The sequence below is a fragment of the Klebsiella sp. HMSC25G12 genome (assembly GCF_001807705.1).
In the GTDB taxonomy this organism is placed as follows: Bacteria; Pseudomonadota; Gammaproteobacteria; order Enterobacterales; family Enterobacteriaceae; genus Klebsiella; species Klebsiella variicola.
Genome location: NZ_KV789912.1, coordinates 302 through 43037, shown reverse-complemented (window position 1 = coordinate 43037; position 42736 = coordinate 302). Strand labels below are relative to the sequence as shown.

Here is a 42736-nt window from a genome sequence, read left to right as displayed (position 1 = left end):
GATAAGGCGCCAGCCGCCATCCGGGAACTCCCCCCGCTCGCGTCGCGCTTAGCGGGGGCTAACTATTACTACGTAGGCTGGTAAACCACATCTTCAACAGTCGCTCAAAGCCTAAGATGCAGTAGCCGAAAAACGGGTTGCTCCAGTAAATATCATCGTCGAACTTCTGCGGGTCGTGAATAATAAACGCCGTATCCGCAGCCTGCGCCAGCGGGCTTTGATAGTCGCCGGTAAAGCAGACCAGATTAATCTCCTTCCCCTCCAGGGCCTTCACCCAGTTAAGCGCCGAACTGCTGCGCCCGGATTTAGAAATGATCCAGATGGAGTCGAAGCGGGCGGCGTTTTTCTGTTCGAGGATTTCATAATCCGGCCACAGCGCCAGGCTGGCATTCACGCCGGTGACGAGGAACTTGTTGTAAATATACTGGGCGATCAGCTGCGAAAAGCCGCTGCCGTGGATCAGGATGCGCTGCTGTTTAAGGCTTGCCAGCAGCGGCGTCAGCGCTTCTTCCGGCCGAACGCTCATGTAGTCGATATCGTTGGTGACATCGAGCTTCGGCATGGTGATATTGAACTTGATGAAATAGACCAGCTCCAGCCAGCCGCTGAACTTCAGTTTCTTCGCCAGCCGGACCAGCGAAGAGGGGTTGCTATAGCACTGCTCTGCCACCGCGCGGACGCCCTGGCGGATACACTGCTCCGGGTCGTTCTGAATAAAGCGCAGCACGGTCATTTCCGTTTTGCTTAGCTTCACGTCACGAAAGATATTTTCTAAGTCCATGGCGGGCTCCTCTCAACGGCAGAATACGCTAACACCGTTCGGCGACAGCGTCTGCGGCCTGAGTCACCACTATGAAATGAACGTTACTTTTTGTACAAAAATGAAATAAAAAAACCCTCGCCGCTGGCGGAGAGGGTTGCAGCCGTTAAGATGGTGTTTTACAGGGTAATCGTCAGCGTATTGCCCTCGGCGCTCACTACCATACCCCATTCGCTGCCGGCCTGAGTCCCGCCCTGCACGCCCGCGACCTGCGGGATATTGCGCAGGCACAACGTCCAGCCGCGGGCCTCGCCTTCGCCGCTCACGGCGATGGTGTTGCCCTGGCGCCTGGCCTTCAGGGTGAAAATCGTCGAGCCGTCTGCCGCCGGAACGTCACAACGTGCCTCGCGTCCATCCTCGAGGTGGAACAGCTGGAAGGCGGTGCCCTCATGCCAGGCATAATCGGGTTTCTGGTCATTGTTGCCCAGCGCCAGCAGGGTGTTGTCACGAACGTAGACCGGCAGGCTCAGCGCATCGTGATGCTGCTTATACCAGCGGCTACCCGGTAATTCATCGTTATGCCACAGGTGCGTCCAGCGCCCATCCGGCAGATAAAATTGCACCTCGCCCGCTTCGGAGAACACCGGCGCCACCAGGACCGAATCACCGAGCATATACTGGCGGTCAAGATAGTCGCAGGCCGGATCGTCCTGAAACTCGAGCATCATCGCACGCAACATCGGCGTGCCGAACTCGTTGGCCAGCGCCGCCTGGCGATAGAGATACGGCATCATGCGGCATTTCAGCTGCGTGAAGTGGCGCACCACGTCGCAGGACTCTTCGTCGTAAGCCCATGGCACCCGATAGGATTTGCTGCCGTGCAGCCGGCTGTGGCTGGAGAGCAGGCCGAAGGCGCACCAGCGCTTGTAGACGTGGGCCGGCGCGGTGTTTTCGAAACCGCCGATATCGTGACTCCAGAAACCGAAGCCGGACATGCCGATCGACAGCCCGCCGCGCAGGCTTTCCGCCATCGATTCGTAGTTGGCGTAGCAGTCGCCGCCCCAGTGCACCGGGAACTGCTGCGCGCCCACCGAGGCGGAGCGGGCGAACAGCACCGCCTCCTGCTCGCCGACGGTCTCTTTCAGCACCTTCCACACCAGCTCGTTATAGATGAATGCGTAGTGGTTGTGCATTTTCTGCGGATCGGAACCGTCAAACCACTGGACGTCGGTCGGGATACGCTCGCCGAAGTCGGTCTTGAAGCAATCGACCCCCATCGCCACCAGGCCTTTTAACTTGTCGGCGTACCACTGGCAGGCTTCCGGGTTGGTGAAGTCATAAATCGCCAGCCCCGGCTGCCACTTATCCCACTGCCACAGCGAACCGTCCGGGCGCTTCAGCAGGTAGCCCTTCTCTTTCAGCTCCTTGAACACCGGCGAGCGCTGGCCGATGTACGGGTTGATCCACACGCAGACCTTCAGCCCTTTCGCCTTCAGGCGTTTGATCATCCCTTCCGGGTCCGGGAAAGTTAGCGGATCCCATTCAAAATCGCACCACTGGAAGGCCTTCATCCAGAAGCAGTCGAAGTGGAAGACGTGCAGCGGCAGATGGCGCTCAGCCATGCCGTCGATAAAGCTATTTACCGTCGCTTCGTCATAGTTGGTGGTGAACGAGGTCGTCAGCCACAGACCGAACGACCATGCCGGCGGCAGCGCCGGGCGGCCGGTGAACTGCGTATAGCGGTTAAGCACCGCTTTCGGCGTCGGGCCGTCGATCACGAAGTACTCAAGGTATTCGCCTTCAACGCTGAACTGGACTTTAGAGACCTTCTCCGAGCCCACCTCGAAGGAGACGCGCTGCGGATGGTTGACCAGCACGCCGTAGCCGTGGTTGGTCAGATAGAAGGGGATATTTTTGTAGGATTGCTCGGTGCTGGTACCGCCGTCTTCGTTCCAGGTTTCTACCGTCTGGCCGTTGCGCACCAGCGCGGTAAAGCGCTCGCCGAGGCCGTAGACGGTTTCGCCGACGCCGAGGTCGAGGCGCTCAAACATGTAGTTGCGCTGGGTCTTACTATCCTGCACGTAGCCGTTGTTTTTCAACTGGCTACCGGTGATGCGCACGCCGTCGCGCAGAAAATCCAGCGCCCAGAATTCACCTTTAGTGACGCGCACGCTGAGGTTGCCGCTTTTCAGCTCGGCGAACCCGGCCGTATTTTCTATTTCGACATGGACGTCTTTCTGCACGTTCAGCGGATAGTGCGGGCCGTTATCCAGCGCGCCCTGGAAGTGCGCCATGCGCACGCCGATTATCCCTTCCTGAGGCGAGAAAAAGCGCAGGGTGAACAATGGCGTATCCAGCTGCCAGGCACGTTCGCGAACATCGCGCGGCGCGGCATAGACCACCATTTCATTCCCCTGCTGTTCCACCTCGTAAACCTGTACGGGTTGGATCAGGTTGAGCCCTGGTTGAATGAGCCAGTTTCCATCACTGATTTTCATTAAAACGTCCTCTTAGTTTTGCCATTCTTTATCGATCGGGGCTGCGGTGAAATCTTGTTCGTTGCGACGCGCGCCCTCGGCCAGCTCGGCCATCATTTTTTTCAGGAACGGTGTTTTCAGCGTGTAGTAGCGTTTGGCGATCACCGCGCTCAGCAGGTAGCACACCGCCGGAACGAGGGTGAACAAGGCGATAATGATGGTGAGGGTGGCGCTGTTCTGGGTTTTAGCGGCGGCATCATAGCCGCCGCCGGCCAGCATCCAGCCGATCAGCGCGCCGCCCAGCGCCAGCCCTAACTTGAGCACAAACAGGGTGCCGGCGAAGCTGATGCCGGTCAGGCGTTTGCCGTTACACCATTCGCCGTAGTCGACGGTGTCGGACATCATCACCCACTGGATTGGCGTCACCAGCTGGTGCAGTACGCCAATGATGAAGATAAAGACGAACATGGTGATTTCGGCGTCCATCGGTACGAAGAACATCGCCACGCTGAGCACCGCCAGGAGGGCGTTGGTCCACCAGAAGACGCTGACTTTGCATTTCCAGTCGGTCAGCGGTTTCGCCAGCGCCGAGCCAATCAGGTTGCCGACGCAGTAGGTGGTGAGGAAGACGGTGAACAGCGCCGCCGAGCCCATGATCCAGGTGGTGTAGTACATCATCGCGCCGCCGCGAACGCAGACCGCGAGGATATTGAGGATGGTGAGCACGCCACCCACCCGCCACTGGTCATTGCGCCAGATATCGCGCAAGTCTTCACGCATCGAAGTGCTGCTCGGCGGCGCTTCGACACGCTCTTTGGTGGTGAAAAAACAGAAGGCCAGCATCAGGAAGGCGACCACCGACAGCACCGCGATGCCGCCCTGGAAGCCGAGCGCTTTATCTTCGCCGCCGATAAAGTTGACCAGCGGCATCATCAGCACGGTGGAGAGCATGCCCCCCGCCGTCGCCAGCACGAAGCGCCAGGACTGCAGCGAGATGCGCTGCGTGGGGTTGTCGGTGATCACGCCGCCCAGCGCGCAGTAGGGGATATTCACCACGGTGTAGAGCAGGGTCAGCAGCGTGTAGGTCACGGCGGCGTAGATCAGCTTGCCGTTGTGGCTTAAATCCGGCGAGCTGTAGGCCAGCACGCAGACGAGGCCGAACGGGATGGCGCCGAAGAGGATCCATGGGCGGAACTTACCCCAGCGGCTGCGGGTACGGTCGGCAAGCAGGCCCATGCACGGGTCAGAAATCGCGTCCAGCGCGCGCGCCAGCAGGAACATGGTGCCGACAAAGCCGGCGGGGATACCAAAAATATCGGTGTAGAAAAACATCATGTATAACATGACGTTATCAAAAATGATGTGGCTGGCGGCGTCACCCATGCCGTAGCCAATTTTCTCTTTGACGGACAAAATATGATCTTTCATATGCGCACTATTCCCTTAGCGGCACCGCGGATTGGTACCGGTTACGATTTTTGTAAACCTTTGCCGCAGTAAGATGAATTGCGATATCTCGTTATCAGATTACGTTTCTTGTTTTCTGTGATCGTGGTAGGGAATCAGGGAGTGAAAAAGTGTAACTCACGGATTTTGTGAGGATTTGTCCAGGACTGTTCTGTAAAGTCCAGTTTTAACAGTAAAAAAGTGCGTTTAGGTATGTGGTAAACGGCTGAAAGTAGCTATAATGCGCCCCGCCTCCATGTAGCAATCGAGGCGCGGAAGATCGTCATCTCCGGTGAGGTGGCTGGACTTCAAATCCAGTTGGGGCCGCCAGCGGTCCCGGGCAGGTTCAACTCCTGTGATCTTCCGCCAGTTTGCCTCTGCTCCCCCAAAGCCACGCCATACCAACCTGAGCACCCCCAAACTCATCATCCCAGCCAATCATTTTCATCCAAACCCTGCGTTATTTTGTCTCTCGCAAACCCGTTACACTGGCGCGGTGGCCGCGTGCCGTTGCCAACCGAAACAGGAGAGCCATAATGACCCCCGAACTCAGACACTGTTTTTCCATTACCATCCAGGTTGATAAACCGATAATTGTCTCCCGCAGCCCGCAGACCGGTAAGCGCCAGCTGATCCCGATTATCGGCGGCAGCGTCTCGGGTCAACTTCGCGGCCACGTGCTGCCCGGCGGCGTCGACAGCCAGATAATCGAACCCAACGGCACCTGCAGGCTGTCCGCCCGCTATGCCCTGCAGGTGGCGGAAGGGACCGTCTATGTGGAAAACAATGGCATCCGCCGGGTGCCGGCCCAGTATCATGACCAGCTATTCGCCGACGATATGCGCTTTTTTAGCGATATTCCGCCAGAAGCCATCTATTTTCGCACCGTTCCCTCCTTCGAGGTGGATACCCCCGCGCTCAGCTGGCTAACCACCTCGCTGTTTATCTGCGCCGGTGGCCGGACCCAGGATGGGGTAATGCTCGATTTCTATCAGGTGGGCTGATTTTCACTTTCTGCATATAACTGTTATTGCCGTTAGCCCGTTTTTCCCCTCCCGGCAGCGGTCTACTATCGCGTCATCTTTTCATTCACCCGAATCACAGACCGGAGCAGTTATGAAAGCTATCGCCATTACTCAAGCCGCCGCTGACGGCAACAACATCCCTTCTTTAACTGAGATCGACCTGCCGGTCCCCACCGCCCACGGGCGTGACCTGCTGGTCGCCGTGAAAGCCATCTCGGTCAATCCGGTAGACACCAAAGTGCGCGCCGGCTTCCAGGGCGACACACCGCGGGTGCTGGGCTGGGACGCCGTTGGCGTGGTGCAGTCCGTCGGTGAGGAGGTGACGTTGTTCGCCCCGGGTGATGAGGTCTGGTACGCCGGCGCGCTGGGCCGGGCCGGCAGCAACAGTGAATATCAGCTGGTGGACGAGCGCCTGGTGGCGCACAAACCGCGCACCCTCGATAACGCCGCTGCCGCCGCGCTGCCGTTGACGGCGATCACCGCCTGGGAGCTGCTGTTTCACCGTCTCGGCGTTAAGGAAGGCGGCAATGCGGGCGACACGCTGCTGATCGTCGGCGCGGCGGGCGGCGTGGGGTCAATCCTGACCCAGTTGGCCAGCAAACTGACCGCCATGACGGTGATCGGCACCGCCTCGCGTCCGGAGAGCCAGCAGTGGGTCCGCGAGGCGGGCGCGCACCATGTGATCGATCACAGCAAGCCGCTCGCCAACGAGCTGGCGCGCATTGGCATCAGCGCGGTGACCCATGTCGCCAGCCTGACCAACACCGAGCAGCACTTCAACGCGCTGATCGACGCCCTCGCCCCGCAGGGCAAGCTGGCGCTGATTGATGACCCGGAGACCCTCGACGTGGTGCCGCTGAAAGCGAAAAGCCTGTCCCTGCACTGGGAATTTATGTTCACCCGTTCAATGTTTGAGACGGATGATATGATCGCCCAGCATCAGTTGCTCACCCGCGTGGCGGCGCTGATCGACAGCCACACGATCAAAACCACCCTCGGCGAACACTACGGCGCCATCACCGCCGCCAATCTGCAGAAAGCGCATCGCCAGCTGGAAACCGGGCGTGCCGTCGGCAAGATTGTGCTCGAGGGGTTTTAAGATGATATCGCTTATCGCCGTGCTCAAGGCGAAACCGGGCCAGACGGACGCCCTGCGCCAGGCCCTGCAGGCGCTGCTCCTGCCGACAAGACAGGAGCCGGGCAATCTCGACTACGCCCTGTTTCAGCTGCGCGACGCGCCGGACACCTTCTACATGCGCGAGGCGTGGCAGGGACAGGACGCCCTCGATGCGCATGTCGCGATGCCCTATTTTCAGGCGTTTATGACGCAAATGGAGTCCCTGCTGGCTGAGCCGCTGCGGCTGGACTACCTGACGGCGATTGAGCCTTAGCAGGTTCGATTCACGAGGGGTGGGAAAATCACGCCCCTCCGCCGCACGGGCTTAAAAGTGGGCGGGAAGCGGGTGAGCAATGGTCCTCAGCACACCGCGATGGATCGTAATATAATCACCTTTACGCAGCTCCGACAGAATCGACATAATGCGGCTACGCGACAAGTTGGTACGGCGCTGAATAAAGCTCAGGACGTTGATTTGGCGACGATATGCCTCCGGATAGTCCGCCAGCTCTGTTAGCAGGGTTCGCACCATCAGGTAAGAATCCACCCCCATCATCTCCTGCGAACGCATGCTCAACACCATCAGCCGCTGCGCCAGAACATGGGCCATCTCCTGCCACAAGTTTTGCGCATTGAGGATCTCGACCGCGGCCTGATGCGCTATCCAGTGTCCGCGCAAATCTGTCTCAGCAAACAGAGAGCAGTGGTGTTTTTCCGGAATACCGTTAAAGACGCCGTAACCATCGATTAATCCCAATAGCGAAGGGGAAAATATCGTTGATATCACCATGTTGTTTTCCGCATGGCATAGCGAGGCAATCCCCTCTTCGAGCAGAATTAATCCGGATTCAGCCTGGATCGGCGGAAAACGATAATAGGTCGATCGCGGCAGCGCAAAGGGTGAGCTGGCGGGCAGGAACGCAGATAACAGGGATTCCACCGCGAATAACGGCTTTGTCTGTCTTCCGTAATAAAAAGACGGTAACGCCTGGTCGGTAGAGAGGCTGGCTGCAGGTATCGACATGGTTTTATGCCATCGGTCAGGTTGAAAAAGTGATTCGTTGAGAATCATAGTATCAACAGGTGAAATAACGAATAAAAGACAAGACGTTACGGGGATAAAAAGAGTGTAAGCATCATTATCTGCAATAACTATTTATCTTTATTCTACAGGAATAAATAATACTATTTGCCGTAAATACCTATAAGGCTTAGCGGCGATAAAGATAAGGCCACCTTATTATTTACTGCGCTGGCTAACGCCGCGCCTGAGGGTTTCTCAACCGCTTTCCCCCTCGCATCTCGGCCAGTCCAGGCTACGCTTATCGATGCCACTGACCACCCGCATTCCCCTCCCGCTCTATTGAGTCCATTCATCAAGAAGAGGTTTCGCTATGCTAATCAACGCTATTGGTACCTACTCCGCCAGCCAGCCGCTGGAATCAATGGCCATCACCCGCCGCGAACCGGGGCCGCAGGATGTGCAGATCGCCATCGCTTACTGCGGCGTCTGCCACTCCGATCTCCACCAGGCGCGATCGGAATGGGCGGGAACGCTCTATCCCTGCGTGCCGGGGCATGAAATTGTGGGTCGGGTGACCGCGGTCGGCAACGCCGTCTCGCGCTACGCCGTCGGCGATCTGGTGGGCGTCGGCTGCATGGTCGATAGCTGTCAACAGTGCGAAGAGTGTGCTGAGGGACTGGAGAACTACTGCGACCATATGGTGCTGACCTATAACGGGCCGACCCAGGACGCGCCGGGACACACGCTTGGCGGTTATTCACAGCAGATCGTGGTCAATGAACACTACGTGCTGCGGATAACCCATCCCGAAGCGCAGCTGGCCGCCGTCGCGCCGCTGCTGTGCGCCGGGATCACGACATACTCGCCGCTGCGCCACTGGCACGTCGGGCCGGGTAAAAAAGTCGGCGTCGTCGGCATCGGCGGCCTCGGGCATATGGGGATCAAGTTGGCCCACGCCATGGGGGCCCACGTGGTGGCCTTTACCACCTCCGAATCCAAGCGTAATGCGGCCAGAGCGCTGGGCGCCGATGACGTGGTGGTGTCGCGCAATGAAGACGAAATGGCGGCCCACGTCAAAAGCTTCGATTTCATCCTCAACACCGTGGCGGCGCCGCATAATCTCGATGCCTTCACCACGCTGCTGAAACGTGATGGCACCATGACCCTCGTGGGCGCTCCGGCCACGCCGCATCCGTCGCCGGAAGTGTTCAATCTGATCTTCCGCCGCCGGTCGATTGCCGGCTCGATGATCGGCGGTATTCCGGAAACTCAGGAGATGCTCGACTTCTGCGCCGAACACGGCATCGTCGCCGATATCGAGCTGATCCGCGGCGATGAGATCAACGAAGCCTGGGAAAGAATGGTCAAGGGTGACGTGAAATACCGCTTCGTGATCGACAGTGCGACCCTCGCCGGCTAAGCGCCGCGACGAAAGGTGCGCCGCCATTCCGTCGGGCTGACGCCAAAGCGCGCTTTAAACTGCTGGCGCCAGGTGACCGCTGAAAGATAGCCCACCGCCTCCGCCACCTGCTCGACCGGCAGATCGCCCGCCTCAAGCAGACTCTGGCTGCGGCGCAGACGTTCGGCGGTCAGCCAGTCGGTAATGCTCATCCCGGTCGCCCGGGCGAAGTGGCGGGTCAGGGTACGGCGGCTCATCGCCACCACCCGGGCCAGCGAATCGAGACTGTGCGGCTCGGCAATATGCTGCTGCAGATAATCCAGCAGGCAGTTGATTCGCGCATCGCGGGTGTTTTTCGGCACCGGCTGGGCGATAAACTGCGCCTGGCCGCCCTCGCGGTGCGGCGAAACAATCATCCGCCGGGCGATCTGGTTGGCCGCGAGGCTGCCGAAACGCTGGCGGATGAGGTAGAGGCAGCAGTCCAGCGCCGCTGCGGTGCCCGCCGAGGTGATCACTCGCTGGTCATCCACATACAGGGCATTGATATCCAGTTGCACCTGCGGAAACCGGCGCTGGAAATCCTGCTCGAACTCCCAGTGGGTCGCCGCTCGCCTGCCGTCCAGCAGCCCGGCGTAGCCGAGGACGAACGCGCCGAGACACAGGCCGACAATCTCCGCGCCGTTATCCCGCGCCCGCACCAGGCTATCAAGCAGCGCCTGCGGCGGACGCCGATCGACCTCGCCCCAGTAAGGCACCACCACGATATCCGCCTGTTCCAGCGCGGCGAAATCGCCGGTGGCGTACAGCGCAAAACCATCGCGGGCGCGAAGCAGCCCCGGCCGCTCGGCGCAAATGTGCAGGTTAAAGCGTTTGATTTCAGAGACCGAGTCGCCAAACAGCATGCAGGGGACGGCATAGTGAAACGGGCTAAAGCCCTCTACGGCGACAATCGCCACGTCGGTGAGTTTCATCGTCCTTTCCCCTTGCGCATGTTAATAAACCACGGTTTCCCCATCCTGCGGGATACTCACCACATCGGCAATCTGATTATCCAGCGCATACTGGCGCATCTCTTCCCGGCTCACCAGACAGTGGTTGACCGCCTCGAGGTGGATAGCCATGATTTTCGCTTCCGGCAGGGCGAAGTGCACGTTAAGAAGATCTTCCTTGCCCATGATTATCGGGCCAAAGCCGATGACGTGGGCGTAGCCGGCGTTCAACACCACCACGTCCGGGCGCAGCTTCAGCAGATCAGCTTCAATTTCATCACGCCAGATGGTATCCCCCATCAGCCACAGCGTCTTCTCCTGCGGATGGCGAAACACCACGCCGCAGGCTTCTCCCAGGCGCTCAGCCATCGCCGGCACCGCGTAGGTCCGGTCGCTGCCGTGTTGGCCGGAGGTGGTTTTCTGCAGGCGCACGCCGGCAAATTCGCTGTCTGCCGACAGCAGGCGCAGATCCTGAAATCCCTGGCTGCGCAGCAGCGCGGCGTCGGCCTCATGCTGGACGAACACCGGCAGGGTTTTCGGGATCGCGGCGATCGCCGCCGCGTCCCAGTGATCGTCATGGGTATGGGTGACGATCACCGCATCAACATCGATAATTTTATCGCGGGAAAACGGTAGCTCGACCAGCGGATTGCGCAGCTCGCTGCGCGCAGTGCCAGGAAAACCTGGCCAGGCGCCCTTGTCAGCCAGCATCGGGTCGATGAGAAATCTTTTCCCGGCGTAGTCAATCCTCTGGGTCGCATTACGGATGTGGGTGATGTTCATGTTGGTGTTCCTCAGTGGGGTCATCTGACGAACATCGTACTGAGTCCGCACCTGGCTCAACAGGGGCATTTGGGCAATGATCGATGGAATCGGGCCAACCTGCGGCGGTTGCCATCCGCCTCCGGCTATGTTGTTCTTAAGGCTCAATTTTTGACAGGAGTGGCAGGATGAAAAAGAAACTGACCGCCGCCGATATGCACGACCCGCAGGTCATCGCCGAGACGCAATGGTTCAGCATGCGTAAGGTGGGTATTGATGTCGCCCCCGGCGAGCGCCGCGACTTTTATTCCATTCATTACCCGCGCCCGGCAGTGGGGATTGTGGCTATCCAGGATGAGAAAGTACTGCTGATTCGCCACTACCGCTATCTGATCGATCAGGTGGTGTGGGCGATTCCCTCTGGCGGCGTCGATGAAGGGGAAGATCCGGCGGCCGCCGCGCTGCGCGAGCTGCGGGAAGAGACCGGCTGGCAGGCGCAACGCGTCGAGGAGATCATTCGCTTCAACCCCTCCTACGGCAGCAGCGATCAGCTGTTTATCACCTGGCTGGCCACCGGTTTACGCTGGGTGGGGATGGATGCAGATCAGGATGAGGTGATGGAGACCGGCTGGTTTACCTTCGACGAGATAAACCAGCTGATCGCCCGCGGCGAGATGCCGGACGGGCTGTCGCTGGTGCCGCTGCTGCAGCTGATGGCGCAGCGGCGAAGCGGCCCGCTTACGGCTTAAGCATCCGCCAGCGGAACCACAGCTGGGCCACCAGGATCAGCACGCCGCCGATAATCTTCTGTAGCGGCAGCTGTTCGCCGTACCACAGCGCGGCGGCAATGACCGTCAGCAGCGGTTCGAGCACCATGATGATCGCGGCGCTGGCCACCGCCGCGTACTTCTGCCCCTTCATCTGCAGACCGAAGCGCAGGCTGGTGGCGATGACAATGCTGGCCACCAGCCAGCCGAGAGTCGGCAGGGTCATCGGCTGGTCCCAGCGTTCAACGGCAGCGGAGATGGTCAACCCGACGATACCGGTGATCGCCAGCTGCACGGTGGTCAGGGGGATCAGCGGTACTTCACGCGCGCAGCGGCTGGTGTAACAGAACCAGATCGACTGCACCAGCGCCGTCAGCAAAAACCAGCCCTGGCTGGGGTGGAAGGCTATCGGCATATGCAGACTGAGCAGCCCCAGGCCTACCACCGCGATCGGCAGGCACTCCCACCAGGCGCGAGGCGGGCGCACCTTCATCATCACCCACGCGGTTAGCGGGACGAACATCATCGACAGGCTCATGATAAACGCCCCTTCGCCGAGCGACGCCGTCGTGGAGACCGAATAGATCCACAGGCAGAGGTTGAGCGCAAACCAGAGTCCGCTGATGATGAGTTTTGGCCAGTGCTGCTTTTGCGGGCGAAAACCGCGGCAGAACGGCAGCAGAAGCAGCGCGGCGAAGAAAAAGCGCAGCCCAAGGAACGCGAATACCGGCATGCCGGCGATCGCCTCGCGGGAAAAAATCCAGCCGCAGGCGGCAATCACCGTCGCGGCAATCAGCAGCAGGTCAGCCTGCCGTTGGCGTACCATACGCGCCTCTCCCTGTGTGTAGGCTTACCAGCCCGGCACCGCGCCGCCGTTGAAGATAGTCTCTGCCGCCTTCGCCACCTCCGGCGACTGGTACGACTGCATAAACTCCTTTACGTTTTCCGCGTCTTTATTGTCTTCCCGGGTCACGATGATGTTCACGTAGGGCGAGTTTTTATCTTCGATAAAGATGCCGTCACGAACCGGCGACAGCCCGGTTTGCTGCAGGTAGGTGGTGCTGATGATAGCCACGTCGACTTTGGGATCGTCGAGTACGCGCGGCAGTTGCGCCCCTTCCAGCTCCATGATCTTCAGGTTATGCGGGTTGTCGGTGATATCCACCGCCGTCGGCAGCAGGCCGGTCCCGGCTTTGAGGGTAATCAACTTCTCTTTTTGCAGCAGCAGCAGCGCCCGCCCGAGATTGGTCGGGTCGTTGGGAATGGCGATCGTCGCGCCGTCTTTCAGTTCGGCGACTGACTTGATCTTGCGCGAATAGCCGGCCATCGGGAAGACGAAGGTATTGCCGACCGCCACCAGATGATAGTTATGCGCTTTGTTGTCCTGCTCAAGGAAAGGCCGATGCTGGAAGACGTTGGCGTCCAGATCGCCGGCATTGGTCGATTCGTTAGGCAGCAGCGAGCCGCTGAATCCCACCAGTTCGACGTCCAGACCGTACTTCTCTTTGGCCACCTTCTTCGCCACTTCCGCCACATCCTGCTCGGCGCCGTTAATCACGCCGACCTTAATGTGCTTCGCTTCATTACCCTTTTGGTCGCAGCCGACCAGCGCCAGACCCGCCAGCATCACTGCGGCGGCGGCCCGTAAACGTAATCTCATCCTCTTCACCCTGTCTGTCCTGACTGTCATTGTTTTTTTCGTGCAAAACTATAGCGACTTTCGGGTCGGGTAATAAACAGCAAACCACGCAACTGGAAATAAAATCATCTTCGCGAAACGCGAGGCGCTAGCCCCGTCGCCACTCACCCGGCGTCACGCCATAGCGCATTTTGAAGCGCTTCGAGAAGGACGCCAGCGACTGAAAGCCGCAGCGTTCGGCAATGACCTCGAGGTTGGTCTGACGCTCCAGGCGCAGCAGCCGGGCGGCCAGCGCCATTCGCAGCTGCGACAGCCACGCCTGCGGCGTCAGGTGATAAACGCGGGCAAAATGACGGGCAAAGGTGGCCCGCGAAAGAAAGGCACGGGCGGCCATGGTTTCCAGCGTCCACGGCTGCTCCGGGGTCGCCATCACCGCCAGCACCGCCGGCATCAGGCGTTCATCGCTCATCAGACGCAGCAGTCCACCGGGCGGCTGTTGCTCACCAAGCAGCATGCGCAGCAGGAGCACCAGCAGCGTATCGCCGAGGCTGCGCACGATAGCGCTGCCGCCGGGACGCTGCGCCAGGCTCTCGCGCACCAGTATATTAAGCAGCGCGTCCAGCTCCGGGCAGTCTTCACGCGCATCGGTATGGAGATGGATCAGCGTCGATGCTTCACTGAACAGCCAGCTGACGTGCGGACCAAAATAGAATTCGCCGCACAGCATCTCCAGCGCCCCCTCCGCCGGGCCGACGCGCATTTCCGTCACCGTGCCGTTAAACCGGTGCGCTACCGGCAGCACCTGGCCCCACTCCACCAGGCTCTCCATCAGATGCGGCGAACCGTACGGCAGGAGGACCACATCTCCCGCGCGCAGGTGATGAGTCTGGCCGCCGACGTTGAGCCGCCCCTCGCCGCGCAGCACCACGTGCCAGGGCACCACGCCGCTGCGCATTTGCTGGTGCCCGGCCTGCCAGCGGCCGCCGAAGCGACAGTGCAGGTTCACTTCGCAGCGCGGCGCCAGCAGCGCCAGCAGATGACTGAGACTGTCCATGCTTCTCCTGAGACGATAAGACAAAAAGGTGAGACGAAGACCGCCAGTCTAGCATGCGGCAAGCGCCTAAGATGACCCCATTGCCAACACACCCTCGATAACAACAGGAGTTAACCATGAGCCGTTTAGCAGATATCCGTGAACAAGACGCCACCGGCAAAGCCGCCGATATTTTCGCCGGGATCAAAAAAGCGATGGGCAAAGTGCCGAACGCCTATCTCACCATCGGCGGCCACTCGCCGGCAGCACTGCAGCAGGCGCTGGCGCACAATGCGATGCTCCATAAAGGCAGCCTCAGCGCCCAACAGCTGGAAGCGATTAACCTGTCGGTCAGCGAAGCCACCGGCTGTGACTACTGTCTGGCCGCGCATACCCTGATGGCGAAAAAAGCCGGCTTCAGCAGCGAACAAATCCACGCCCTGCGCCGCGGGGAGTATGCGGAAGAGGCGCAGCTTGATGCGCTGGTGAAATTCGCGCAGACCCTGGTGACCACCACCGGTACGCTGCCGGAAGCCGACGTCGCCGCGCTGCGCAACGCCGGTTTTAGCGACCAGCAGGTGATTGAGATCATCAGCGCCGTCAGCGCCATCCTGTTCACCAACATGGTGAACCGGGTTAACGACACGGTGGTCGACTTCCCGAAAGCCGATTAACCCGTCGTCGCGCGCCTGTTTACAGTCCCAATTCGCTTAGCCCCGGATGATCGTCCGGGCGGCGCCCCTGGGGCCAGTGGAACAGGCGCTCGCTTTCGGCGATCGGCAGGTCGTTGATGCAGGCGTAGCGCGTCTGCATCAGTCCGTGCTTATCAAACTCCCAGTTCTCATTGCCATACGAGCGAAACCAGTTGCCGCTGTCGTCGCACCACTCATAGGCGAAGCGCACGGCAATGCGATTCTCCTGCCATGCCCACAGCTCCTTAATCAGCCGGTATTGCTGCTCCTTGCGCCATTTTCGCTGCAGGAACTCAACAATTTGCCCCCTGCCGTGGACAAATTCGCTGCGGTTGCGCCATTCGCTATCGACGGTGTAGGCCAGAGCGACTTTTTCGGCATCGCGACTGTTCCAGCCATCTTCCGCGGCGCGGACCTTCTGGATAGCGCTGTCGCGGGTAAACGGCGGTAACGGGGGACGTTGCTCATTCATCAGGAGTCTCCTTTTGAGGCTAATTGCTGCTGCAGGCGCTGATTCTCCTGCTCCAGGTCATGAATACGTTGCTGCAGGTTCTGGCTGTACTCCGCCACCTGCTGCGCGCTGTAGCGCGGCGTAATGTGCTGCGGGCAGTTCCAGTCAAACGCCTGCAAATGAAAAAGAAACAGACGTTCGATGCGAGCGCGATAGTTTACCGGCGCCACCTGCGCCAGCAGCTGCGGATGGTCCTCTGCCGCCACGACCTCGACGGTGGCGTAGATTTTCAGCCTGGCACGGCGCGGATAATCCATCAAAAACAGGCAGGCCCGGTCGCTGCCACGCAGATTGCCGGTGGTGATGTACTGGCGGTTGCCGCCGAAATCGGCCATCGCCAGGGTGGTGTCATCCAGCAGATGCAGAAACCCCACCGGGCCGCCGCGATGCTGAATGTAGGGCCAGCCGCTCTGCGACACCGTCGCCAGATAAAAGCTGTCGCGGGTGGCGATCATCCCCGCTTCGCTGTCGCCGAAGCGGTCGGCCTGGCGGCGACTGTGCGGCGTTTGCCACAGCGTGTCGCTGCCCATTTCGTGCTGCACATCCATCACGTCCGGGGTGATGGCGATATCGAGAAAGGTTGCTGCCATAGCGCCTCCTGTTGTCTGGCGCCATCATGGACTGTACTGTGAAGAATGATAATACGGGTAAAGTGGCAATCATCTTTCCGAAAAACGGGAGAATAATGGATCGATTAAGCGCGATGGCGCTGCTGGTGAAAGTGACCGAGCTGGGGAGCATGTCGGCGGCGGCGCGGGCGCTGAATATGCCGTTGACCACCGTCAGCCGCCATATTGGTGAACTGGAGAGCGCGCTGGGCGTGCGCCTGCTGGCGCGAACCACCCGCAAACTGACACTCACCGACGCCGGGGTCGATTATGTTGCCGCCGCGCAGCGGATCCTTGAGGAGGTGGAAAACGCCGAACGCCAGGCGACGGGCGAATATCAGGAGCCAAAGGGTGAGCTGGTGATCTCCGCGCCGACGATGTTTGGACGCCAGCACGTTCTTCCGGTAATCAGTGAATTTATCGCCCGCTACCCGCTAATTCGCGTCCGTTTGCTGCTCAGCGATCGCAATGCCGACCTGGTGAGCGACCATGTCGATCTGGCGGTGCGGATTGGCGACCTGGCGGACAGCAGCATGGTGGCCACCCGCCTCGGCACCATGCGGATTGTGGCCTGCGCCCATCCGGCGCTGCTGGCGAAATACGGCGAGCCGCAGCGGCCGCGCGATCTGGCGGCGCTGCCGATCATCCGCATTGAATCGCCGATGCCCTATCGCGGCTGGCGCTTTCGCGCCGCTGAGCGCGAGGACCAGCTGATTAACCTGCCGCCGGTGCTATCCGTCACCACGCCAGAGAGCGCCGCCGATGCCGCGCGGCTGGGGGTGGGGGTGGCCCGCTTACTGCATTATCAGGCGCTGGATGGCCTGCGCCACGGGGAGATCCGTCTGCTGCTGGAAAACGTCGAGCCGGATCCGGCGCCGGTCCATTTGCTGTATACCGCGCGGGATCTGGCGCCGCTTAAGCTGCGGAAATTTATCGATTTTGCCGCGCCGGCGCTGCGTCAGGCACTGCTGCGCATCGCCGGGGCCGCTTAATGCGTCGCGGTCTTCAGCGGTGCCTCCTTTAACAGCCAGGAGAGGACAAACGCCACCGCCATAATGCCGGCCGCCATCAGGAACGCCGCGTGGATCGCCGCGCCGAAGGCGTCGAGGTAGTCGAGGCGGATATCCGCGGGCAGGTGCTGAACCGCCACTGGATTCATTCCCGGCGGCAGCACCGCGCCTTCCGGCAACAGCTTTTGCAGGTTGCTCTGCAGCACGTGCGTGAACACCGCGCCAAACAGCGCCACGCCGATGGAGCCACCAATCGAGCGGAACAGGGTCACGCCGGAGGTGGCGACGCCGTACATCTGCGCTGGCATCGCGTTCTGCACCGCCAGGACCAGCACCTGCATCACCAGCCCCAGACCCGCTCCCAGCACACCGGTAAACAGGTACAGCTGCCACAGCGGCGAGTGAATGGTGATGCGGGTCAGCAGTACCATGCCGGTCACGCCGAGCAGGGTGCCGAGGATGGGGAACAGGCGATATTTACCGGTACGGCTGATAATCCGCCCGCTGATAATCGAGGTCAGCAGCAGGCCGCCCATCAGGGGGATCAGCTGCAGCCCGGCCTCGGTGGGCGTCGCCTCCTTCACCACCTGCAGATAGAGCGGCAGGAAAGTGACTGACCCGAACAGCGACATGCCGATGACGAAGCCAATCAGGCTGCACAGCAGGAAGCTGCGGTTGCGGAACAGCGCCAGCGGAATAATTGGCTCGGCGGCCATCCGTTCTTCGTAAATAAAGCCGATGATCCCCACGATGCCGAAGGCCAGAATGCACCACAGCTGCGGGTCATTCCACGCGTGGACGCTGCCCCCTTCCGAGGTAAACAGAATGATGCACAACAGCGCCATGCTGAGGTAAATCGCCCCCAGCCAGTCAATCTGATGCTGGCTGCGTTTATTGCTGCTGTGGAATACCGCGCCGATCACCAGCAGCGCGAACAGGCCGAGCGGCAGGTTGATATAGAAGATCCAGCGCCAGGAGGCGTGCTGCACCAGAAAACCGCCGATCAGCGGGCCGATCACCGTCGCCAGGCCAAAAACACCGCCGAACAGCCCCTGATAGCGGCCGCGGTTGGCGGGTGGGATGACGTCGGCGACCGCCGCCATGCTGATCACCATCAGGCCGCCGCCGCCGAGCCCCTGCAGGCCGCGCATCAGCACCAGCTGGGTCATGTTCTGCGCCAGCCCGCAGAGCACGGAGCCGACGAGAAACAGCCCAATCGCCACCTGCAGCACGATTTTGCGACCGAACAGATCGCCGAATTTCCCGTACAGCGGCACCGCGATTGTGGAGCTGAGAATATAGGCCGTGACCACCCAGGAAAGCTTGTCCAGCCCGCCCAGTTCGCCGACAATCGTCGGCAGCGCGGTGGAGACAATGGTCTGATCCAACGCCGAGAGCAACATCACCAACAGCAATGCGCTGAACAGCAGGCGTATCGACTGCACCGGTGGGTTAGCGACTTCAGAAGTCATTACAACGCTCGCTTGAAATTAATTAAATGCATAATTAATATTTAGTGAAAGAATGAGTCGGGTCAAGAGATCGCCATACCATGACAGCACAAAAGGATCAGGATGCCCCCCGCCGCCCGGGTCGGCCGCGCGGTAAAAAACCGGATACTGCCAATCGCGAACAGCTGATGGACATTGCCCTGATGCTGTTTGCCCGCGACGGGGCGGGCCGCGTATCGTTGAACGCCATCGCCAAAGAGGCCGGGGTGACGCCGGCGATGCTGCATTACTACTTCAGTTCCCGGGATGCGCTGGTGACCCAGCTGATTGAGGAGCGCTTTATGCCGCTGCGCAATCACATCAGCCGCATTTTTGTCGATCATCCGCAGGATCCGGTGCTGGCGCTGACGATGATGGTCGAGACGCTGGCGCATATGGCGGAGAAAAACGCCTGGTTTGCGCCGCTGTGGATGCAGGAGATCATCGGCGAGATGCCGATCCTGCGTCAGCATATGGATGCCCGCTTCGGCGAGGAGCGTTTTCAGGTGATGCTGGAGACGGTGCGTCGCTGGCAGCTGGAGGGCAAGATCAATCCGGCGCTGTCGCCGGAGCTGCTGTTTACCACGGTGATTAGCCTGGTGCTGGTGCCATTTTCACGCATTCACAGCGATCCGCGTTTACAGGCGGTCAACCGCCAGACCATCATCAGCCACGCGCTGGCGTTAATGGGCCACGGCGTCGGAGGTTAAGGCGTGGTTTTGACGCTTTTGTAGCCCGGATAAGGCGCCACGCGCCGCCATCCGGGAGTTTCCCTGCTCGCGATACGCTTAGCAGGGCTACAGAAATAACGGCACAACCGTAAATTTCCCTGCTCGCACTGCGCTTAGCAGGGCTATCACTCCCGTGTTATGTCCGGGCAGATTGCGCTCCCGATATTTCTTCTGCGCTATGTCACTTATGGTGCTGGGAGCGCACAGGGGGCGGCCAGTCGCCGCCGCCCCCTGTACCCCCGGGCTCCGGCCAGCACCGGCAGTTTCAGTCGCGCAAGTGGGTATATCAATAACAGGCCGCTCGGAACGTAGGCCGGATAAGGCGCCAGCCGCCATCCGGCACAACCACAGGTAGGGTACCTGACCGCCCGGGGATACCACTACCGTTACAGCGCCTTCGACAAATAGTGGCGCTGCATGCCTGCGTGGGGGAAGTCGGGCAGCGACATCTGCAGCTGATAGCCTAATTTCTGATAAAACGGCAGCGCCTGGAAGCTAAAGGTATCCACCAGCAGATGGCTGCAGCCTAGCGCCTGCGCCTGCTGTTCCGCCTCCTGCATCAGCTCGCTCCCCAACCCGCGCCCGCGCGTCGCCTCGCTAACCCACAGATACTCAATGCACAGCCAGTTGCCCTTGCGTTTGGCAATCAGCCCGCCCTGCATCACCCCTTGCGCATCGCGGGAGTAAACCCCCAGATCGCCAAACTGCGCCGCATCGAGATACTGCTGATTATACTGCCGCAGACCGGCAAACAATTCTTGTTGATCGTCGGGATTAATGCTTTTTGTAATGATTAGCGTCATTAACTATCTCCAGTATCGCGATGCCGAATGGTTATTTTCCCTCTCCACTTTCACAAAATATTCTTATTTTCTCCATGATTATTTGCCTTAATTTTTTGCGTTCTAAAAGTAAGCAAAAAAACCTTTCCATTATCGCGACGGATCGTATAATGGAGAAAAATGAGAATGATCATTCTCACCACAAAACCAGAGGAGATGCGCTTTTCACCTCCTGAAGACCGAAGAGGTTGGCTTCAACGGAGACACAATAACAATCACGTTCAGGAACATCTGTGTTCCTTTTTTGTCATTTTCGCTCACCCGAAAATGCCTCAGCGCCCAACCTATTCCCTCGTTTTTAAATAAACGGGGCGGACGTCTTATATCTTGAGAAAATATAATGAAATACATCATAGCTCCCATCGCGACAGCATTATTTCTCCTTAGCGGATGCGATAATGCGCAGACATCTGCCCCGCAGCAACCCACGCCGGAAGTGGGCGTGGTCACCCTGCAAAGCCAGCCGGTGCCGGTAGTCAGCCAGCTCACCGGGCGCACCACCGCCTCGCTCAGCGCCGAAGTACGCCCCCAGGTGGGCGGCATCATCCAGAAGCGCCTGTTTACCGAAGGCGATATGGTGAAGGCCGGGCAGGCCCTTTACCAGATCGATCCCTCCAGCTATCGCGCGACCTGGAACGAAGCGGCGGCCGCGCTGAAACAGGCCCAGGCGCTGGTGGTCTCCGATTGCCAGAAGGCCCAGCGCTACGCGTCGCTGGTCAGGGATAACGGCGTTTCCCGCCAGGATGCCGACGACGCCGCCTCCACCTGCGCCCAGGACAAGGCCAGCGTGGAATCGAAGAAAGCGGCGCTGGAGAGCGCGCGCATCAACCTGAACTGGACCACCGTCACCGCACCGATAGCCGGGCGCATCGGCATCTCGTCGGTCACGCCGGGGGCGCTGGTCTCCGCCGATCAGGATACCGCGCTGGCGACGATCCGCGGGCTCGACACCATGTATGTCGATCTGACGCGATCCAGCGTCGATCTCCTGCGTTTACGCAAACAAAGCCTGGCCAGCAACAGCGACACCCTCAGCGTGACGTTAACCCTGGAAGATGGCAGTACCTACCAGGAAAAAGGGCGTCTGGCGCTCACCGAAGTCGCCGTCGATGAATCCACCGGCTCGGTGACCCTGCGCGCTATCTTCCCCAACCCGCAGCACGTCCTGCTACCGGGGATGTTCGTCCGCGCGCGCATCGATGAAGGCATCATGAACGACGCGATCCTCGCCCCACAACAGGGGATCACCCGCGATGCCAAAGGCGACGCCACGGCGCTGGTGGTCGATGCCGCCAACAAAGTTGAGCAGCGTACCGTGGAAACCGGCGACACCTATGGCGATAAATGGCTGGTGCTGAGCGGCCTGAAAGCAGGCGATAAGCTGATTGTCGAAGGCACCAGTAAAGTGGCCCCCGGACAGACAGTGAAGGCCGTTGCCGTCAACAATAACGGAGGCAATGCCTGATGTTCTCCCGTTTCTTCGTGCGTCGCCCGGTCTTTGCCTGGGTGATCGCCATTCTGATTATGCTCGCCGGGGTGCTGGCGATCCGCACCCTGCCGGTAGGCCAGTATCCGGACGTCGCCCCGCCGGCGGTGAAAATCTCCGCCACCTATACCGGGGCGTCCGCCGAAACCCTGGAGAACAGCGTCACCCAGGTGATCGAGCAGCAGCTTACCGGCCTCGACCATCTGCTCTACTTCAGCTCCACCAGCAGCTCCGATGGCTCGGTCAGCATCACCGTCACCTTTGAGCAAGGGACCGACCCGGACACCGCCCAGGTGCAGGTGCAAAACAAAGTCCAGCAGGCGGAATCGCGGCTGCCGAGCGAAGTCCAGCAGTCCGGCGTAACGGTGGAAAAATCGCAGAGCAGCTTCCTGCTGATCCTCGCGGTGTATGACAAAACCAATCGCGCCACCAGCTCCGATATCTCCGACTGGCTGGTCAGCAATATGCAGGACCCGCTGGCGCGCGTGGAGGGCGTCGGCAGCCTGCAGGTATTCGGCGCCGAATACGCGATGCGCGTCTGGATGGACCCGACCAAACTCGCCTCCTACTCGCTGATGCCTTCCGACGTTCAGTCGGCGATTGAGGCGCAGAACGTGCAGGTTTCCGCCGGTAAAATCGGCGCGCTACCGTCGTCCAATGCCCAGCAATTGACCGCCACCGTGCGCGCGCAATCCCGGCTGCAAACCCCTGACCAGTTCAAAGCGATCATCGTGAAAAGCCAGGCCGACGGCTCGGTAGTGCGCCTGAGCGATGTCGCGCGGGTGGAGATGGGCAGCGAGGATTATACCGCCACCGCCAATCTGAACGGCCATCCGGCCGCCGGGATCGCGGTGATGATGGCCCCCGGCGCCAACGCGCTGGACACCGCGACCCTGGTGAAAAGCAAAATCGCCGAATTCCAGCGTCAGATGCCGCAGGGCTACGATATCGCCTATCCGAAGGACAGCACCGAGTTCATCAAAATCTCGGTCGAGGATGTGATTCAGACCCTGTTCGAAGCGATCATTCTCGTGGTCTGCGTGATGTATCTGTTCCTGCAGAACTTCCGCGCGACGCTTATTCCGGCGGTGGCGGTGCCGGTGGTGCTGCTTGGCACCTTTGGGGTGCTGGCGCTGTTCGGCTACTCGATTAACACCCTGACGCTGTTCGCCATGGTGCTGGCGATCGGCCTGCTGGTGGATGACGCCATCGTGGTGGTGGAAAACGTCGAGCGCATTATGCGCGACGAAGGGCTCCCCGCCCGCGAAGCCACCGAAAAATCGATGGGCGAAATCTCCGGCGCGCTGGTGGCGATCGCCCTGGTGCTGTCGGCGGTGTTCCTGCCGATGGCCTTCTTCGGCGGATCGACCGGGGTCATCTATCGCCAGTTCTCGGTAACCATTATTTCGGCAATGATGCTGTCGGTGGTGGTGGCGCTAACCCTCACCCCGGCGCTGTGCGGCGCGCTGCTCAGCCACTCCAAACCACACACCAAAGGGTTCTTTGGCGCCTTTAACCGCCTGTGGGGGCGCACGGAAGCAGGCTACCAGCGCCGCGTACTCGGCGGCCTGCGCCGGGGCGCAGTGATGATGGGCGCTTACGCGTTGATTTGCGGGGCGATGGCGCTGGCGATGTGGAAGCTGCCGGGCAGCTTCCTGCCGGTGGAGGACCAGGGGGAGATCATGGTCCAGTACACCCTGCCCGCCGGGGCCACCGCGGTGCGTACCGCTGAGGTGCGCCGCCAGGTGACCGACTGGTTCCTCACCAAAGAGAAAGCCAATACCGACGTCATTTTCACCGTCGACGGCTTCAGCTTTAGCGGCAGCGGCCAGAACGCCGGGATGGCCTTCGTGTCGCTGAAAAACTGGTCGCAGCGCAAAGGGGACGACAATACCGCCCAGGCCATTGCCCTGCGCGCCACCAAAGAGCTGGGGACGATCCGCGACGCCACCCTGTTCGCCATGACCCCGCCGTCGGTGGACGGCCTCGGACAGAGCAACGGCTTCACCTTCGAGCTGATGGCCAGCGGCGGTACTGACCGCGACAGCCTGATGAAGCTGCGCAGCCAGCTGCTGGCGGCGGCCAACCAGAGCAGCGAGCTGCAGTCGGTGCGCGCTAACGATCTGCCGCAGATGCCGCAGCTGCAGGTGGATATCGATAACAACAAAGCCGTCTCGCTGGGGCTGTCGCTGAGCGACGTGACCGATACGCTCTCCAGCGCCTGGGGCGGTACCTACGTGAATGACTTTATCGATCGCGGCCGGGTGAAAAAGGTCTATATCCAGGGCGAAAGCGACGCGCGCGCGGTGCCGTCGGACCTCGGCAAATGGTTCGTTCGCGGCAGCGATAACAGCATGACGCCGTTCTCCGCCTTCGCCACCACCCACTGGCAATACGGCCCGGAAAGCCTGGTGCGCTACAACGGCTCCGCCGCCTTTGAGATCCAGGGCGAAAACGCCGCCGGCTTCAGCTCCGGCGCGGCGATGGACAAGATGGAAAAGCTGGCCGACAGCCTGCCAGCGGGCTCCACCTGGGCGTGGAGCGGCATTTCGCTGCAGGAAAAGCTCGCCAGCGGCCAGGCGATGAGCCTCTACGCCATCTCGATTCTGGTGGTGTTCCTGTGCCTGGCGGCGCTGTATGAGAGCTGGTCGGTGCCGTTCTCGGTGATCATGGTTATCCCGCTCGGCCTGCTCGGCGCGGCGCTGGCGGCGACGCTGCGCGGTTTAAGCAACGACGTCTACTTCCAGGTGGCGCTGCTGACCACCATCGGCCTGTCGTCGAAAAACGCCATCCTGATCGTGGAGTTCGCTGAATCCGCCGTGGATGAGGGGTATTCGCTCTCCCGGGCGGCGATCCGCGCCGCGCAGACTCGTCTGCGCCCGATTGTCATGACCTCGCTGGCGTTTATCGCCGGGGTGCTGCCGCTGGCCATCGCCACCGGCGCCGGAGCCAACAGCCGCGTGGCGATCGGCACCGGCATCATCGGCGGCACCCTGACAGCCACCCTGCTGGCGGTGTTCTTCGTACCGCTGTTCTTCGTGCTGGTGAAACGTCTCTTCACCCGCCAACGTCCTTCTCAGGAGTAAGGTATGTTTCGTTTGAGTTTTATGTTTATCGCGCTCCTGACCGCGGGCTGCGTCTCGCTTGACCCGCATTATGATCGCCCGGCCGCGCCGGTGCCGGCCACCCTGCCCGGGGCGCACGGCGAATCGACGGCGGTGGTCGGCGACTGGCAGAAAGTGGTCAATGACGCGCGGCTGAAAAAAGTGGTCAGTCTCGCGCTGAACAGCAACCGCGATGTGCAAAAAGCGCTGGCCGATATCGAGGCCGCGCGCGCCCAGTACGGCGAGACGCGGGCGTCGCTGTTTCCTACCGTCGATGCCGAGCTGAGCCATACCCGCAGCAAAACGGTAGCCAGCGGCCTGAGCTCCGCTTCGCAGGCCGACGGCGCGGTCTCCAGCTTCGAGCTGGACTTGTTCGGCAAGAACCAGAGCCTGTCGCGCGCGGCGCGCGAAACCTGGCTTGCCAGCGAATTCACCGCGCAGAATACCCGGCTGACGATGATTGCCGATTTGACCACCGCCTGGGTAACGCTGGCGACGGATAACAGCAATCTGGCGCTGGCGCAGCAGACCATGGACAGCGCAGCAAACTCGCGCAACATCGTCGCCCGCCAGATGGCGGTGGGTACCGCTTCCGCCGGCGATGTAAGCTCGGCGGAAAGCGTCTATCAGCAGGCGCGCGCCAGCGTCGCCAGCTATCGCACGCTGGTGGCGCAGGATAAAAACGCCATTAACCTGCTGGCGGGGGAAACAGTGCCGGAGAGCCTGTTGCCCGGCACCCTCGAGAGTCTCGGGGATAACAGCATCGCGCTGGTGCCGGCGGGCGTGTCGTCGTCGGTGCTGCTGCGCCGGCCGGACATTCAGGAAGCGGAGCACAATCTGAAGAGCGCCAATGCCGATATCGGCGCGGCGCGGGCGAACTTCTTCCCGTCGATTTCCCTGACCGCCAGCGCCGGGGTCGGCAGCGACTCGCTGTCGTCGCTGTTCAGCCACGGGATGCAGGTGTGGTCGTTCGCCCCCTCCATCAGCCTGCCGCTGTTCACCGGCGGCAGCAACCTGGCGCAGCTGCGCTATGCGGAAGCGGAGAAAAAGGGGTTGATCGCCACCTACGAGAAATCGATTCAGAGCGCCTTTAAGGACGTTGCCGATGCGCTGGCGCGCCGGGAAACGCTGAGCGAAGAGCTCGATGCCCAGCGGCAGTACGTCGCCGCCGAGCAGACATCGCTGGATATCGCCATGAAGAGCTATCAGGCCGGAGTCGGCGATTATCTGTCGGTGCTTACGGCCCAGCGCACGCTGTGGTCGGCGAAGACGACGCTGCTGTCCCTGCAGCAGACCGACCTCAATAACCGGATCACCCTCTGGCAGTCGCTGGGCGGCGGCGCCAGTTAATTTCACCCGCCGGGCGGCCGCGCCCGGCTTCTGTAAGGAATCGTTATGCCACGTGTCTCCCTCTCCTGGGCGCTGATCCTCGGCCTGCTGTCGGGTATCGGCCCGCTGTGCACGGATTTTTATCTGCCGGCGCTGCCGGAGATCACTCAGCAGCTGCAGGCCACCAGCACCCAGACCCAGCTGTCGCTGACCGCCGCGCTGATTGGCCTCGGCCTGGGTCAGCTGTTTTTCGGCCCGCTGAGCGATCGCATTGGCCGCCTGAAACCGCTGGCGCTGTCTCTGCTGCTGTTTATCTTTGCTTCGGCGATGTGCGCCCTGACCCAGGATATCAACATGCTGATTGTCTGGCGCTTTTTACAGGGCTTCGCCGGCGCCGGCGGCTCGGTGCTGTCGCGATCCATCGCCCGCGATAAATACCAGGGCACCCTGCTGACCCAATTTTTCGCCCTGCTGATGACCGTGAACGGCATTGCGCCGGTGCTGTCCCCGGTGCTGGGCGGCTACGTTATCACCGCCTTCGACTGGCGAATTCTCTTCTGGACGATGGCCGCCATCGGCGGCGTGCTGCTGGTGATGAGCCTGACGATCCTGCGGGAAACGCGCCCGGCCACAGCAACGCATGCCGCCCGCCAGCAACGCGGCCAGCCGGTGCTGAAAAATCGCCGCTTTCTGCGCTTCTGCCTGATTCAGGCCTTTATGATGGCCGGGCTGTTCTCTTACATCGGCTCCTCTTCCTTCGTGATGCAAAGCGAATACGGCATGAGCGCCATGCAGTTCAGCCTGCTGTTCGGTCTGAACGGTATCGGGCTGATTATCGCGGCGATGATCTTTTCCCGCCTGGCGCGCCGCTTTAGCGCCGAAAGCTTGCTGCGCGGCGGCCTGACGCTGGCGGTGAGCTGTGCGGCGATCATGCTGCTGTTTGCCTGGCTGCAGCTGCCGGTGCTGGCGCTGGTCGGCCTGTTCTTTACCGTGTCGCTGATGAGCGGCATCAGCACCGTCGCTGGCGCGGAGGCGATGAGCGCCGTCGATGCCGCGCAGTCCGGGACCGGGTCCGCGCTGATGGGCACCCTGATGTTTGTCTTCGGCGGCATCGCCGCGCCGCTGGCAGGCCTCGGCGGTGAAACGATGCTGAAAATGAGCCTCGCGATGGCCATCTGCTACCTGCTGGCGCTGCTGCTGGGCCTCAGCAAACCGCGCAGCGCGCGCTAATCTCCTGCTGCGGTAATAAAATATTCCAGATTTATTACCGCACTATTTCCCGCCATACCTACCATTCTCCTATTATTCTCCGTGTACTAATCGTGATACTCTTCACAAGCAAGGAATAAATAATTCCTTATACTGCGCGCCACTGAGAATAACGAGGTTTCTATGAGTATCGACCTGAGCAAACTGCTGACCGAGCGACGCAACGCCAACAGCGCCAACATTGACACCCTCTCCACCCTCGACATGCTGACGGTGATAAACCAGGAAGACCAGCAGGTAGCCCAGGCGATTACGCCCTATCTGCCGCAGATTGCCGAGGTGGTGGATAAGGTCGCGACGGCGCTGCAGGCCGGTGGCCGCTTGATTTATATCGGCGCGGGTACCTCAGGGCGTCTGGGGATCCTCGATGCCAGCGAATGCCCGCCAACCTTCGGCACCCGCCCGGAGCAGGTGGTGGGGATCATCGCCGGCGGACATAAAGCGATTCTCAGCGCCGTGGAAAACGTGGAAGACAACAAAGCGCAGGGGGCGATGGATCTGCAGAACCTGAACTTCAGCCACCGCGATGTGCTGGTGGGACTGGCGGCCAGCGGACGCACGCCGTACGTCATTGGCGCCATGGAATACGCCCATAGTCAGAATGCCTTTGTCGCCATCGTCAGCTGTAACCCGCATGGCGAAATGGCCCAGCTGGCGGATGTGGCGATCACCCCGGTGGTCGGCCCGGAAGTGGTCACTGGCTCTACCCGCCTGAAAGCCGGTACCGCGCAGAAGCTGGTGCTGAACATGATCTCCACCGGGGCGATGATCCGCGTCGGCAAGGTGTACAGCAACCTGATGGTCGACGTCGAAGCGACCAACGCCAAGCTGATTGAGCGCCAGGTCTCTATCGTGATGGAGGCGACCGACTGCGATCGCCCCACTGCCCGGAAGGCGCTGGAGGCCTGCGGCCGCCACTGTAAAACGGCGATCGTGATGGTGCTGGCGGACTTAAGCGCCGAAGACGCGCAGTCGCTGCTGGCAAAAAACAACGGCTATATCCGCAAGGCGCTCAGCAACACCTGAGCACCGGCAGACAGGTAACGGGCAATGGCAAAAATAACGAAAGAGATGATAGCGCGGATCCTCGCCCACGTAGGCGGCGCCGCAAACGTCGCGCAGGCGGGCAACTGCATGACGCGCCTGCGCTTGACCCTGCGCGATGAAAGTCTGGCCGACAGCGCCGCCATCCGCCAGATTGACGGCGTAATGGGGGTGATCGTCAGCGACGAGCAGTTCCAGGTGGTGCTCGGCCCCGGCAAGGCGCAAACCGCCGCCGAGATGATGAACGGCCTGCTGGAGGAGGCGCCCGCCGCGCCGTCGCTGGCCGACGTCGCGGCAGAGAAAAAGCAGGCGCTGAAGGGCAAGCAGACCAGCGCGGTGCAGAAGTTTCTCGCCAAATTCGCCACCATCTTTACGCCGCTGATCCCCGGCTTTATCGCCGTCGGGCTGCTGCTGGGCTTCGCCACCCTGGCGGAACAGGTTTTCGTGCTGGAGAACGCCCATCCGAACGCCAGCCTGGTAGCGCTGATTGGCTACATGAAGGTCTTCAGCAAAGGGATGTTCACCTTCCTGAGTATCCTGATTGGCTATAACGCGCAGAAGGCGTTCGGCGGCTCCGGCGTGAACGGCGCGATTATCGCCTCGCTGTTCGTGCTGGGCTACAACCCGGAGGCAACCAGCGGCTTCTACGCTGGCATTTCCACCTTCTTCGGCCACGGCATCGATCCGCGCGGCAATATCATCGGCGTATTGATCGCCGCTATCCTTGGGGCGTGGGTTGAACGCCAGGTGCGGCGGGTAATGCCGGCCAACCTCGATATGATCCTCACTTCGGCGGTGACGCTGCTGATCATGGGCGCGGTGACCTTTACGGTGATCATGCCGATTGGCGGCTGGTTGTTTACCGGCATGTCGTGGCTGTTCCTGCATCTTAACGGCAACCCGTTTGGCTCGGCGGTGCTGGCCGGCCTGTTCCTGCTGGCGGTGATGTTCGGCGTCCATCAGGGGTTTGTCCCGGTCTATTTTGCGCTGGTGGACGCCCAGGGCTTTAACTCGCTGTTCCCGATCCTGGCGATGGCCGGGGCCGGGCAGGTGGGGGCGGCGCTGGCGCTATTCTGGCGGGCGAAGCGCGATTCGCTGCTGCGAACCCAGATTAAAGGGGCGATTATTCCGGGCTTCCTCGGGATTGGCGAGCCGCTGATCTACGGCGTCACCCTGCCGCGGATGAAGCCGTTTGTCACCGCCTGCCTCGGCGGCGCCTGCGGCGGGTTCTTCGTCGGACTGATCGCCTGGCTGGGGCTGCCGGTCGGCCTGAACACGGTGTTCGGCCCGTCCGGGCTGGTGGCGCTGCCGCTGATGACCTCCGGCAGCGGAATTTACGCCGGGATGGCGGTCTACGCCGGCGGGCTGGCGGTCTCCTACCTGTGTGGCTTTGTCCTCACCTGGCTGTTCGGCAGTAAAAATGTCGATTTAAGTTAGAACGCGACTGTCGGGTAGTGCCCGGTGGCGGCTTCGCCTTACCGGGCCTGTAAAAACAGTGACGTCTGCCGGCCCGCCGCCGCGCCCGACTACCATTTCCTGCCCCGCCGCCCGGGCGCGCGCATGCTATGATTCCCCTTTGTCATATTTCGCTTGAGGAAAAGATGGGCTCCAGCAAAAAAGGGATGCTGAACGTACTGATTGCCGCCGTGCTGTGGGGCAGTTCCGGGGTGTGTGCGCAATTTATTATGCAGGAAAGCCAGATGTCGTCGCCGTTTCTGACCATGACGCGTCTGCTGTTCGCCGGGCTGATCCTGCTAATGCTCGGCTTTGTTCACGGCGACCGCATTTTCCGCGTGCTGCAAAACCGCCACGACGCCCTAAGCCTGCTGTTTTTCTCGCTGTTTGGCGCGCTAACCGTGCAGTTCACCTTTCTGATGACCATTGAAAAATCCAATGCCGCCACGGCCACGGTGCTGCAGTTCCTGTCCCCGACGATCATCGTCGCCTGGTTCGCCCTCGCCCGCAAAGCGCGTCCCACTCCGCTGGTGCTGGGGGCTATCTGCACCTCGCTGGCGGGCACCTTTCTGCTGGTGACCCACGGCAACCCAACGACGCTGTCGATTTCGCCGGCGGCGCTGTTCTGGGGGATCGCCTCGGCGTTTGCGGCCGCGTTTTATACCACCTATCCCTCGACGCTGATTGCCCGCTACGGGACGCTGCCGATCGTCGGCTGGAGCATGCTGTTCGGCGGCGCGATGCTGCTGCCGTTTTACGGCGGCCAGGGCACCGATTTTGTGGTGAACGGTAGCCTGCTGTTAGCCTTTTTCTACCTGGTGGTGATCGGTACTTCGCTGACCTTCAGCCTTTATCTTAACGGCGCGCAGAAAATTGGCGGCGCGAAGGCCGGGATCCTCAGCTGCGCCGAACCGCTGAGCAGCGCCCTGCTGTCGCTCCTGCTGCTGGGGATCACCTTCACGCTGCCGGACTGGCTGGGCACTCTGCTGATCCTCGCGTCGGTGGTGCTGATCGCCATCGACTCGCGGCGGCGGGTGAGAGCCGCCTGAGCAGGCGATAAAAATTGCATTTTCAATAAGTTAAACTGACCACTATTTGCGTGTTTTCGCGCCTGCGCATATAGTTGACGGAAGCGATTACGGAAGGAGAAGCCTGATGAAAGCATGTTGGATGGTATGCCTGGTCACCGCCCTGAGCGCCACGTCGGCGTGGGCCGAATCACCGCTGCAAAGCCTGCAGTTCGAGCAGCAAAAACAGCAGGTGCTCAAAGCGGTGAAGGAAAAATGCCCGCCAGCAAGCCACCTCAGCGACAACGATTTTGCCAATAAAGTGCTGGCGACCGACGGTAACAAGAACGCGGTCCGCGAAGCAACGCTGGCGAAAGAGCGCAATAACCAAAAAAGCTACCAGGCCGCAATCGACAAAATCGTCTGTCCGGCCAAATAGCGGTTATTTCAGCCTGGCGACCAGCGTTTTCCAGTCAAACGGCGTCAGCTGCCTGTAGCTCAGGCTACGGGCGGCCATCTGCTCCGGCAGCTGGCGCTGGCTTTTCGCGATCGCCTCGCTCATTATCCCGGCGCTCCCCACGTCACGCAGGGTTTTCACCACCTCTTCCATCTCTTCGCTGCGCCGAATGCCATGTTCCGCCACCCGGCTGATCAGATAGTCGGGGAACGCTCCTGTCCAGCCCAGAGAGGGGAAACTATGATGCAAGGAGCTAAGCACCTCCTCCTCGACGCCATATTCACGAGCCGCGAACAGGCATTCTGTGGTAAGCGCTTCAAGACCTTTGATCATCACGCTACGGCACATTTTTATCGCCGACACCTGGCCCACCGTACTGGCGCCATAGCGGGCATTCAGCCCCAGCCCCTGCAGACGCGGCGCGATCGCCTCCGCCTGCGGCCCGCCGATCAATAACGGTGTCTGCAATCGGGCCGGCGGTACCGGCGCCATCACCGCGACATCGATGTAGGTGCCCGGCAGAAAATGTTCAGCCGCCTGCCGTTTCGTCTCCGGCGCCACGGAGTTGAGATCGAGGAAGTATTGCCCCGGCTGCAGCAGCGCGGCGGCCTGCTGCGCCACCTTTAGCGCCTCACCGGCGGTCACAGTAGAAAAAACCAGCGTGGCCCCCTCCAGGGCCTGCGCCAGCGAATTTCCCACCTGAACGCGCGAATCACGGGCTTTTTTGCCCATCGCCTCTCGCGCCGGGCCATTGAGCTTGCAATCCCACATGGTCACCGCATGCTCACGGGCCAGATCCGCCGCCAGAATGCCACCCGCCTCGCCAAAACCAATAAACGCGATTGTCATCATCACTCCTCACGCGGCCAGACGCGGGCCGGAATAAAAACCTCGCCAGCAAACAGCAGTCGCGCCGTGCGTAACAGGCCGCAGCCAGCCAGGGCGCCGTCAGCATCAAGCTGAAGTGTCACGCTAAATTCGCCTGTCGGATGCTCGACGCTGAGCAGCGGCGTATCGCCTGGCGCTACCTGCGCCAGGCGATACGCGACGGATCCAGGAAGCAGACAGGCGCTGGCCACACTCACCGCGCCAAACACGCCGATTGACGCGTGGCAGCGGTGGGGGATAAAGGTGCGGCTGCTGATGGCGCCGCCGTGTCGCGGTTCGGCGATCAGGGTCATCTTGGGCACCGTGCGCTGGCTGACGTCGCCAAGCTGCATCAGCGGCCCGGCCTGCAGGCGAATCGACTCCAGGCGACGTTTAAGCGCATCGTCATTATCCAGCTGTTCGCGCGTCTCATAGCCGGTGCAACCGAGGTCGGAAGCGCGCAGCAGGATCACCGGCATACCGTTATCGATGCAGGTCACCTCAACGCCGTCAAAACGGTCACGAACCCGGCCGGTCGGCAGCAGCGCCCCGCAGCTGGAGCCCGCCACATCAAGAAAATGGAGCAGGATCGGGCTGGCGCTGCCCGGCACGCCATCGATACGACTCTCGCCGGCGTAGTCGACCCCGTCGGCATCGCAGGGGATCTCTGCCACCGCCAGTTGCCCCGTGTTCTCCATATAAATACGCACCCGAGTGAGCGGCGCATCGTGGCGAACCAGACCACGCTCGATGGCGAAAGGGCCAACGGCGGCGAGAATATTGCCGCAGTTTTGGCCGTAATCCACGGTGGCCGCCGCCACGTTCACCTGGGCAAACAGATAGTCCACATCGGCGTCAGGCCGTGCGGAGCGGCGGATAATCGCCACTTTACTGGTCAGCGGATCGGCGCCGCCGATCCCGTCAATTTGCCGGGGATCAGGCGAGCCCATCACCGCCAGCAGCACCGCATCACGTTGCACCGGATCGGCAGGCAGATCGTCAGCCAGAAAACAGGCTGCCTTCGAGGTGCCGCCGCGCATCCATAGACAGGGGATTCCGCGTTGCGCCATTTATTCCTCCACCTCGTCTGCGCGGTCGTAATACCGCAGCCCCTTTTCCGCCAGACGCGGGCGCATCGCGTAAATATCCAGCCCCAGCTCGCCATGGCGCATCCGCTCACGCTTCGCAAGCTCATTGCTCATACGGGCTTCCGCTTTATCGAGCACATCACGGACCTGCGCGTGAGGCAGCACCACGACGCCATCGTCGTCGGCCACCACGACATCGCCCGGCTGCACAAGCTGGCCTGCGCAAATCACCGGGACGTTAACCGAACCGAGGCTCTCTTTCACCGTTCCCTGGGCATAAACCTGACGGGACCAGACGGCGAATCCCATCTCCCGCAAAGTCTGCGAATCACGAATGCCGATATCGCCCACCAGACCGACCACGCCGCGCGATTGGAGAGACGTCGCCAGCAGATCGCCGAAGAAGCCATCGCCGCACGGCGACGTCGGGGCCACCACCAGAATATCGCCGGCGCGGCACTGCTCGACCGCGACATGAAACATCCAGTTGTCGCCTGGCGTCACCAGCACGGTTACCGCGTTGCCCGCCCGGCTGACGCCCTGCTGAATCGGACGGATTGCCGGCCCCATCAGCCCCTGGCGCTCCCAGGCTTCATGGAGCGTCGCCACCCCGGCCGCCTCACAGCGGCGCAAAACCGCCTCGTCATGGCGCGGCAGGTGGCGGATCACAAGGCCTTTTTTATTTAACAAGTTCATGCCAGGTTCTCCGTTACGCGGGGGAAGATGCTCTGGAAGGCTTCGCCGTGAACGATATCGCGCGCGGCCGTGATGCCGATATTGCGTTTGGCCTGCACTCCGCGCTGCAGCGCCACGCGGGTGTAGTATTCCCACAGATGCTCCTGACCCTGCATGCACTGAATGGCCTGATACTTTTTCTCCCAGACAGCGGTGATGTCCAGTAACACATCGGGTTTCCAGTTGCACTGCTCCGGCTGGTGCGGTTCGAAACAGTAAACCGGGGGAGCAGCGACAATTTTCTCGCCGGGGCGATAGCCTTCTGCCTGGGCGATAATCCGTGCTTCCTGCGCCAGATGGGAGGCCAGCGGATGATCGTAGTTATAGGGATCGTGCAGGGAGTGCGTCAGGACAAAGTGGGGCTGGATACGGCGATACACATCCGCCAGACGAAACAGCGTCTCTTTATCGGCGCGCAGCGGATAGTCGCCGATATCAAAGAATTCGACGCTGGCGCCCAGGATCTCAGCGGCGGCCTGCGCCTCTTCGCGACGCACCTGCTTCACCGCCTCCTCGGTCATGTTGCCTTTGCGCCACAGTTTGGCGGACTCGCCGCGCTCGCCAAAGGATAAACAGACCACATGGACCTGATAGCCCTGCAGGGCATGCAGCGCTATCGCACCGCCCGCGCGCCAGACGAAATCGGCCGAGTGGGCGCTGACGACAAGGGCACTTTTTTCGCTAACCGGATGAGACATGATGGCTTCCTCTGTTGTTTTTTTCAGCTTGTCATGTCCCGTCGCAGGGAGGTAATTCGTTAACTTGCGAAGGCTATGATTTTTATTTATGTTGTCAACTCACTCACTGTTCCAGGCCTGACGAACCATGCTGAAGAAAAAGCACGATAAAATCATAAATATCATGCAGCTGCGTTTTTTCTGTCAGGTCGCGCTGCGCGGCAGCGTCTCGCGTGCGGCCGATGACTTATTCCGCACGCAGTCAGCGATAACCCGGGCCATCCGCGACCTTGAAGCCGCGTTGAACGTCACGCTGTTCGAACGCCATTACAGCGGCATGGTGCCCACCGAGTATGGCAAGTGCATCCTGCCGCGCGCCCGGCGGGCGATTGACGACCTGCAGGCCATTCCGGCGCTGTTGCAGAAACACCATACCCGCACCAGCGGCCCGCTGGCGGACGCCGGCTGGCTGTTCAATACCCGCCGGTTAGCCATATTTATTCAGCTCTATCACGTCAACCATACCCAAACCGTCGCGCAACAGTTGGGGATCACCCAGCCGGCGGTCAGCGCCGCGCTGAAGGTCCTGGAGAAAGGGGCGGATTCGGCGCTATTTCGCCGGACGCCAGAAGGGGTGCGCCCCACGCCCGCCGCGGAGCTACTCTATCCCCCGGTCAGCAGAGCGCTCAACGAGCTGGAAAACATCTGGAGCGATATCGCCGCCCGTCGCGGGGTGCTGGAGGGCACCGTGCGCATTGGCGCCCTGCCGCTGAGCCGGACCCGGCTACTGCCCTCCGCCATCGCCGCCTTTCTGGCTCAGCACCCGGGCATTACCCTCATGACCAATGAAAGCCCGTATGAGTCGCTGGTCGCCGATATGCGGGCAGGTAATATCGATTTTATTATCGGCGCCCTGCGTCAGGATGAAGATCTTCCGGACCTCTGTAGCGAGGCGTTATTTGAAGAGGATATGTTGATTTTACTGCGTAATAACCACCCGCTGCTGCGCCATCCGGATCCGCGCAGCCAGCTGGCGACCGCGCAATGGGTGCTGCCGCGCGCCAACGCGCCGGCGCGCCATTTGCTGGATAAGGCGTTTATCACCCTGGGGCTGCCGCTGCCCCAACCGACGGTGGAGACCGGGGATGCGGCGATGGTGAGAGGATTGCTGCAGGACTCCGACATGCTGGCGGCAGTCTCCGCCAGCCAGATGCGTTTTGAAACTGACAATGGGCTGCTCAGCGTGTTGCCGGTCCCCCTGCCCGATACCACCCGGCGTATCGGGCTGACGTTTCGCGCCGGCAGCCTGCCCTCCCCGGCGACGCAGGCGCTGTTGCGTTTTATCTATCAGCAGGTTCAGGACGGGACCGTTTAACGTTTACCCGCCACCGAATAGGTTACCTGTTGGTTGCGCGTTTGCTGAAACGCCTCCAGCGTCTGCCCGCGCATCGCGGCGTAAATATGCAGGTTGGATACGCCGACCACCGCGCCCATTTTCTCCAGCAGGAAGAAACTGGCGCCATACTGAATCAATCCCCGCCAGTCGCGTGCGTTGAGCAACTGCTGTTCCTCCTCACTCAGTCCGGCTTCGGCATAAAGCGACTGAGGCGACTGCAGAAAACGTTCGCGCCAGGCAGGCTCAATCAGCCGATGCAGGAAACGGTTAAGCCGCAAGCCATTCAGGCTGCGCTCGTGGGTAAAAGGATAGGTTCCCGGCAGTTTCTCCACCCCGGCCAGCTGCTGCGCCATATGCTGGCGATGGCGCGTCAGGGTATCGACGGGGGGCAGGCGCGCATTGTTCTCAAGGATCAGCGTGGCGATACCGGTCATCGACGGCAGGTAATAGTCGCGCCAGGTTTCGGTGACATTGGCTGATAGCGCGCCGCGCATCACCAGCCACATGATCACTTCGGACCCCTCCATCCCCCCCAGCTCAGCATATTCGCCAAGGGTCATTTCGGTGAGCTTTTCCGGGTCATTAACCAGCATGTCAACAAACTGGGCATCCCAGTCGGGATTATTAAATCCGCAGCGCTCGCCATGAACCTGATGCGAGAGCCCGCCGGTCGCGACAATCGCCACATTGATATCTTCCGGGAAGCTTTCAATTGCCCGGCGCAGCGCCTGGCCGAGTTTGTAACAACGGCGCGCGCTCGGTACCGGAAATTGCAGCACGCCGATCTGTAACGGGATCACCGCCGTCGGCCACCCCTGCGCTTCATCCCAGGGCAGCAGCGCCGAAAGCGGCGAGAAAAGGCCGTGGTCGAGCTTTTTATCCATAAAGAACGACATATCAAACTCATCGGCCATCAGGCTGGCGCCAATGTGCCTTGAGAGCGCCGCATTGCCCTGGACCGGCGGCAGACAGCGTGGTCCGCCGCCTTCATCGGCAACGTCATATTGACTGTCGATTCCCAGCGTAAAAGTCGAATAGTGATCGAAGAAAAAGGCGGTCACATGATCATTAAAGATGTACACCAGCGCATCCGGTTTTTTCTCCTCCAGCCAGCGCTGCAGCGGTTCGAAGCTCTGGAAGATCGGCGACCACGCCGGGTCCTGCTGTTTATGATGATCGACCGCGAAGCCGATAGTCGGGGTATGAGAGACGGCGATACCGCCGAGAATGTTAGCCATCAGATAACTCCACTTATCGGTGTTCCAGGGGGGATGACAAAGCGTCCAGTTCTGCCTCTGTGAGTCGAGGCTTAGCGTGATTCATACGGTGCAACAAAATACAGATCCCCGCCAGGCAGGCCGGCAGCGCAAGCACCAAAAAGATCGACGAGTGTCCCGGTACGGCCAGCATCAGCATCCCGCCCAGCGTGGAGCTGAGAATAGCCCCGGTACGGCCGATACCATGCATCCAGCTGACGCCGGTAGCACGGATCTCGGTTTGATAATAGGCTGGCGAATAGGCCTGCAGACCGTTCTGCGCGCCGTTAATGCACATCCCGCTGATAAAAATCAGCACCGACAGCGCCGCCGATCCGAAATCCATCAACCCTTGGGACAACAGGCACAGGCAGCCGAGGAAATAGGTTGCCGCAATCACGGCTTTCGCCGAAGCGCGATCCATCAGCATACCGACAAGGATCCCGCCCAGCGGGCCGCCGAGCTGGAACAAGCCGGTCATCATCGCCGCCTGCTGCAGCGACAGCCCGCCGGAGCGGAGAATGGTTGGCAGCCAGCCGTTCAGCAGATATATCACGAACAGCCCCATAAAATAGGTCAGCCACAGCGCTATCGTGCCGCGGGCATAGCCATGCCGAAACAGCTGCGCCACTTTGCTGCTCCGCGTGATGGGCGGCGCATTCAACTGAAAAACGGTTTCCGCCGTAAACTGGCCCCCAAGCCGGTTAAGCGCCCTGGCGATCTGCTCGCCCGGTAGCCGGCGCGCCACCATGTTCATCGCCGACTCCGGCAACATCACGATCATAAAGGGGAGCACCACGAGCGGCAGCACGCCGCCAAAAATCAGCGCCGAGTGCCAGCTGTAATGCGATAACAAACCGGCGGCGATAAAGCCGCCGAGGCCGGAACCCACGTTAAAACCGCTGTACATCAGGGTGATCATCACCCCTTTACGCCGCTCCGGCATATATTCCGCCACCAGCGTGACGCAGTTGGGCATCACCGCGCCAAGGCCAAGGCCAGTAAGAAAACGCATCAGCGCCAGTTGCGATGGGCTTTGCGCCACGGCGCCGGCCAGGCTGAACAGCGCAAACAGCGCCACCGACCAGAGTAAAATGCGTTTTCGGCCGTAGCGGTCAGAAAGCGGGCCCGCCACCAGGGCGCCAATGGCGACGCCGAACATGGCCGCCCCAAGAATCGGCCCCATTTCAGCCCGGCTGATGCCCCAGTCCTCGATGAGCGCCGGGGCGACAAAGCCCATCACCGCGGCGTCATACCCATCCAGCATAATGATGATGAAACAGAGCAGCAGCACGTTCCATTGAAAGCGCGAGACCGGACGGGCATCTATCCACGCTTTCACATCGACAACGTTCATGTGATTCATAGGGTCACTTCCTTAAGCAGGCGGTACGAATGTTCTGGTTAGTGTTTTTTGAGTGGAACTTTCGTACTCAACTTAAGGCAGGTCACGCAGGCTGTCCGGTTCGAAAACCCGGCGTCAGATATGAGTTTTATTTATAATGTGAGGGATACGACAAAAACCAGCCAGCAAAAAACCCGCAGCCAACGGCGGCGGGTCAGGGCAAGAGCGGTGTTCAATGCTTCGGAATAATTAAATCGCCGCGCAGCGGGCTGCCGCCCGGGTTGTCCGTTTTCTCGGTCAGCCAGTTGACGATCCGCGACGCCATCGCGTCCATGGAATATTCAATGGCCGGAATGGTGGGGATACCGGGCAGCTGTAACGATCCGGCGAGACTAAACACCATCACATTTTGCGGAACGGCGCGGTTAAACGCCTGCAGCTGCGGCACCACGCGCTGCGCCTGCTGTTCATCGCTCACCAACAGCGCGTTAAAGTTCAGCGTCGTGGCGTTATTGACCAGCTCCTGCACCGCCACCGACGGCGAGGTGTTATCCAGAAACACCAGGTTGCGATTAAACGGCAAAAAGTTTTTTTCCAGCGCGTGCTTGTAGCCCAGCAGCACCTGATCGGCAAAGCCGCTGCTCTGCGGATGAATCAGCGCAATCTGCCGTCTGCCCTGGCTAATCAGATAGTGGCAGGCGGTTTCGGCAGCGAAGGCATGATCGAACTGAATGCTGTTGTCGCCCTCGCTGTCGAGGCAGTCCACCAGCACCACGTCCGGGCGGTTAATATTCAGGGGAAAACGCGCGCCGATGATCAGCACGTTATCGCACAACCCGCAGGTCAACTCCTCCAGCGAGCTCATCACGCCGTTGCTGGTGTTGGCGAAGCGCAGCAGCAGGTGCTTCTGGTGCTGGCTGAGCTGTTTTTCCAGGGCGTAGAGATAGCTGGTGGTTTGATTGATGTTGTCCTGGGCGCAGATGACGCCGATACAGCCGGTGGACTGGCTGAGCAACGACTGGGCTATCATGTTTGGCCGGTAATTGAGCGCTTCCGCCGCCTGCAGCACCGCCTGACGACTGGCTTCCTTCACGCCACGTGAGCCGCTCAACACTCGCGACACCGTGGCTTTGGAAACCCCGGCAAGTCGTGAAACATCATTGATTGTCGACATCATTTTCCCCTGCGCGGGCGCCGCGTCCCGCCAAAATCCTGTAAACCTGAATCGCTTCAATTGTGACCAGCGCAGTATATCCATTTCACCATTTGTTTGGAAACCGATTTTCCATTTCAGCGCAAAACATCGCCAAATCGACAGAATAATGTGAGCGAAATCCAATAAATCCGCCCCATAAGCAGGAGATCTTGACCACTATCACAGTTCTGCTTTTTATGAATGGAAACCGGTTTCCGTCTGATATCAAATCATCCACGCAATAACTTTTTACATTTTGAGGATGGTCGTCGATGTACAAGATTATGCTGTGCTGCTCTGCCGGGATGTCCACCAGTCTGCTGGTCAGAAAGATGGTGGAGGCGGCGAATGAACGTGACCTGCCGGTGCAGATTGATGCCTATGGCGTTTCCGAATTTGACATGCAGTTTCCGCAGTATCAGGTGGTGTTGCTTGGCCCCCAGGTGAAATACATGTTGAAAACCCTGTCTGACAAAGCGGCTTCCCTGAACATTCCCGTTCAGCCCATCGATACGATGGACTACGGTATGCAGCGGGGAGACAACGTCCTGAATTATGCTCTGTCGCTGATCCCAGCGGCGCACTGAGAGGTGTTGAAATGAGTTCTCTGTATCAGTCCATGATTGCCGTGATCGAGCAATCTATTACTCCGCTGGCAGGACGCCTTGGGCAGCAGAAATACGTTATCGCTATCCGCGATGGCTTCACTGCCGCCTTGCCGTTTATGATCATCGGCTCTTTCATGCTGGTATTTATCTTTCCGCCGTTTTCACCCGATACCACCAACGGCTTTGCCCGCGGCTGGCTTGATTTCTCCCAGCACTACCGCGAACAGCTGATGCTGCCGTTTAACCTCAGCATGGGCGTGATGACCTTCTTTATCTCGGTCGGCATTGGCGCCAGCCTCGGTCGTCAGTTTCAGCTCGATCCGGTAATGTCCGGTCTGCTGGCGTTTATGGCCTTCCTGCTGGTCGCCGCGCCCTATGCCGATGGCAAAATTTCCACTCAGTATCTGTCCGGTCAGGGCATTTTCACCGCGCTGATCACCGCCATCTACTCCACCCGCGTTTATGCGTGGCTGAAGCAAAACAACATTACGATTCGTCTGCCGAAAGAGGTCCCCACCGGCGTCGCCCGTTCGTTTGAAATCCTGATCCCGGTGCTGGTGGTCATTGCGACTCTGCATCCGCTGAACCTGTTTATCGAAGCGCAGACCGGGATGATCCTGCCGCAGGCGATCATGCATCTGCTGGAGCCGCTGGTTTCCGCCTCCGACTCGCTGCCGGCGATTTTGCTCTCCGTTCTGATGTGCCAGATTTTCTGGTTCGCCGGGATCCACGGCTCACTGATTGTTACCGGCATTATGAACCCGTTCTGGATGGCCAACCTGTCGGCAAACCAGGCGGCGCTGGCGGCGGGTACGGTGCTGCCGCACGTCTATCTGCAGGGCTTCTGGGATCACTATCTGCTGATTGGCGGTGTCGGTTCGACTCTGCCGCTGGCTTTCCTGCTGCTGCGTAGCCGGGCCACTCATCTGCGCACCATCGGCAAGATGGGCATTGTGCCGAGCTTCTTTAATATTAACGAGCCGATTCTGTTCGGGGCGCCAATCATCATGAACCCGATGATGTTTATCCCCTTCGTCTGCGTGCCGATGGTCAACGCGGTGCTGGCTTACGGCGCGACGCGTCTTGGCTGGCTGAGCCAGGTGGTGTCCCTCACTCCGTGGACCACGCCGGCACCAATTGGCGCGTCATGGGCGGCCAACTGGACCCTGAGTCCGGTGGTGATGTGTCTCATCTGCATGGTGATGTCGGCGGTCATTTACCTGCCGTTCCTGCGCGCCTATGAACGTTCCTTAATGAAAACCGAAGTTGAGAAAGCCAAAAATAGCGTTCCAGTGGCAGAAACCGTTAGCTAATCCCTCTCCTTCCGGAGAGATAATAAGATGACAGCGTAATAATGCAGAAAATGGACTTTCACTGCATTATTAAATAATAAATACCTCAGGAATACACATGATTGAATTAGAAGATGCGGTAATGGAAATTATCGTTAATGCAGGACAGTCACGCTCATTATGTTTTGAAGCGTTGCATGCGGCCCGAACCGGAAATATCGACGAAGCGCGCTTACTCTTAAATGAGGCCGACGGCTACGCCCGCCGGGCGCATCAGATGCAGACCCAGCTCATCGGGCAGGATGCCGATGAAGCGCGTCAGCCTATGACGCTGATTATGGTACATGCCCAGGATCATCTGATGAATTCGCTGCTGGCCCGCGAGTTCTCAGAAGAATTAATCCATCTGTACCAGCGTTAATTAATATGAAATAACGTCAGCGAGAATATTATTCTCCGGCGTCGCTGTACCCTAAAAAACAAATCAGCTTATTTTGGTTATTTATTTTAGCCAGAATGGGATGGTTATTATCTGAAATATATTAATTATTAAAGCGAGATAACCATGAATACTGTGAAAAAACTGCCTTTAGCCATGGCGGTTGTCGCCGCGCTGTGCCCAATTTCTGTCATGGCGCAAGAATTTACGCAGGAACAGATCGACGCCATCGTTGCCAAAGCCGTTGATAAAGCGCTGGCCGACCGCCAGGCGAAAATCGACGCCGCGGCCAACAAAAAGGTCGACGTGATCACCAACCCGCAGACAACCGCCGCCTCGCCGGATATGGCCATTCCGTTCGGCCT

At 60.2% G+C, this 42736-nt stretch carries 42 protein-coding genes, 1 tRNA gene and 1 pseudogene; 23 read left to right on the top strand and 21 right to left on the bottom strand.

Annotation, left to right across the window (positions count from 1 at the left end; translation table 11 throughout):
• Positions 1-58 precede the first annotated feature (58 nt).
• The 3 genes from HMPREF3096_RS22305 to HMPREF3096_RS22295 form a co-directional block, all read right to left on the bottom strand.
• Positions 59-781, bottom strand: coding sequence for a MurR/RpiR family transcriptional regulator (locus tag HMPREF3096_RS22305; protein ID WP_022064766.1), 723 nt, complete (start codon positions 779-781; stop codon positions 59-61).
• Positions 782-939: 158 nt separating this feature from the next.
• Positions 940-3258, bottom strand: coding sequence for an alpha-xylosidase (gene yicI, locus HMPREF3096_RS22300; RefSeq protein ID WP_032731500.1), 2319 nt, complete (start codon positions 3256-3258; stop codon positions 940-942).
• 12 nt (positions 3259-3270) lie between these two features.
• Complete coding sequence (locus tag HMPREF3096_RS22295) at positions 3271-4665, bottom strand: glycoside-pentoside-hexuronide family transporter (RefSeq protein ID WP_070544610.1); 1395 nt, start codon at positions 4663-4665, stop codon at positions 3271-3273.
• A 292-nt stretch (positions 4666-4957) separates the two neighbouring features.
• On the opposite strand from HMPREF3096_RS22295, the gene HMPREF3096_RS22290 reads away from it, so the two are divergent.
• From HMPREF3096_RS22290 to HMPREF3096_RS22275, 4 genes are all read left to right on the top strand, one after another.
• A tRNA-Sec gene (locus tag HMPREF3096_RS22290) sits at positions 4958-5052 on the top strand.
• A gap of 167 nt (positions 5053-5219) precedes the next feature.
• Positions 5220-5687, top strand: a complete 468-nt coding sequence (locus HMPREF3096_RS22285; RefSeq protein ID WP_008806801.1) for a DUF3237 domain-containing protein — start codon at positions 5220-5222, stop codon at positions 5685-5687.
• A gap of 112 nt (positions 5688-5799) precedes the next feature.
• On the top strand, positions 5800-6807 hold the full coding sequence (locus HMPREF3096_RS22280; RefSeq protein ID WP_008806800.1) for a zinc-binding alcohol dehydrogenase family protein: 1008 nt from the start codon (positions 5800-5802) through the stop codon (positions 6805-6807).
• Between the two features lies 1 nt (position 6808).
• Positions 6809-7099: a putative quinol monooxygenase gene (locus tag HMPREF3096_RS22275; RefSeq protein WP_008806799.1), complete on the top strand. Its 291-nt coding sequence runs from the start codon at positions 6809-6811 to the stop codon at positions 7097-7099.
• Between the two features lie 51 nt (positions 7100-7150).
• Here the strand turns inward: HMPREF3096_RS22275 and HMPREF3096_RS22270 are convergent, their stop codons facing one another.
• The gene (locus HMPREF3096_RS22270) at positions 7151-7849 is read right to left on the bottom strand and encodes a winged helix-turn-helix transcriptional regulator (RefSeq protein ID WP_032731502.1); all 699 of its coding nucleotides are present in this window, start codon (positions 7847-7849) and stop codon (positions 7151-7153) included.
• Positions 7850-8219: 370 nt separating this feature from the next.
• On the opposite strand from HMPREF3096_RS22270, the gene HMPREF3096_RS22265 reads away from it, so the two are divergent.
• Positions 8220-9269, top strand: coding sequence for an NAD(P)-dependent alcohol dehydrogenase (locus tag HMPREF3096_RS22265; protein ID WP_032731503.1), 1050 nt, complete (start codon positions 8220-8222; stop codon positions 9267-9269).
• Here HMPREF3096_RS22265 and HMPREF3096_RS22260 read toward each other — a convergent pair.
• Positions 9266-10219 carry a GlxA family transcriptional regulator gene (locus HMPREF3096_RS22260; protein ID WP_032731504.1) on the bottom strand — a complete coding sequence of 318 codons (954 nt, stop codon included), beginning with the start codon at positions 10217-10219 and terminating at the stop codon, positions 9266-9268. The two genes, HMPREF3096_RS22265 and HMPREF3096_RS22260, sit on opposite strands and share 4 nt — an antisense overlap.
• 21 nt (positions 10220-10240) lie before the next feature.
• Positions 10241-11020 carry an MBL fold metallo-hydrolase gene (locus tag HMPREF3096_RS22255; protein WP_032731505.1) on the bottom strand — a complete coding sequence of 260 codons (780 nt, stop codon included), beginning with the start codon at positions 11018-11020 and terminating at the stop codon, positions 10241-10243.
• A gap of 167 nt (positions 11021-11187) precedes the next feature.
• On the opposite strand from HMPREF3096_RS22255, the gene HMPREF3096_RS22250 reads away from it, so the two are divergent.
• Positions 11188-11748, top strand: coding sequence for an NUDIX domain-containing protein (locus tag HMPREF3096_RS22250; RefSeq protein WP_032731506.1), 561 nt, complete (start codon positions 11188-11190; stop codon positions 11746-11748).
• On the opposite strand, the gene HMPREF3096_RS22245 is transcribed toward HMPREF3096_RS22250, so the two are convergent.
• The 3 genes from HMPREF3096_RS22245 to HMPREF3096_RS22235 form a co-directional block, all read right to left on the bottom strand.
• Positions 11738-12592 (bottom strand): DMT family transporter, encoded by an 855-nt coding sequence (locus tag HMPREF3096_RS22245; RefSeq protein WP_002922972.1) that lies wholly within the window; start codon positions 12590-12592, stop codon positions 11738-11740. The genes HMPREF3096_RS22250 and HMPREF3096_RS22245 overlap by 11 nt on opposite strands.
• Positions 12593-12616: 24 nt before the next feature.
• Positions 12617-13426 (bottom strand): lipoprotein NlpA, encoded by an 810-nt coding sequence (gene nlpA, locus HMPREF3096_RS22240; RefSeq protein WP_012967033.1) that lies wholly within the window; start codon positions 13424-13426, stop codon positions 12617-12619.
• A gap of 127 nt (positions 13427-13553) precedes the next feature.
• Positions 13554-14459, bottom strand: coding sequence for an AraC family transcriptional regulator (locus tag HMPREF3096_RS22235; RefSeq protein ID WP_032731507.1), 906 nt, complete (start codon positions 14457-14459; stop codon positions 13554-13556).
• A 116-nt stretch (positions 14460-14575) separates the two neighbouring features.
• On the opposite strand from HMPREF3096_RS22235, the gene HMPREF3096_RS22230 reads away from it, so the two are divergent.
• The gene (locus tag HMPREF3096_RS22230; protein WP_008806790.1) at positions 14576-15112 is read left to right on the top strand and encodes a carboxymuconolactone decarboxylase family protein; all 537 of its coding nucleotides are present in this window, start codon (positions 14576-14578) and stop codon (positions 15110-15112) included.
• A gap of 19 nt (positions 15113-15131) precedes the next feature.
• On the opposite strand, the gene HMPREF3096_RS22225 is transcribed toward HMPREF3096_RS22230, so the two are convergent.
• Both HMPREF3096_RS22225 and HMPREF3096_RS22220 read right to left on the bottom strand, forming a co-directional pair.
• Positions 15132-15602 carry a nuclear transport factor 2 family protein gene (locus HMPREF3096_RS22225; RefSeq protein WP_016161992.1) on the bottom strand — a complete coding sequence of 157 codons (471 nt, stop codon included), beginning with the start codon at positions 15600-15602 and terminating at the stop codon, positions 15132-15134.
• Entirely contained in the window at positions 15602-16231 is a 630-nt protein-coding gene (locus tag HMPREF3096_RS22220) for a pyridoxamine 5'-phosphate oxidase family protein (RefSeq protein ID WP_032731508.1), read from the bottom strand. The genes HMPREF3096_RS22225 and HMPREF3096_RS22220 overlap by 1 nt, the downstream gene beginning before the upstream one ends.
• A gap of 38 nt (positions 16232-16269) precedes the next feature.
• Between HMPREF3096_RS22220 and HMPREF3096_RS22215 the strand changes: the two genes are divergently transcribed.
• The gene (locus tag HMPREF3096_RS22215) at positions 16270-17241 is read left to right on the top strand and encodes a LysR family transcriptional regulator (RefSeq protein WP_162822808.1); all 972 of its coding nucleotides are present in this window, start codon (positions 16270-16272) and stop codon (positions 17239-17241) included.
• Here HMPREF3096_RS22215 and HMPREF3096_RS22210 read toward each other — a convergent pair.
• Complete coding sequence (locus HMPREF3096_RS22210) at positions 17238-18731, bottom strand: MDR family MFS transporter (RefSeq protein WP_032731510.1); 1494 nt, start codon at positions 18729-18731, stop codon at positions 17238-17240. The genes HMPREF3096_RS22215 and HMPREF3096_RS22210 overlap by 4 nt on opposite strands.
• An 80-nt stretch (positions 18732-18811) precedes the next feature.
• Between HMPREF3096_RS22210 and HMPREF3096_RS22205 the strand changes: the two genes are divergently transcribed.
• Positions 18812-19459, top strand: coding sequence for a TetR/AcrR family transcriptional regulator (locus HMPREF3096_RS22205; protein ID WP_023298366.1), 648 nt, complete (start codon positions 18812-18814; stop codon positions 19457-19459).
• A 407-nt stretch (positions 19460-19866) separates the two neighbouring features.
• Here the strand turns inward: HMPREF3096_RS22205 and HMPREF3096_RS22200 are convergent, their stop codons facing one another.
• On the bottom strand, positions 19867-20283 hold the full coding sequence (locus HMPREF3096_RS22200) for a GNAT family N-acetyltransferase (RefSeq protein ID WP_008806784.1): 417 nt from the start codon (positions 20281-20283) through the stop codon (positions 19867-19869).
• Here HMPREF3096_RS22200 and HMPREF3096_RS31060 point away from each other — a divergent pair.
• Entirely contained in the window at positions 20258-20374 is a 117-nt protein-coding gene (locus HMPREF3096_RS31060; RefSeq protein WP_012540280.1) for a hypothetical protein, read from the top strand. The two genes, HMPREF3096_RS22200 and HMPREF3096_RS31060, sit on opposite strands and share 26 nt — an antisense overlap.
• Here the strand turns inward: HMPREF3096_RS31060 and HMPREF3096_RS31055 are convergent.
• Entirely contained in the window at positions 20334-20456 is a 123-nt protein-coding gene (locus HMPREF3096_RS31055; RefSeq protein ID WP_046620780.1) for a hypothetical protein, read from the bottom strand. The genes HMPREF3096_RS31060 and HMPREF3096_RS31055 overlap by 41 nt on opposite strands.
• 206 nt (positions 20457-20662) lie before the next feature.
• Between HMPREF3096_RS31055 and eefA the strand changes: the two genes are divergently transcribed.
• The 8 genes from eefA to HMPREF3096_RS22155 all read left to right on the top strand — a co-directional run bounded on the left by eefA (position 20663) and on the right by HMPREF3096_RS22155 (position 31455).
• The gene (gene eefA / locus HMPREF3096_RS22190) at positions 20663-21787 is read left to right on the top strand and encodes a multidrug efflux RND transporter periplasmic adaptor subunit EefA (protein WP_012967027.1); all 1125 of its coding nucleotides are present in this window, start codon (positions 20663-20665) and stop codon (positions 21785-21787) included.
• Positions 21787-24894 (top strand): multidrug efflux RND transporter permease subunit EefB, encoded by a 3108-nt coding sequence (eefB, locus tag HMPREF3096_RS22185; RefSeq protein WP_004151514.1) that lies wholly within the window; start codon positions 21787-21789, stop codon positions 24892-24894. The genes eefA and eefB overlap by 1 nt, the downstream gene beginning before the upstream one ends.
• Positions 24895-24897: 3 nt before the next feature.
• Positions 24898-26262 carry a multidrug efflux RND transporter outer membrane subunit EefC gene (gene eefC / locus HMPREF3096_RS22180; protein ID WP_012967026.1) on the top strand — a complete coding sequence of 455 codons (1365 nt, stop codon included), beginning with the start codon at positions 24898-24900 and terminating at the stop codon, positions 26260-26262.
• Positions 26263-26307: 45 nt separating this feature from the next.
• Positions 26308-27471 carry a multidrug effflux MFS transporter gene (locus HMPREF3096_RS22175; protein WP_070544609.1) on the top strand — a complete coding sequence of 388 codons (1164 nt, stop codon included), beginning with the start codon at positions 26308-26310 and terminating at the stop codon, positions 27469-27471.
• 162 nt (positions 27472-27633) lie between these two features.
• Positions 27634-28536, top strand: coding sequence for an N-acetylmuramic acid 6-phosphate etherase (gene murQ / locus HMPREF3096_RS22170; protein ID WP_012967024.1), 903 nt, complete (start codon positions 27634-27636; stop codon positions 28534-28536).
• Between the two features lie 24 nt (positions 28537-28560).
• Positions 28561-29991 (top strand): PTS N-acetylmuramic acid transporter subunit IIBC, encoded by a 1431-nt coding sequence (gene murP / locus HMPREF3096_RS22165; RefSeq protein WP_032731512.1) that lies wholly within the window; start codon positions 28561-28563, stop codon positions 29989-29991.
• Positions 29992-30155: 164 nt separating this feature from the next.
• A complete protein-coding gene (locus tag HMPREF3096_RS22160) occupies positions 30156-31058 on the top strand; it encodes a DMT family transporter (protein WP_032731513.1) in 903 nt (300 codons plus the stop codon).
• A 106-nt stretch (positions 31059-31164) separates the two neighbouring features.
• Complete coding sequence (locus tag HMPREF3096_RS22155) at positions 31165-31455, top strand: YicS family protein (protein ID WP_032731514.1); 291 nt, start codon at positions 31165-31167, stop codon at positions 31453-31455.
• Between the two features lie 3 nt (positions 31456-31458).
• Here HMPREF3096_RS22155 and HMPREF3096_RS22150 read toward each other — a convergent pair whose 3' ends face one another.
• Genes HMPREF3096_RS22150 through galB form a run of 4 tightly spaced genes read right to left on the bottom strand, consistent with a single transcriptional unit; the run spans position 31459 to position 34861 of the window.
• On the bottom strand, positions 31459-32322 hold the full coding sequence (locus HMPREF3096_RS22150; RefSeq protein ID WP_032731515.1) for an NAD(P)-dependent oxidoreductase: 864 nt from the start codon (positions 32320-32322) through the stop codon (positions 31459-31461).
• Between the two features lie 2 nt (positions 32323-32324).
• Positions 32325-33410: a 4-oxalomesaconate tautomerase gene (locus tag HMPREF3096_RS22145; protein ID WP_070544608.1), complete on the bottom strand. Its 1086-nt coding sequence runs from the start codon at positions 33408-33410 to the stop codon at positions 32325-32327.
• The gene (locus HMPREF3096_RS22140) at positions 33411-34124 is read right to left on the bottom strand and encodes a 4-carboxy-4-hydroxy-2-oxoadipate aldolase/oxaloacetate decarboxylase (RefSeq protein WP_032731516.1); all 714 of its coding nucleotides are present in this window, start codon (positions 34122-34124) and stop codon (positions 33411-33413) included.
• Positions 34121-34861, bottom strand: coding sequence for a 4-oxalmesaconate hydratase (gene galB / locus HMPREF3096_RS22135; protein WP_008806774.1), 741 nt, complete (start codon positions 34859-34861; stop codon positions 34121-34123). The genes HMPREF3096_RS22140 and galB overlap by 4 nt, the downstream gene beginning before the upstream one ends.
• A gap of 127 nt (positions 34862-34988) precedes the next feature.
• Here galB and HMPREF3096_RS22130 point away from each other — a divergent pair, with 127 nt between their 5' ends.
• On the top strand, positions 34989-36215 hold the full coding sequence (locus HMPREF3096_RS22130) for a LysR family transcriptional regulator (RefSeq protein WP_032731517.1): 1227 nt from the start codon (positions 34989-34991) through the stop codon (positions 36213-36215).
• Here the strand turns inward: HMPREF3096_RS22130 and HMPREF3096_RS22125 are convergent.
• The 3 genes from HMPREF3096_RS22125 to HMPREF3096_RS22115 form a co-directional block, all read right to left on the bottom strand.
• On the bottom strand, positions 36212-37474 hold the full coding sequence (locus HMPREF3096_RS22125; RefSeq protein WP_008806772.1) for a gallate dioxygenase: 1263 nt from the start codon (positions 37472-37474) through the stop codon (positions 36212-36214). The genes HMPREF3096_RS22130 and HMPREF3096_RS22125 overlap by 4 nt on opposite strands.
• A gap of 13 nt (positions 37475-37487) precedes the next feature.
• A complete protein-coding gene (locus tag HMPREF3096_RS22120; protein ID WP_012540273.1) occupies positions 37488-38858 on the bottom strand; it encodes an MFS transporter in 1371 nt (456 codons plus the stop codon).
• Between the two features lie 211 nt (positions 38859-39069).
• The gene (locus HMPREF3096_RS22115) at positions 39070-40011 is read right to left on the bottom strand and encodes a LacI family DNA-binding transcriptional regulator (protein ID WP_032691298.1); all 942 of its coding nucleotides are present in this window, start codon (positions 40009-40011) and stop codon (positions 39070-39072) included.
• A gap of 293 nt (positions 40012-40304) precedes the next feature.
• Here HMPREF3096_RS22115 and HMPREF3096_RS22110 point away from each other — a divergent pair, with 293 nt between their 5' ends.
• From HMPREF3096_RS22110 to HMPREF3096_RS31585, 4 genes and pseudogenes are all read left to right on the top strand, one after another.
• Positions 40305-40619: a PTS sugar transporter subunit IIB gene (locus tag HMPREF3096_RS22110; protein WP_004145041.1), complete on the top strand. Its 315-nt coding sequence runs from the start codon at positions 40305-40307 to the stop codon at positions 40617-40619.
• Between the two features lie 11 nt (positions 40620-40630).
• Complete coding sequence (locus HMPREF3096_RS22105; RefSeq protein ID WP_002923156.1) at positions 40631-41953, top strand: PTS cellobiose transporter subunit IIC; 1323 nt, start codon at positions 40631-40633, stop codon at positions 41951-41953.
• Between the two features lie 97 nt (positions 41954-42050).
• Positions 42051-42353: a PTS lactose/cellobiose transporter subunit IIA gene (locus tag HMPREF3096_RS22100; protein WP_032731518.1), complete on the top strand. Its 303-nt coding sequence runs from the start codon at positions 42051-42053 to the stop codon at positions 42351-42353.
• A 144-nt stretch (positions 42354-42497) separates the two neighbouring features.
• Positions 42498-42736, top strand: a pseudogene (locus HMPREF3096_RS31585) (hypothetical protein); the annotation flags it as partial.

Bases quoted from the DNA above. Each gene is read 5' to 3' on its own strand.
- HMPREF3096_RS22305 (WP_022064766.1), bottom strand. From the start codon at position 781: ATGGACTTAGAAAATATCTTTCGTGACGTGAAGCTAAGCAAAACGGAA.
- yicI (WP_032731500.1), bottom strand. From the start codon at position 3,258: ATGAAAATCAGTGATGGAAACTGGCTCATTCAACCAGGGCTCAACCTG.
- HMPREF3096_RS22295 (WP_070544610.1), bottom strand. From the start codon at position 4,665: ATGAAAGATCATATTTTGTCCGTCAAAGAGAAAATTGGCTACGGCATG.
- HMPREF3096_RS22285 (WP_008806801.1), top strand. From the start codon at position 5,220: ATGACCCCCGAACTCAGACACTGTTTTTCCATTACCATCCAGGTTGAT.
- HMPREF3096_RS22280 (WP_008806800.1), top strand. From the start codon at position 5,800: ATGAAAGCTATCGCCATTACTCAAGCCGCCGCTGACGGCAACAACATC.
- HMPREF3096_RS22275 (WP_008806799.1), top strand. From the start codon at position 6,809: ATGATATCGCTTATCGCCGTGCTCAAGGCGAAACCGGGCCAGACGGAC.
- HMPREF3096_RS22270 (WP_032731502.1), bottom strand. From the start codon at position 7,849: ATGTCGATACCTGCAGCCAGCCTCTCTACCGACCAGGCGTTACCGTCT.
- HMPREF3096_RS22265 (WP_032731503.1), top strand. From the start codon at position 8,220: ATGCTAATCAACGCTATTGGTACCTACTCCGCCAGCCAGCCGCTGGAA.
- HMPREF3096_RS22260 (WP_032731504.1), bottom strand. From the start codon at position 10,219: ATGAAACTCACCGACGTGGCGATTGTCGCCGTAGAGGGCTTTAGCCCG.
- HMPREF3096_RS22255 (WP_032731505.1), bottom strand. From the start codon at position 11,020: ATGAACATCACCCACATCCGTAATGCGACCCAGAGGATTGACTACGCC.
- HMPREF3096_RS22250 (WP_032731506.1), top strand. From the start codon at position 11,188: ATGAAAAAGAAACTGACCGCCGCCGATATGCACGACCCGCAGGTCATC.
- HMPREF3096_RS22245 (WP_002922972.1), bottom strand. From the start codon at position 12,592: ATGGTACGCCAACGGCAGGCTGACCTGCTGCTGATTGCCGCGACGGTG.
- nlpA (WP_012967033.1), bottom strand. From the start codon at position 13,426: ATGAGATTACGTTTACGGGCCGCCGCCGCAGTGATGCTGGCGGGTCTG.
- HMPREF3096_RS22235 (WP_032731507.1), bottom strand. From the start codon at position 14,459: ATGGACAGTCTCAGTCATCTGCTGGCGCTGCTGGCGCCGCGCTGCGAA.
- HMPREF3096_RS22230 (WP_008806790.1), top strand. From the start codon at position 14,576: ATGAGCCGTTTAGCAGATATCCGTGAACAAGACGCCACCGGCAAAGCC.
- HMPREF3096_RS22225 (WP_016161992.1), bottom strand. From the start codon at position 15,602: ATGAATGAGCAACGTCCCCCGTTACCGCCGTTTACCCGCGACAGCGCT.
- HMPREF3096_RS22220 (WP_032731508.1), bottom strand. From the start codon at position 16,231: ATGGCAGCAACCTTTCTCGATATCGCCATCACCCCGGACGTGATGGAT.
- HMPREF3096_RS22210 (WP_032731510.1), bottom strand. From the start codon at position 18,731: ATGACTTCTGAAGTCGCTAACCCACCGGTGCAGTCGATACGCCTGCTG.
- HMPREF3096_RS22205 (WP_023298366.1), top strand. From the start codon at position 18,812: ATGACAGCACAAAAGGATCAGGATGCCCCCCGCCGCCCGGGTCGGCCG.
- HMPREF3096_RS31060 (WP_012540280.1), top strand. From the start codon at position 20,258: ATGCTTTTTGTAATGATTAGCGTCATTAACTATCTCCAGTATCGCGAT.
- HMPREF3096_RS22200 (WP_008806784.1), bottom strand. From the start codon at position 20,283: ATGACGCTAATCATTACAAAAAGCATTAATCCCGACGATCAACAAGAA.
- HMPREF3096_RS31055 (WP_046620780.1), bottom strand. From the start codon at position 20,456: ATGATCATTCTCATTTTTCTCCATTATACGATCCGTCGCGATAATGGA.
- eefA (WP_012967027.1), top strand. From the start codon at position 20,663: ATGAAATACATCATAGCTCCCATCGCGACAGCATTATTTCTCCTTAGC.
- eefB (WP_004151514.1), top strand. From the start codon at position 21,787: ATGTTCTCCCGTTTCTTCGTGCGTCGCCCGGTCTTTGCCTGGGTGATC.
- eefC (WP_012967026.1), top strand. From the start codon at position 24,898: ATGTTTCGTTTGAGTTTTATGTTTATCGCGCTCCTGACCGCGGGCTGC.
- HMPREF3096_RS22175 (WP_070544609.1), top strand. From the start codon at position 26,308: ATGCCACGTGTCTCCCTCTCCTGGGCGCTGATCCTCGGCCTGCTGTCG.
- murQ (WP_012967024.1), top strand. From the start codon at position 27,634: ATGAGTATCGACCTGAGCAAACTGCTGACCGAGCGACGCAACGCCAAC.
- murP (WP_032731512.1), top strand. From the start codon at position 28,561: ATGGCAAAAATAACGAAAGAGATGATAGCGCGGATCCTCGCCCACGTA.
- HMPREF3096_RS22160 (WP_032731513.1), top strand. From the start codon at position 30,156: ATGGGCTCCAGCAAAAAAGGGATGCTGAACGTACTGATTGCCGCCGTG.
- HMPREF3096_RS22155 (WP_032731514.1), top strand. From the start codon at position 31,165: ATGAAAGCATGTTGGATGGTATGCCTGGTCACCGCCCTGAGCGCCACG.
- HMPREF3096_RS22150 (WP_032731515.1), bottom strand. From the start codon at position 32,322: ATGACAATCGCGTTTATTGGTTTTGGCGAGGCGGGTGGCATTCTGGCG.
- HMPREF3096_RS22145 (WP_070544608.1), bottom strand. From the start codon at position 33,410: ATGGCGCAACGCGGAATCCCCTGTCTATGGATGCGCGGCGGCACCTCG.
- HMPREF3096_RS22140 (WP_032731516.1), bottom strand. From the start codon at position 34,124: ATGAACTTGTTAAATAAAAAAGGCCTTGTGATCCGCCACCTGCCGCGC.
- galB (WP_008806774.1), bottom strand. From the start codon at position 34,861: ATGTCTCATCCGGTTAGCGAAAAAAGTGCCCTTGTCGTCAGCGCCCAC.
- HMPREF3096_RS22130 (WP_032731517.1), top strand. From the start codon at position 34,989: ATGCTGAAGAAAAAGCACGATAAAATCATAAATATCATGCAGCTGCGT.
- HMPREF3096_RS22125 (WP_008806772.1), bottom strand. From the start codon at position 37,474: ATGGCTAACATTCTCGGCGGTATCGCCGTCTCTCATACCCCGACTATC.
- HMPREF3096_RS22120 (WP_012540273.1), bottom strand. From the start codon at position 38,858: ATGAATCACATGAACGTTGTCGATGTGAAAGCGTGGATAGATGCCCGT.
- HMPREF3096_RS22115 (WP_032691298.1), bottom strand. From the start codon at position 40,011: ATGTCGACAATCAATGATGTTTCACGACTTGCCGGGGTTTCCAAAGCC.
- HMPREF3096_RS22110 (WP_004145041.1), top strand. From the start codon at position 40,305: ATGTACAAGATTATGCTGTGCTGCTCTGCCGGGATGTCCACCAGTCTG.
- HMPREF3096_RS22105 (WP_002923156.1), top strand. From the start codon at position 40,631: ATGAGTTCTCTGTATCAGTCCATGATTGCCGTGATCGAGCAATCTATT.
- HMPREF3096_RS22100 (WP_032731518.1), top strand. From the start codon at position 42,051: ATGATTGAATTAGAAGATGCGGTAATGGAAATTATCGTTAATGCAGGA.